30 protein-coding genes and 2 tRNA genes are annotated in these 44,691 nt (G+C 44.5%); 22 read left to right on the top strand and 10 right to left on the bottom strand.

What is annotated here, in order from left to right; all coding sequences use genetic code 11:
• Positions 1-147 precede the first annotated feature (147 nt).
• Both QME03_RS02365 and QME03_RS02360 read right to left on the bottom strand, forming a co-directional pair.
• On the bottom strand, positions 148-1,260 hold the full coding sequence (locus tag QME03_RS02365; RefSeq protein WP_025817544.1) for an AI-2E family transporter: 1,113 nt from the start codon (positions 1,258-1,260) through the stop codon (positions 148-150).
• A gap of 178 nt (positions 1,261-1,438) precedes the next feature.
• On the bottom strand, positions 1,439-2,023 hold the full coding sequence (locus QME03_RS02360; RefSeq protein ID WP_281723347.1) for a thymidine kinase: 585 nt from the start codon (positions 2,021-2,023) through the stop codon (positions 1,439-1,441).
• Positions 2,024-2,119: 96 nt separating this feature from the next.
• Between QME03_RS02360 and rsmI the strand changes: the two genes are divergently transcribed.
• The 17 genes from rsmI to QME03_RS02275 all read left to right on the top strand — a co-directional run bounded on the left by rsmI (position 2,120) and on the right by QME03_RS02275 (position 29,156).
• The gene (rsmI, locus tag QME03_RS02355; RefSeq protein ID WP_281723346.1) at positions 2,120-2,830 is read left to right on the top strand and encodes a 16S rRNA (cytidine(1402)-2'-O)-methyltransferase; all 711 of its coding nucleotides are present in this window, start codon (positions 2,120-2,122) and stop codon (positions 2,828-2,830) included.
• Positions 2,827-3,666 carry a Cbp1 family collagen-binding glycoprotein adhesin gene (locus tag QME03_RS02350; protein WP_281723345.1) on the top strand — a complete coding sequence of 280 codons (840 nt, stop codon included), beginning with the start codon at positions 2,827-2,829 and terminating at the stop codon, positions 3,664-3,666. Before rsmI ends, QME03_RS02350 begins: the two co-directional genes overlap by 4 nt.
• 1,251 nt (positions 3,667-4,917) lie before the next feature.
• Complete coding sequence (locus tag QME03_RS02345) at positions 4,918-8,049, top strand: SusC/RagA family TonB-linked outer membrane protein (RefSeq protein ID WP_281723344.1); 3,132 nt, start codon at positions 4,918-4,920, stop codon at positions 8,047-8,049.
• Between the two features lie 55 nt (positions 8,050-8,104).
• Positions 8,105-9,580 (top strand): RagB/SusD family nutrient uptake outer membrane protein, encoded by a 1,476-nt coding sequence (locus QME03_RS02340; RefSeq protein WP_281723343.1) that lies wholly within the window; start codon positions 8,105-8,107, stop codon positions 9,578-9,580.
• 2,600 nt (positions 9,581-12,180) lie between these two features.
• Positions 12,181-12,267, top strand: a tRNA-Ser gene (locus tag QME03_RS02335).
• Between the two features lie 18 nt (positions 12,268-12,285).
• Positions 12,286-12,360, top strand: a tRNA-Glu gene (locus tag QME03_RS02330).
• A 224-nt stretch (positions 12,361-12,584) separates the two neighbouring features.
• Positions 12,585-13,277: an ABC transporter ATP-binding protein gene (locus QME03_RS02325; RefSeq protein WP_025817275.1), complete on the top strand. Its 693-nt coding sequence runs from the start codon at positions 12,585-12,587 to the stop codon at positions 13,275-13,277.
• A 30-nt stretch (positions 13,278-13,307) separates the two neighbouring features.
• Positions 13,308-14,570 carry an ABC transporter permease gene (locus QME03_RS02320; protein WP_281723342.1) on the top strand — a complete coding sequence of 421 codons (1,263 nt, stop codon included), beginning with the start codon at positions 13,308-13,310 and terminating at the stop codon, positions 14,568-14,570.
• Positions 14,571-14,798: 228 nt separating this feature from the next.
• Positions 14,799-16,040: an ABC transporter permease gene (locus QME03_RS02315; protein ID WP_281723341.1), complete on the top strand. Its 1,242-nt coding sequence runs from the start codon at positions 14,799-14,801 to the stop codon at positions 16,038-16,040.
• A gap of 124 nt (positions 16,041-16,164) precedes the next feature.
• Positions 16,165-17,274 carry an efflux RND transporter periplasmic adaptor subunit gene (locus tag QME03_RS02310; RefSeq protein WP_281723340.1) on the top strand — a complete coding sequence of 370 codons (1,110 nt, stop codon included), beginning with the start codon at positions 16,165-16,167 and terminating at the stop codon, positions 17,272-17,274.
• 31 nt (positions 17,275-17,305) lie between these two features.
• On the top strand, positions 17,306-19,762 hold the full coding sequence (locus QME03_RS02305; RefSeq protein ID WP_281723339.1) for a S9 family peptidase: 2,457 nt from the start codon (positions 17,306-17,308) through the stop codon (positions 19,760-19,762).
• A 480-nt stretch (positions 19,763-20,242) separates the two neighbouring features.
• A complete protein-coding gene (nrfH, locus tag QME03_RS02300) occupies positions 20,243-20,845 on the top strand; it encodes a cytochrome c nitrite reductase small subunit (RefSeq protein WP_025817282.1) in 603 nt (200 codons plus the stop codon).
• 81 nt (positions 20,846-20,926) lie between these two features.
• A complete protein-coding gene (gene nrfA / locus QME03_RS02295) occupies positions 20,927-22,411 on the top strand; it encodes an ammonia-forming cytochrome c nitrite reductase (RefSeq protein ID WP_281723338.1) in 1,485 nt (494 codons plus the stop codon).
• Between the two features lie 363 nt (positions 22,412-22,774).
• Positions 22,775-24,007, top strand: coding sequence for a cytochrome c biogenesis ResB family protein (locus QME03_RS02290; RefSeq protein ID WP_281723337.1), 1,233 nt, complete (start codon positions 22,775-22,777; stop codon positions 24,005-24,007).
• Positions 24,004-24,792: a cytochrome c biogenesis protein CcsA gene (gene ccsA, locus QME03_RS02285; protein ID WP_281723336.1), complete on the top strand. Its 789-nt coding sequence runs from the start codon at positions 24,004-24,006 to the stop codon at positions 24,790-24,792. Before QME03_RS02290 ends, ccsA begins: the two co-directional genes overlap by 4 nt.
• A 2,222-nt stretch (positions 24,793-27,014) precedes the next feature.
• The gene (locus QME03_RS02280) at positions 27,015-27,725 is read left to right on the top strand and encodes a hypothetical protein (protein ID WP_273262716.1); all 711 of its coding nucleotides are present in this window, start codon (positions 27,015-27,017) and stop codon (positions 27,723-27,725) included.
• Between the two features lie 855 nt (positions 27,726-28,580).
• Positions 28,581-29,156, top strand: a complete 576-nt coding sequence (locus QME03_RS02275) for a hypothetical protein (protein WP_281723335.1) — start codon at positions 28,581-28,583, stop codon at positions 29,154-29,156.
• A 141-nt stretch (positions 29,157-29,297) separates the two neighbouring features.
• Here QME03_RS02275 and QME03_RS02270 read toward each other — a convergent pair whose 3' ends face one another.
• The 6 genes from QME03_RS02270 to QME03_RS02245 all read right to left on the bottom strand — a co-directional run bounded on the left by QME03_RS02270 (position 29,298) and on the right by QME03_RS02245 (position 37,488).
• Complete coding sequence (locus tag QME03_RS02270) at positions 29,298-29,873, bottom strand: chromate transporter (protein WP_281723334.1); 576 nt, start codon at positions 29,871-29,873, stop codon at positions 29,298-29,300.
• Positions 29,874-29,958: 85 nt separating this feature from the next.
• Entirely contained in the window at positions 29,959-30,519 is a 561-nt protein-coding gene (locus tag QME03_RS02265; protein ID WP_025817315.1) for a chromate transporter, read from the bottom strand.
• Positions 30,520-30,644: 125 nt separating this feature from the next.
• Entirely contained in the window at positions 30,645-34,412 is a 3,768-nt protein-coding gene (purL, locus tag QME03_RS02260; RefSeq protein ID WP_410521748.1) for a phosphoribosylformylglycinamidine synthase, read from the bottom strand.
• A gap of 322 nt (positions 34,413-34,734) precedes the next feature.
• Positions 34,735-35,652: a DMT family transporter gene (locus QME03_RS02255; protein ID WP_273114680.1), complete on the bottom strand. Its 918-nt coding sequence runs from the start codon at positions 35,650-35,652 to the stop codon at positions 34,735-34,737.
• A 189-nt stretch (positions 35,653-35,841) separates the two neighbouring features.
• Positions 35,842-36,681: an OmpA family protein gene (locus tag QME03_RS02250; protein WP_281723332.1), complete on the bottom strand. Its 840-nt coding sequence runs from the start codon at positions 36,679-36,681 to the stop codon at positions 35,842-35,844.
• Positions 36,682-36,954: 273 nt separating this feature from the next.
• Positions 36,955-37,488 (bottom strand): hypothetical protein, encoded by a 534-nt coding sequence (locus QME03_RS02245; protein WP_025817317.1) that lies wholly within the window; start codon positions 37,486-37,488, stop codon positions 36,955-36,957.
• Positions 37,489-38,039: 551 nt separating this feature from the next.
• Here QME03_RS02245 and QME03_RS02240 point away from each other — a divergent pair.
• From QME03_RS02240 to QME03_RS02220, 5 genes are all read left to right on the top strand, one after another.
• The gene (locus QME03_RS02240; RefSeq protein ID WP_281723331.1) at positions 38,040-38,411 is read left to right on the top strand and encodes a BlaI/MecI/CopY family transcriptional regulator; all 372 of its coding nucleotides are present in this window, start codon (positions 38,040-38,042) and stop codon (positions 38,409-38,411) included.
• 122 nt (positions 38,412-38,533) lie between these two features.
• The gene (locus tag QME03_RS02235) at positions 38,534-39,796 is read left to right on the top strand and encodes a M56 family metallopeptidase (RefSeq protein WP_281723330.1); all 1,263 of its coding nucleotides are present in this window, start codon (positions 38,534-38,536) and stop codon (positions 39,794-39,796) included.
• Between the two features lie 198 nt (positions 39,797-39,994).
• Positions 39,995-40,237 carry a hypothetical protein gene (locus QME03_RS02230; protein WP_281723329.1) on the top strand — a complete coding sequence of 81 codons (243 nt, stop codon included), beginning with the start codon at positions 39,995-39,997 and terminating at the stop codon, positions 40,235-40,237.
• Positions 40,238-40,993: 756 nt separating this feature from the next.
• Positions 40,994-41,554, top strand: a complete 561-nt coding sequence (locus QME03_RS02225; protein ID WP_281723328.1) for a stage II sporulation protein M — start codon at positions 40,994-40,996, stop codon at positions 41,552-41,554.
• On the top strand, positions 41,551-42,084 hold the full coding sequence (locus tag QME03_RS02220; protein WP_281723327.1) for a hypothetical protein: 534 nt from the start codon (positions 41,551-41,553) through the stop codon (positions 42,082-42,084). The genes QME03_RS02225 and QME03_RS02220 overlap by 4 nt, the downstream gene beginning before the upstream one ends.
• Here QME03_RS02220 and QME03_RS02215 read toward each other — a convergent pair.
• The gene (locus QME03_RS02215; protein WP_281723326.1) at positions 42,079-43,308 is read right to left on the bottom strand and encodes a GH25 family lysozyme; all 1,230 of its coding nucleotides are present in this window, start codon (positions 43,306-43,308) and stop codon (positions 42,079-42,081) included. The genes QME03_RS02220 and QME03_RS02215 overlap by 6 nt on opposite strands.
• Positions 43,293-44,303 (bottom strand): serine protease family protein, encoded by a 1,011-nt coding sequence (locus QME03_RS02210; RefSeq protein ID WP_281723325.1) that lies wholly within the window; start codon positions 44,301-44,303, stop codon positions 43,293-43,295. The genes QME03_RS02215 and QME03_RS02210 overlap by 16 nt, the downstream gene beginning before the upstream one ends.
• Positions 44,304-44,691: the final 388 nt, after the last annotated feature.

Raw genomic sequence — 44,691 nt, 5'->3', positions numbered from 1 at the left:
ATTAAAAGTGTTGTGCTCTACCAACTGAGCTAGCGGATCTTCCAACAAAGACGTTTTTGTTTTGCGAGTGCAAAGGTACAAACTTTTAGCGGAACTCACAAACAATTTGCGTGTTTTTTATCCACAAATGCTCATTTTATTTGTTTTCTAGTGCTTTTTCGCTGGTTCTTGGGGTGTTTCGGGCACTTCTTCAATCGATTCTTTGGTAACATATCGTTGCCAATAGGCTATGATGAGGGTGGTGAGAGGCAGGGCGATGATAACTCCAATGAAGCCTAAAAGCGAACCCCAAACAGAGAGCGATAGGAGGATGATGGCAGGATTAAGGCCCATTGCCTTACCCATAACGCGTGGCGTTACCACCATGTCGGATATTATCTGAACCACTGCAAACACCAAAATGGCCATTCCAAAGATAATCCAAAAGTTCTGTCCCGTGTCTGCCGCTTTTAAAAGAGCTAAGAATGCCGTGGGAATAAGGGCGAACGTGTGAAGGTAGGGCACAAGGTTGAGCACGCCAATAAGGATGCCCATGCCGATGGCCATGGGGAAATCGATAATGGTGAAGCCGATGCAGAACATTATTCCCATGATGAGCGACACCAAACCCTGTCCGCGAATGTAATTGTTTAGCTCGCGCGAAGCATCCTCAGACAGGGTGTTCCAGAAGTTGCGATATTTCTTAGGGAATATTCTAACCCAGTTTTCTGTGAGGTATTCGTAATCGAGCAAAATGAAGAACATATATAATAAGGTGATAAACGATGCTACAACGCTTACCACCACGCTAGCCGTTTGTCCTAAAAAGTTGAACAATTTGGGCATGGCTGTGTGCACGGCATCGCTAAAGTCCTTGCTTTTCACAATGCGGTCGATGTCTTCTTGATGTTCGCGAAGCCAGTTTTGGATGTAAGATGAGAGGTCGCTCGAGCGTGTTGAACTGCCCAGATAGCGCGAAGCCAGTTCAGAAATCTTATCAAACTGCTCTATCATAGAGGGTACAATGAGTAGTCCAATGCCTGTAATCAAACCAACAAGCACCAATAACACTACTATAATAGATAGCGCGCGTACGCGTATGTGCAGGTATTTCTCGGTGAATTTCACCAATGGGTAAAGCAGATAAGCCAACAAGCAGGCTATAAAAAAAGGCAAAAGAACCTCGCTCATGCTGTTGGTTACAAAGTACACCGCTAATATTAGTAGTGCGCATAGTCCCCATCTCACCAGTTTGTCTAAGGTTATTATCTCTTCAAGCATTTTCTTTGTTTTATGTTAATATTATTGTGTGAACTCTTTTTATATCATTAATACGGCTATAAAGCCCACGAAGTGGCTCAAGAAGGGAAAAGGCATTGCATGTGCTGCACCCTTGTTGGTGCATTTAGCAACCTTTTAAGCCCTTTCTAGTCCTCATTAGCTATCTTGTAGCTCCCATTTAGGATTTCACCTCGTGCTTTGTTTTCTGGTAGCAATGCCTGCACAGCGGTTCGTATTCTTGCATTTCGCCAATCAGCACACGCCTTTCGCCTTCCACGATGCGATGACTAACGTAGGCCAGTGCTCCACATTTCACGCAGATGGCATGCACTTTGGTTACGTGGTCGGCAATGGCGCAGAGAGCAGGCATAGGGCCGAAGGGCACACCCTTAAAGTCCATGTCCAGACCTGCAACGATAACACGCACCCCACGGTTGGCCAATTGGTTGCAAACGCTCACAATACCCTCGTCCATAAATTGTGCTTCGTCTATTCCAACGACATCAATATCGGCCGAAAGCAACAATATTGCAGCCGATGAGTCTACGGGTGTGCAATGAATTGCGTTACGGTCGTGGCTCACAACATCATCTTCCGAATAGCGTGTGTCAATGGCAGGCTTAAATATTTCAACTCGCTGTTTGGCAAATACAGCACGCTTCATGCGCCGTATTAGCTCCTCTGTTTTGCCCGAAAACATCGAGCCACAAATCACTTCCACTCTTCCTTGGCGGTGGTTCTCGCCACTTACATTATCAATCATGATGATGCAAAAGTACAAAAAGACGTTTTAAAAATTGCAAACAAACACCTCTATTTTTTGCTACTAGGAATTTATATTACTAAATTTGCGTACAATATGGGCATCTTATACATTGTACCCACCCCTGTGGGTAATATGGAGGACATCACACTGCGAGCCATTCGAACCCTAAAAGAGGTTGATTTGGTGCTAGCTGAAGACACTCGAACAACGGGCGTCTTGTTAAAGCAGTTGGGGATTGAGGTGGCTCACCTGCAATCGCATCATAAGTTTAACGAGCATGGCACATCGGCTGGCATCGTTGAAAGACTTAAAGCAGGCCAAAACATCGCTCTTGTAAGCGATGCTGGTACGCCAGGCATCAGCGACCCTGGCTTTTTCTTGGCACGCGAAGCAGTTGCAGCAGGCATCACCATTAACTGTTTGCCTGGGGCAACAGCATGCATCCCCGCCGTGGTTTCATCGGGCATGCCGTGCGATAGGTTTTGTTTCGAGGGCTTTATCCCTCAAAAAAAAGGACGAAAGACATATCTTGAGAGCCTGAAACACGAACAACGCACCATGATATTCTATGAGTCGCCACACAGATTGCTCAAAACACTAACACAATTGGCCGAGGTGCTTGAACCCGAAAGACAAGTGTGCGTATGTAGAGAAATATCCAAAATACACGAAGAAAACGTGAGAGGAACATTGATAGAGGTGGCTAAACATTTCGAACAAACACCTCCACGTGGAGAAATCGTCATTGTTTTGGCTGGAATTAGTAGTAAAAAAGATAAAAAATCGAAAGGAGAAAAATTATGAAGAAACTTGTTATTGCATGTGTAGCAGTACTGTCTTTGGCAGCCTGCAACCAAGGTAAAACTAATGGAGAACCACAACTCAACGACTCTTTGCAGCAGATTATCCAACAAAGAGATAATCAGTTGAACGACATGATGGCTACCATGAACGAAATCCAAGACGGATTCCGTCAGATTAATGAAGCCGAAAACCATGTGAATATCGCTAAAGATGGCGAAGGGGCTAATAAGTCGGAGCAGATTAAAGAGAACATCAAGTTTATCACTCAACGCATGGAAGAAAACCGTGCTTTGCTCAAAAAACTGCGCGCACAACTTGAAAAGAGCACATTTAAGGGTGCTGAACTCAAGAAAACTGTTGACAGACTGATGAAACAACTAGACGAAAAAGATCAGCAACTGCAACAACTACGTGCCGAACTTGATGCTAAGGACATTCACATCTCTGAACTTGATGAAAGAATTAACAACCTTAACACCCATGTTTCGAAACTGAGAACCGACAACACTGAGAAGGCTCAAACCATTAGCAACCAAGACAAACAACTGCACACTGCATGGTACGTCTTTGGTACGAAGAAGGAATTGAAGGAACAAGGTATCCTTGTTGATGGCAAAGTGTTACAAAGCAACTTTAACAAAGCCTACTTCACACGTGTTGACATCCGTACTTTGAACGAAATTAAATTCCAATCTAAGTCGGTTAGGCTGCTCACCACTCACCCCTCTTCTAGCTATACGCTCGAAAGAGACTTCAACAAAGAGTATGTGCTTACCATCACCAACCCAGAATTATTCTGGAGCACCAGCAAATACTTTGTTGCTGTTGTGAAGTAACAACATAAAGGTTGGTTCTTTAACTCTCTCTACCCAATGTGCAATTAGCTTGGCTAGCTAGGCTTTTTACGCCTTTGGTGTGACAAAAGGGTAGGGCAGGGGTATCAACAATAAGAAAATTAAACCCACACAAGGGGGAGGATGCAACAAGCATTTTGTTGCATCCTCCTTATTTTTTTTGTGGTTTTTCGTCTCAATTGATTCATTACACTGATTACGAAAGATTTGTATTGTTCTTTCCCGTTCCTCGAAAAGTGCGTTTTGCCTTTCCACTTCGCCCAAAGCTCCGTGTTGGCGATTTTCAATTCTCGCCATGACAATGTACGAGCAAGCTCGACATTGTTCATATGGCTTAATGAAAACGTTCTCTTAATTACTAATCATTGTCAAAACAGCGTTCCATACAAAAGCACAAGCAATATAATGATAAATTTCTTTTCTTTACAAATTCAATCTTTTTTATAATATTCAGAAAAACTTCACCGACTTTTTCTTACAATACGAAACAAAACTACACACCATACATACCAACCTGTAAAACAAAACATCACCCTCTTAAACAAATAAAATTAAAAAAAATAGGCGCAAAGTGTTGCATATATTATCTAAAATAACTATTTTCGCAATCGCATAGCATTTGTGCATGCATAATTGGAAATTAGTAGGATTTATCCAAGGTGAATGTTATAAAATAGCGCAGACATACACCTCTGCGATTTAAAGATTAGCGAATACACCTTAACTAAAAACCAACAACTACCTATTTTGACATCGAGTGCTTATTTCCTGGGCACCGAGACGACAGATCACACGCGCCAATCAGCCCAAAAAAGCGCAACCTTCTTGACTACATTTCCTGCCAAGGCTTCCAGTTTTAACCTTAGGTAGAGTAAAAGAGAGTAATCATTTAAAAAAGACGAACAACCTATGAACTGTTATCAATCACCTTGCGAAGCAAGTGCTTCGCCTTTACACGCATCTGGGCAAAATCCCCCTGCCTATTTTTTTGGCTAATATAACAGCAGCCAAAAGCTCGCCAACATCCACAACGGATGCAAAAGACTCTTCACACCCCTATAGCATTATCAGCCTTAACAGGACTTATTGCCATTGGTTGTGACGTCCCCTTTGTTTCCCAGTTGTTGCATCTGGCACTTTCTCAAACAATTTCGGCAAGCCCATAAAGCATCTTCACAAAACATATGTTGCTTAGAGCATGCCTATTATAAACCCTTACAAACACAAACACCTATGAAGAGACAACTATTATTGTTGTTGGCCTTGCTGTTTTGCTCAATTGGCACAGCGTTGGCACAGAAAGTTATTCACGGAACAGTGATTTCTAAAGACGACAGCGAACCCATTATGGGTGCCACAGTACGCGTTGTGGGACACAATGTGGGGGCTGCAACCAACCTCGATGGTAAGTTTACAATCAACCTCCCGGCTGGGGCAAGCAAGTTGTCGGTATCGTATGTGGGCATGCACACGCAAGAAGTGGAAGCTCGCGACGGTATGACCGTGCAAATGATTAGTTCGGCCAAGGCCATAGACGAGATTATTGTAGTGGCCTATGGCACTGCTAAAAAATCGTCGTTCACAGGTTCTGCCGTGTCCGTAGATGCCAGTAAGATAGACAAGATACAAGCGGCCGATGCCTCAAAAGCACTCGAAGGAACAGTGGCTGGTATCTCGGTTACTAGTTCTTCTGGTCGTGCCGGAACGTCTAACACCATCCGCATCCGTGGTATTGGTTCGCTCAACGCTTCTAGTGCACCGCTTATCATCCTAGATGGCGCACCCTACGACTACGAAATCAATTCGATTAACGCTAAGGATATCGAAAGCATCAACGTGCTTAAAGATGCTGCCTCGGCTGCTTTATATGGCGCGCGTGGCGCCAATGGTGTTATCCTTATCACCACTAAGAGCGGACAAAAGGGCAAATTGAGCATTTCTTTCGATGCACGTATTGGTACTAATCGTCGCGGTGTTCCTGAATACGACATTCTGCAAGACCCAGGCACATATTACCAACTGGCATGGGAAGCTCTGAGAAACGCTGGCGCTTACAGGCGAACACCTGTTTCCAACCCAGGAGAGTGGGCTTCAAAGAACCTCATTGATAAGCTTGGCTACAATATTTATAATGTAGCCGACAACCAAGTGGTTGATGCCAACGGAAACCTTACATCTGCTAAAATTAAATACGCTGATGCCGATTCGTTTAACGATTGGACGAGCCATTTGCTCGAACCACAAACCCGACAAGAGTACAACCTTAGCATGTCGAAAGGCACCGACAACTCTCGCGTGTACTTTTCTTTGGGCTATCTAGACGACAAAGGCTTTAACCGCAACACGGGTTTCAAACGCCTTTCTAGTCGTTTGGCTTATGATTCTCAACTAACCAATTGGCTAAGAATATCCGCTTCTTCGCAATTGTCTAGAACCGAAACGCAAAACAGGTCAAATGAAGAAACCAACTTATCTAATCCTTTCCAATGGACTCGCATGATTGCGCCCATCTATCCCGTGTACATGCACAACAATGATGGCAGCATTGCAACAGACAGACACGGCAACTTACTCTACGACGACTCGGTTGGCCGTATCTACGCTGGCGGTATGAACCTTATTAAGCAGCTAGAGCTGAACAAAGAGGAAGACAACCAGTTCTATTTAACGCAGAATTTCCGCGCCGATGTTAAGCTGCCCGCTGGATTTAGCTTTAACACCACTGCTACCTTTAGTGGCAACTGGTCACGTTGGACCGAATTTTTCAGTCCACTTGTAGGCGACGGACAAGCTTATGGCGGTATCCTGCGTAAGCAATCAAGCGAAACATACACACTCAACTGGAACCAAATTCTTAACTGGGACAAAACGTTCAATCTCATCACGCTGCACGGTATGTTGGGTCACGAGTATTATATGATGAAGTCGCACTACCTATATGGCAAAGCACAAAGCCTCATCGACCCCGCTTCTATGGAGTTCTTTGCTGCAGCTAAGGTAACAGAACTAACTTCATACCCTAAAGACTATATGGTTGAAGGTTATTTCGGACAGTTTACTGCCGACTATGATAATCGTTATTATGCTTCACTATCATTGCGTTTCGATGGTTCATCGGTGTTCCATAAAGATCATCGCTGGGGTACATTCTGGAGCGTTGGTGCATCATGGCGCATCAATCAAGAAAACTTTATGAAAGAAATTAAGTGGATAGACAACTTGAAACTACGCGCTAGCTATGGCGTTCAAGGCAACGACTACTTGCTTTTACCAGGTTCTGCCTATCGTGCCTACACGCCTTACACCAACCTTTACAGCATTGGCACCGATGGTACATCGGGTAACTACGGGCCTAAATATAAAGGTAACAAAGAGATTACTTGGGAAAAGAACCATAACTTCGACGTGGGCGTTGAATTCTCACTTTGGAATGGAAAACTTGCGGGCGAACTCGACTTCTTCAATCGTCGCACCACCGACATGCTTTTCAACCTTCCCATCCCCTCAACAACAGGCTTTACCACAAACCCTGTTAACTTTGGAAAGATGGATAATACGGGCTTCGAGTTCTCACTCTCGTCTAACGTGTACACCAGCAAACACATAAATGTTACCCTCACAGCTAACGGCACACACTATAAAAATAAAATTAAGGAACTGCCCGAACAATTCAGACAAGATGGTATCGTATCTGGTTATCGTCTGATAAAGGAGGGTGGAAGCATCTACGACTATTATATGATTAAGTACGCAGGTGTTAATCCCGAAAACGGCGATGCCCTTTACTACCTGTGGGACGATGCATCTAAGTCGTTTGTTGCCAAAGGTAGCAAAGAATACAGCACAGCCAACATCAACAAACAATACATTGGCACAGCCATCCCCAAACTGGCTGGTGGCTTCGGCCTTGTTGCCAGCGCCTACGGCTTCGACTTCTCAATGCAATTCTCTTACCACATTGGTGGCAAATTCATTGATGGCGGCTACATGGACCTTATGTCGGCCGGTACACCTGGTACCAACTGGCACAAAGATATCCTCAACCGTTGGACAAAAGATAACCGCAACACCGATGTACCACGCGTAGAATTCGACAACCAATCCATTGTACAAGATTGTGACCGCTTTATTTCGGATGCAACTTACCTCTCGCTTAACAACCTTACGCTGGGTTACACCCTACCCTCGCAATGGATTAAGAAAGCAGGTTTGCAGTCGGTACGCCTTTACTTTGCAGGCGAAAACCTCGGTTTGTTCTCAAAGAGAAAGGGACTAGACCCACGTACCTCTATATCAGGAACTCAGAACTACAGCGTAAATAGCGCCATCCGCACACTTTCGTTCGGACTTAGTGTATCGCTATAACCACGCATAAGTGTTTCTTCAAGTAAGTACATCAACATCTTAAAACGAAAAAACAATGAACAAATATATTAGTACACTTGCGCTTTGCTCTATTCTAGGGCTCGCAACAGGATGTAAGCTGGAAGCTGGAAGCGGCCAGTACATTTCGCAAGAAAGACACAACGAGATGCTTGGCGACGAAGATGTGAAGCCAGGTATTGCCAAGGCGGCGCTCTCAAAAACATACGTTATGTTTCAAGAGTATAACACCAGTCATGATGATGGCGGACTAAAGGCTTTCCACCTATTCACCGACTTGATGTGCGAGGATGTGGCATACACCAACACTTCGTGGTTCAAGTTCGACTACCAGATAGGAAATAGCGAGGCTAACTATCGTCGCACACGCACGATGTGGCGCTTGTTCTATAAAATAGTGTCTAACATAAACCTTTACCTTGAGACCTATTACAAAGAGGTATCCACCGATTCGGCCTACCTAAAGGCCACGGCAGAACCACTTGCGATACGTGGTATTGTGTTCTTCCACCTTGTTAACATGTATCAACACACCTATAAGGGACACGAGTCTCTGCCGGGTATACCCCTGGTACTTACCACTTCGCCCACCGACAAGCCAGCACGTGCAACGGTAGAAGATACCTATAAGCAAATTATCAAAGACCTCACGCCCATGGCAACCTACGGGCGAGAGACAGCCGACAAAACAGACGTCGACAAATTTGTGGCTGCTGCTTACCTTGCTAAGGTGTATGCACAAATGGAAGACTGGGCCAACTGCGAGAAATTTGCTGCCATTGCCAAAATGGGCGGTAACGATATGATTTCCGAACCTGGCAGGTCGTGGGCTATTAAGGGCACAGCCGACATCCTATGGGGTGCCGATGTAACCTCGGCCAACTCTGCATTATGGGCCTCTTATTGGAGTCACGTAGACCAATTCCTTACTAGAGGCTACGCTGCTGGTGGACATAAGAAGTTTATTCACAATGCACTCTATGCAAAAATCCCTGCTACCGACAGCCGTCGCAAACTGTGGGTGAACCTCACCGACTATCCAGACATTGCCCAAAAAATTAAACGTCAAGCTAAAAACAAGGAAGTTGAAATGGAAGATTTCGACCAATTGAAGTTTATTGCTGGCGAAGATGGTATGGAACAAGACTATTGTTTCATCCGTGTTCAAGACCCAATACTGCTCGAAATAGAAGCACAGATTGAACAAAACAAGCTTACGCAAGCTGCTGCCAACCTCAATGCCTTTGCACAAAAGCGCGACCCGGCATTCGTTGCAGCCACCACACAAGCCGACCTACGTGAGCAAGTGCGCTTCCAAAGACGCATCGAGCTATGGTTCGAAGGAACAAACTGGTTTGACATGAAACGTTGGAAGCTCACCATCAACCGCGATGTGCCTAACACCAACCACCCCGTGGTGTTCACAATGGCAACCGACGACAATAAGTTCTACCACATGTTACCCATTTCGGAACTTGAGTCTAACCCCAACTTAACGCAGAACCCAAGATAATAATTGTCATTATGGTTGTGCTTACTGCTGTTGTGTGGCTTAGATTCAGCGCCTTAACGTGTCTTCCACACGCAATGGCAAGCCCGCACTAAAGCCTCCGCTCGCACTAAGTTAATGCGATTAGGCGCTAGCCAAACACGCAAAACAGAATATGTGCATGCAATTAGGCTTAACATATAACAGCCAAGAGACAACCCTAGGCACATTTTAACGAAAACAGCAATGGTAAGCAGCTAGCTAACCATTGCTGTTTTTGCGTTTATTTGTTATTATCATGCTCACTGCTAAAAGTTTAGAAACTGCCAATATGGTGCTCTTATTGCCATTAAGTGTCCTCCTGCACGTCATAATTGCATTTCAGCAGGCTGTCTTTAAAGTTACCTATCCGGCTAAAATGCCCTACAGGTCTGAACAATGGGCTAAGGAGGGAGAGTTAATTATTAGTAAAGAAAACAATAACGCCTTTTAACCCCAATTGGTCATCAGCGCCTAAACAGATTTTGTTGTATTGTCGAGCAGATTGCTCGGCTTTGTAACACAGGCGTAGTGGGCTACATCAAGTTACAAAGACATACAAGATGCCGACAAGAAAATAAAAGATGTTAGGAAACAACACAAAAACAAGAATTCTGGAAACATTGTGGTATAATGATCCATTTGGGGTTAATAGGCATCATGGGTAGAAAATCATGCAGATTAAAAGTGTACCACACAGCAATAGCATCATAACAACAAATGATAAGAGGGTGTGTCAACATAACTTGGCACACCCTCTTTTGTCTTTACTATTATCTTCCTTGTCAATAGGTGCAACACCCAACAAGAGATAAAGTGTGGATCATTAGCTCATCCCTTCAACACTAAGAGTTGTTACGCATCAACCATTCTAGTTTATCGGAACCCTTATAATAAAGCTTCTCCATATAGGCGATTCGTCAAAAGGAGCTGATCCACCATTGAGCAGAATGAGTTCGGCGTGTGGCATGCCATCAAAAGAATAACGCCATTCATGTCAAATTTGAGCTAAAACCAAATGTTGCAAGACACAACATATACTCCTTGTGCTATATCTAGCAAAAGCATGGTGCTGAGATTATACTCAAATGGAGTAATCTTTTTCTTCACTTTTTTATAGATTATTGGTGCACTGCTTTTTAAAATGTAAAATATTTAGTGCGAATTTTAACAATATAGCACCCCTTTTTGCTCACCAACTGCTCACTCGCTCGCAAATAATCGATTTTCGTGGTGCTTTTTTAGCGCAAAAAGCGGATGGGGTTGAACATGCAAGAATAAAGCATTTGCATTGCATAGAAATGCGATAATGGCCTAACAAACGGCGTTTAGTAGCTAAAACTTGGGCGTTTTGCAGCAAATAGCTTTGCATTTAGCAGCAAAACGCAAGACTAACTGCTGCAAAACGCAAGGTAAACTGCTACAAAACGCAAGGTGAAATGGTGCTAAATGCAGGTGAAAGCGGTACAAAACGCAGGTGGAAATGTATAATTTTTCATATTGTATGGTGGGTTAATACGTTTCCAAATGATGAAAACGAGGCTTTTTCTGTGCAAAAATGTGTCTAAAAAGTAGGTTTTTAAGTACTAAAAGCAGGTTTTGGGGCAATGAAAATTTGTGAGCTTGCAACAATCTAGAAAGGCTAAACGGTACAAAACGCCATTGTCGCGTCCAAAAATCAACTAAAAATAAAATACTGAAGGCTGGAAATGTGTTCTAAAGCATGTTTTTGAGTACATTTTCCTCTAGAAGGAGTCGCGCCGAAGAATGTATTCTGTAAAATATTAATACTATATTTAACAATCAAATAAAACTGATTTCTCAAATAAACGCCAACAACCTAGCTTATACGCCCAATCTAATAGTAGGCTTTGCACCGCTTTGTGTGACTGCAGAGTGAGGTTAACGCCCTAGCTTTTTAACCCCAATTGGTCATCCTAGCCTAAACAGATTTTGTTTTATTATCGCCCTCTTGCCTGTCTTTGTAACGCAGGCGTAGCGGGCTACATCAAGTAGTAAAGATAGGCAAGATGGCGATAAGAAAATAAAAGATGTTAGGAAACAATAGATAAACAAGAATTTTGGAAGCATAGTGGTCTAAAGGCCGATTGGGATTAAAGAGGTTGCATACTACTTCAAGAGAATGAGGCAGCCAAGATGCCAACAAACGAATGAGAGAACACAAAACCAACGAACGTTTTCGTTAAGCCAAATGAACAATGTGGAGCTTGCTCGTACATTGTCATGGCGAGAATTGGAAATCGCCAACACGGAGCTTTGGGCGAAGTGGAAAGGCAAAACGCACTTTTCAAGGATCGAAAAAAAGGTTGTTGGGCAGCTGTTGGGCGCATAATATATAGACATTGGCAGAATATTATGCCACTTTTAAGAAGCCGCAAAAATGTGGTAAGTTTGTCGATAGACAACAAAAAGGTGTGCTTTTGTCGGCCTTTTGTATGTCTTATTACACAGAAGAAATACAGTTGTGGCGAAAAAAGACGCGAAAAAATTTGGAACTACTGAAAAAAAACAATACCTTTGCACCGCATTTAACAGGAAGGCGATTTTTATATCGACGGATAAAAGGAAGTTTGGGTGAGTGGCTGAAACCACCAGTTTGCTAAACTGACGTACGGGTTACCGTACCGGGGGTTCGAATCCCCCAGCTTCCGCACGGTTATAAATCGCATGGTGGATTCATCTAACGGTTAGGATACAAGATTCTCAATCTTGGCATAGGGGTTCGATTCCCCTATCCACTACCATCAAAGGACTTTTGCGACGCGCTCGCAGAAGTCCTTTTTGCGTTAACCAATAATAAAGCACAGGTTGATGACAATCTTTATGGTTAATGTTCTTGTGTGGCTTGTCTTTTTTTTATATTTTTGCCAAGCATTATTAGTTATTAGTCTTTGCGCCATCAGTTTGGCGAAAGAGGAAAAATGTAACGAAAGCGCAACTTTTATAGCTCGCCTAACGTCTGATAAATATGATAGAACTAAGAGATATTAATAAAACTTACTTTGGTGCACAGCCGTTGCACGTGCTCAAAGGTATCAATCTCACCATTGACGATGGCGAGTTTGTTTCAATCATGGGCGCATCGGGCTCAGGAAAATCTACCTTGCTCAATATTCTTGGCATTCTCGACAACTACGATACTGGTGAATATAGACTGGGAGGGACGCTCATTAAAGACCTTACTGAACGTCGCGCAGCCTATTATCGCAACCATATGATAGGCTTTGTGTTTCAATCTTTCAACCTCATTGGTTTTAAAACTGCTGTTGAAAACGTTGAACTACCATTGTTTTATCAAGGCGTTTCACGTAAAAAACGCCACACTTTGGCCATGGAATACTTGGAAAAATTGGGGCTTGCACAATGGGCGGGGCACTATCCCAACGAAATGTCGGGCGGACAAAAACAACGGGTGGCTATTGCCAGAGCGCTGATTACCAAACCACAAATTATTCTTGCCGATGAACCAACGGGTGCTCTCGACTCGAAAACCAGTGTGGAGGTGATGCAACTAATTACTAGTTTGAACAGAAACGAAGGCATTACAACGGTGGTTGTTACGCACGACCCTGGTGTAGCCGAACAAACAGATAGACTCATAAGAATAAAAGATGGGCTGATTGTTGATGAGGGACAAAAAATAAGTCAGAAACAATCATAACATTTAACTAACTAACCGCAAAAGTCAATTATGTACACGCTCTTAGAAGAAATATGGTCGACCACCCGACGCAATAAACTGCGCACGGCACTTACTGGCTTTGCCGTGGCTTGGGGTATTTTTATGCTCATATTCTTGTTGGGAGCAGGCAACGGACTTATTAACGCAGGCACGATAAACATGAGTCGCTTTTTGGCTAACTCGATTGCTGTGGCTGGAGGATATACTAGTAAAGAGTATAACGGACTGCCTAAGGACCGCGCCATAGAACTGAATGATAAAGACTTTAATGTAACGCGAGACCAATTTGGTGAGAATGTGGAAACCGTTGGCGCCGAAATTGATATGGGAAATCACACAATGGTGCTGGGTGATAGCCATGAAACAGCTTCGCTAATGGGCGTTTATCCCAACGAAATAGACATTAATAAACGCGAACTGCTTAGCGGACGCTTTATAAACCAAACCGATATTGAAGAGCAGCGCAGGGTGTTGGTGGTGAGTAAAAGTCGTGCCGAGGGACTGGTGGGGAAGAATTGGAAAAACATTGTTGGAGAACATGTGACGATTAACGGCCTCGCTTTTCTAGTGGTGGGTGTCTATTCCGATGATGAAAGTATGTTCCGCAACAATTCGTTTGCTCCTTTCACAACACTTCGCACCATATATAATAAAGGAGATAAGGCAGACCAGATAGTTTTTAGCTTTAAAGGACTGGAGACCGAAGCACAAAACGAAGCCTTCGAAAATGTTTATCGCCATAAAATTAATGCTCAGCACGATGCTGCACCCGATGATGAAGAGTCGGTATGGATATGGAATCGCTTTACCCAGAGTTTGAAAATGAACACGGGAATGGGCTTTATACGCACAGCATTGTGGATAGTGGGCATATTTACACTGCTTAGTGGTATTGTGGGCGTGAGCAATATCATGCTTATTACAGTAAAAGAACGAACACGCGAGTTTGGTATTCGTAAGGCTATAGGTGCCACACCTTGGTCTATTCTGAAACTCATCATTACCGAAAGCGTAATCATAACCCTCATATTTGGCTATATTGGCATGATGTTAGGTATCGGTGCCAACCTCTATATGGATGCAACATTGGGCAATACCACGATGGATGCTGGTGCATTTCAACAGAAAATGTTCATCGACCCCACTGTGGGCTTCGGCGTTTGCATACAAGCAACGTTGCTCATTGTTATTGCAGGTACCATTGCTGGCGTTATACCAGCGCGTAAAGCTGCCAAAACAAGACCCATTGAAGCGTTGAACGCCATGGAGTGATACAGCTTAACCACCAACTGAACAAGAAAGAAGAACTAAAGAGGCGTGGAGTGGGGCGGAGACTTGCCCTCAAGAAGGGGGTGATAAGTCTTACTCTAACCTATATCGATGGACTAGTAAAGTAAAATTAAACTTCTTTTCAACAGTTAACTTGGCCTCATGGCCTGTAGCTTACTGGTTGATAGCCTCCTTTTTGTTCATTCGTTATCTCGACAACTAATATAAACAATGATAGACCTCGACAGATATAAAGAAATACTCGACACCCTATCACGCAACAAAACACGAAGCTTTCTAACGGGTTTTGGCGTATTTTGGGGCATTTTCATGCTTGTGTCGTTATTAGGCGGTGGCAAAGGCTTGCGCGAATTGCTTTCGTCTAACTTCAAAGGCTTTGCAAACAACTCGGGAGTGCTCATCACTCAGAACACAACAAAGCCCTACGATGGTTTGAAGAAAGACAGAAGCTGGAGCTTATCCTATAAAGACATTGAGCGACTAAAGCAACAAATACCCGAAGTAGATGTCGTTACGCCCCTAATTACTAAGTGGGGATATACGGCAGTGTATGGCGATCAGAAGGTTTCGTGTGCTTTTAAAGGGCTGGACGAAAACTATCAAGAGATTGAAACTCCCGAATTGTATTACGGACGCTATCTTAACAACTTGGATAACTTGCAGAAACGAAAGGTGTGCATCCTCGGAAAAAAAGTGTATAAAACGCTTTTCCCTAAAGGTGGAAACCCTTGTGGTAAAGAAATTCGTGTGGGGTCGGTGTTCTTTAAAGTTGTGGGCGTGGACTATAATTCGGGAACAATGAATGCTAATGGTAGTACCGAAGAGTCTGTTGTTGTGCCAATTGGAGTGATGAGTGATGCCTACGCCATGGGCGATACCATCAATATGCTGTGCTTTACAGGCAAACCCGGTATTAAGGTGTCTGATATTGTGCCCAAGGTAAGAACGGTTGTGGCTCGTGCACACCATCTAGACCCAACAGACGAAAAAGCAATGCCTGTGATTAATGTGGAGGCAATTTTTGGAATGATGGATAGTTTGTTCAAGGGGGTAGACTTCCTGGCTTGGCTTGTAGGTATTGGTACGTTACTGGCTGGCGCCATTGGGGTGAGCAATATCATGATGGTAACGGTAAAAGAACGCACCACCGAGATAGGAATTAGGCGAGCCATAGGTGCAACACCCAAAAATATTCTTATGCAAATTATTACCGAGAGCATCACATTGATAAGCGTTGCTGGCATGTCGGGTATTGTTTTCACCGTACTGGTATTGCAAATGGCCGAATTGGCAAGCACCACCGACGGCATTGTTAGTGCCCATTACCAAATTAGTTTCTTCACCGCTGTGGGAGCAGTGCTGTTTCTTTGCGCGCTGGGTGTGCTTGCTGGATTGGCTCCTGCATTGCGTGCAATGAGCATTAAGCCTGTGGATGCTATGCGCGACGAATGATAATCCGAAGGAATAACCGATAGATAACTTTCCGAAACAAAAAAACAACACATAATACATAAACAAAGGAGACCCCAACAACGACGCCTTCGCAACACGAAAGGCTAACATGGGGAAAGACGTTATGAAGAAAAAAATATTTGTGGCATTGCTTATCGCATCCGTGTTTGTAGGCACATTCGTGTTTCTTTGGGTCAAATCCCAGCCCAAACCCGAACAGTACACCGAACTTACGGCCACGGTTAAAGACCTGAAAAAAACGACTGTGATAACGGGACGCATAGAACCGCGAAACGAAGTAAACGTGAAACCGCAAATCTCGGGTATCATAACCGAGATTATGAAAGAGGCAGGACAACCCATACAAGCGGGTGATGTGATTGCCAAAGTAAAGGTTATTCCTGATATGGGACAGCTTAGCGGGGCACAAGCACGTGTTAGATTGGCCAATATCAATTTGGAACAGGCTAAGGCCGAATACGAAAGGGAGAAAACTTTGTTTGACAAGGGACTCGTGGCTGCGCAAGAATACGAGAAGATAAGGCAGGCTTATCAGCAAGCAAAAGAAGAAGTCTCGGCCGCTGACGATAATTTGCAGGTGGTGCGTGATGGCGTTTCAAAGAGCAATGCCAAAGCTAGTTCAACGCTTATCCGTTCTACCATCACCGGAATTATTCTTGATATCCCTGTGAAAGTGGGCAACTCGGTTATCCTTAGCAATACTTTCAATGATGGTACAACCATTGCTAGCGTGGCCAATATGAACGACCTTATATTTAAAGGTAACATCGACGAAACCGAAGTGGGCCACATTAAGCAGGGCATGACCATGAAAATTACTATCGGTGCTTTGCAAAACCTTAAGTTTACGGCCATGCTCGAATATATTTCGCCTAAAGCTGTAGAGACTAATGGTGCTAACCAGTTTGAAATTAAAGCAGCAGTGCAGGTGGGAAAAGGAACTAATATACGTAGCGGATATAGTGCTAATGCCGAAATCGTGTTGCAAGCAGCCAACAATGTGCTTACTGTACCCGAAAGTGCCATCGAATTTAGCGGAAAAGATACTTATGTTTATATCGTGAAGGGAAAGGGTAAAGAGATTACTTACACGCGTACGAAAGTGAAAACTGGCCTTAGCGATGGCGTGGATATCCAAATATTAAGTGGTCTGAAAACAGGAGACAAAGTGCGTGGACCAAAAATTGTCGATGCTGCAGATACTGAAAACTAAACAATATATAAGCGCTTAAATATTTCTAGAAATGAAAAGACTAAAATCTTCATTGCTTTTTGCAGCTCTAACTATGGGTTGCTCAATTGGCATGGCTAATGATGTGGACGTGAAAACGTTTCGCTATGCCGGACCATTCGAACTCTCTCAGCCTGTATTGGTTGATAGCGTCGATGCGCAACAAAAGGCTTTCTCGGCCGAGTCGTTACTCAACACACCCCTAAATCTCGATTTAGCGCAGCAAGGGCGTGTCATTAACGGCGGAAAATTGCCTATATCTTCCGCTCAGTATGCTCTTAACTTATTGCAATTCAATATTCAAAATGCTAGCTATTGCACGTTGGGTGTTGAGCTTAAGGGGCTGAAGCATTATCAAGTTTATGTAGACAATAAGGTTGTTTCGCCGTCAAGCATTACGCTGTTGCCACAAACACACAGCGTGGTGATAAAATATTTAAGTCAGAAAGACTCTATTTACACGCCCTCTCTCAAGGTTACCAATGCTGGAGATGGTGTTAAGGTCAACACTGACACACGCCGTACACTCACATTGGCCGACATCCAAAACGGATTGCAATATTATCGCTTGGGACTTTCGGCCAACGGACGATTTCTTATTACCAACTATTATGATGTGAAAGATGGCGGATATACACGGTATATGTGGAGACTAACCGACCTGAAAACGGGTAACATCATGCGACAAACCGATGAGGCCATGAGCTGGATTCCTGGAACTAACCGCTTTTACATCACCCGAAAGGGGGCTAAAGGGCGCGATCTCATCGCTGTTGACCCGCTCACAGGACAAGAACAGGCTTTGGCCTCGGGCGTTGGAGAAGGAACTATCACCCTAGCACCCAATGGCGAGTATCTTATTTTGGCCACTTCGCAAGAAGGACCACGAGAAGATGCTGATATCTACGAAATAACCCAACCCGAAGACAGAATCCCTGGATGGAGAACAAGGTGGAACTTGTCGTTGGTCGACCTGAAAACCGGACTGGCCCAACCGCTTACCTTTGGCTATCACAATGTGTCGCTTGAAGATATTTCTGCAGATGGTCGCTATATATTATATATGGTGTCGCGCAGTAGATTGGAAAAACGCCCCACAACTGTTTCTTCGCTCTATAAGCTCGATGTGAAAACCATGCAGGTTACATGCGTGGCTCATGATGAAGGCTTCCTCTCCGAGGCTCGTTTCTCACCCGATGCGTCTGCACTTGTGGTTAAAGGCACTGCCGAAGCTTTTAATTCGGTGGGCAAAAATGTACCCGAAGGTAGCACACCTAATGGTTACGATTATCAGTTGTTCTTGCTCAACGTGGCCAATAAGGCTGTTACGCCCATCACCAAGACGTTTAATCCCAGTATCGAAAACTTCTCGTGGAACCCACGAGACGGCCAAATCTACTTCACTGCACTGGATAAAGACATGCAAAAGCTTTTCCGCTTTAATCCCAAAACCAATAAATTCACCCGCTTCGATGTTCCCGAAGACTACGTAACAAGACTGGCTTTCGCCCATAACGCCCCAGTTGCTGTGTGGTATGGCGAAAGTGCATCCAATTCGGATAGGCTTTATACGCTTAATCTCGACAACGGAAAAAGCACCTTGCTCGAAGATCTGAGCAAACAAAAACTAAAGGATGTAGACTTAGGAACATGCACGCCATGGAACTTTATTTCTTCGCGTGGCGATACTATTTCGGGACGTTGCTTCCTTCCTCCTCACTTCGACCCCAATAAAAAATATCCCATGGTGGTATATTATTATGGTGGTTGTTCGCCCGTGAGTGTTTATTTCGAAAGCCGCTACCCCTTGCATCTTTATGCTGCTCAGGGTTATGTGGTATATCTCATCAACCCCAGTGGCGCGGCTGGCTTTGGTCAGGCTCATGCTTCGCGGCATGTTAACACCGCAGGTAAAGGGGTGGCCGAGGATATTATTGAGGGAACCAAGGCGTTCCTTCAGGCTCACCCCTATGTCGACCCCAAACGCGTGGGCTGTATCGGTGCTTCCTATGGTGGATTTATGACGCAATACCTGCAAACGCAAACAGATATCTTCGCTGCTGCCATATCGCATGCCGGCATTAGCGACCACACCAGCTATTGGGGTGAGGGATATTGGGGATATAGTTACAGCGAGGTGTCTATGGCCAACAGCTATCCTTGGACGCGTAAAGACCTTTATGTAGACCAAAGTCCGCTGTTCAATGCCGACAAGATACACACCCCTCTGCTCTTCCTCCATGGCAATGCAGATACCAATGTGCCCATTGGCGAGAGTATCCAAATGTTCACGGCTCTCAAACTCTTGGGACGCCCCACTGCTTTTGTTGTTGTTAATGGCGAAAACCACTCTATCGTTGATTATAATAAGCGCATAAAGTGGCAGAACACCATCTTTGCCTGGTTCGCTCGTTACTTGCAAAACAATCCTTCTTGGTGGCAAGCGCTCTATCCTGACAAACAGTTATAAGCATAACATTACTGTAAAATCGGGCTAAGTTCATTGTCTAGAACTTAGCCCGATTTTGCATTTGTTTTTTCTTTGCATGCTCATTACTTCCTTTTTCAGAGCGCCATACAATTACTCGTTGCCTTTCACTCGTCTGTTTGTTCCTTCTCACGAGGCAAAGTGCCCTTTGCTGTGTGGGACTATAGTGCGCATAAGAGAAAATAAGACCTATCGAAAGCCGTATTTTAACCCCCGTTTTACGCTATCTTGCACCATAACTGTAATCTGTAAGTGTTTAAAAATGTAAAATCAAGCCTCTCTTCCGTGTGCGAACACATAATTGAATACATCCTTATTTATAAGGAATGTAGCGTTAAATTAGGTTTAAAGTTTTGTTCTTAATGCATGTTAAACTTATTCTTTAACATAAAAATAGATACTATATAATACGCTTTCTTATTGTTTTAATGGCTAAATTTGCGATAAGAAAAAATAGCGCACATGATAAAAGACAAGCTAAAATCTATCTTATCGGCATTCAGCTACCGCCAAAAAGTTTTTTTGCTGGTGGTAGGGGGAGTGGTTGTGGGCTTAGGCGGACTCTTTATGTACCTCCTAAGAATGCATACCTACCTCACAGACGACCCTTCGGCGTGCGTAAACTGTCACATCATGACGCCTTATTACGCCTCGTGGATGCACTCTTCTCACGCTCGCGACGCCACGTGCAACGATTGTCACGTGCCGCACAACAACATCTTCGCTAAGTATTTCTTCAAAGCTAAAGATGGTATGAACCATGTAAGCAAGTTTGTTACCTTCAAAGAACGACAGGTAATTACGGCCGAAGATGCTAGCGCTGGCGTGATTATGGATAACTGTATTCGCTGTCATTCTCAACTCAATCAGGAGTTTGTGCACACTGGACGCATCAATTACATGATGGCCAAGCGTGGTGAGGGAATGGCTTGCTGGGATTGCCACCGCGATGTGCCTCATGGAGGCATGAACTCTCTTTCGGCTACACCCAATGCTCAAGTGCCTTTACCCGACTCGCCCGTACCCGATTGGCTGCAAGGTATGCTCGGAAAAAAAGGCAAATAATTACACGCTCGCTTCTATTAACACCCCAACTCTGCGTGTGGGGTAAACATTATGAAACCCGAAACTAAAAACAATTAAGATATGGCAAAGCAATTAAAACGTTGGCAAGGATGGCTGTTGTTCGGAGGTTCAATGGTTGTCGTTTTCATCTTAGGCCTTCTCGTATCGTCGCTCTTAGAGCGCAGGGCCGAAGTGGTAAGCATCTTCAACAACAGAAAGACTCCTATGGAGGGTATCGTATCTGAAAACTCGAAGTTCGCAAGCGACTTCCCCCGCGAATACGAAACGTGGAAACAAACCGCCGACACCACTTTTAAAAGCGAATTTAACAGTTCACAAGCCGTAGACGTGCTTGCCCAACGCCCCAACATGGTGATTCTTTGGGCTGGCTATGCTTTCTCGTGGGACTACGCCACACCCCGTGGACACCAACATGCTGTTGAAGATGTGCGCAGAACACTACGTACAGGTGCCCCCGGAGTAACCGAAGGCAAAGAGCCGCAGCCAGGAACATGCTGGACTTGTAAAGGTCCTGATGTGCCACGCGTGATGAAAGAACAGGGTGTGGCCAACTTCTATAAGGCACCTTGGTCGAAGTGGGGAGACCAGATAATGAACAACGTGGGCTGCTCAGACTGCCACGACTCTAAGACAATGGACCTCAAACCCGCACGCCCGGCCTTGTACGAAGCCTGGCAACGCGTTGGAAAAGACGTGAACAAGGCCACGCACCAAGAGATGCGCTCGCTGGTTTGCGCGCAATGCCACACCGAATACTTCTTCAAGGGCGAAGGTAAATACCTCACCTTCCCGCAAGACAGCGGTATGACGGTAGAGGCGATGGAGAAGTATTACGATGCAATGAACTATAAGGACTACACACACGCACTAAGCCGTGCGCCTATTCTTAAGGCTCAGCACCCTGGTTACGAGGTTCATCAGATGGGCATTCATGGCCAACGTGGTGTTTCGTGTGCAGATTGCCACATGCCTTACATGAGCAAGGGTGGTGTTAAATACACCGACCATCACATCATGAGCCCGCTGGCAAACATCGAACGCACCTGTCAAACTTGCCACAGACAGAGCGCCGAAACGCTTAGACAAAATGTTTACGAACGCCAACGCAAGTGCAACGAGATACGCAACCGCGTAGAAAACGAATTGGCTACCGCACACATTGAGGCCAAATTTGCATGGGATAAGGGCGCAACCGAGGCCGAAATGAAACCCGTTCTCGACCTCTTGCGCAAGAGCCAATGGCGTTGGGATTTTGCAGTGGCTTCTCACGGCGCTTCGTTCCACGCTCCTCAAGAAATTACACGTATCCTTTCTCATAGTCTTGACTACGCTAATCAGGCGCGACTCAAAGTTGCTAAGGTGCTTGCAGCGCACGGATTTATTGGCGATGTGCCAATGCCCGACATCTCTACTAAGGGTAAGGCTCAAGCTTACATCGGACTGGATATGAAACAGAAGGAAGGCGATAAAGAGAAATTCCTCAATACGGTGGTGCCCGAGTGGATTAAAAAAGCTAAGGCTGCAGGACGCGCTATCGACTTGTAAGCTTTTAGCTAATGGGTTTTCTCAGTAACATAGAATTATCATAACATTCTAATAAAGGGGTTAAGGTCTCTAACAAGACCTCAACTCCTTTATAGTGTCTATAATGGGGCGTTTGGGTTTTGCTTAGGCATGGTGCAAGGCGCGTTTGCTTCGGTGCAGATATCTGCTTTTGGAGGCCTTATATCCTAGGGCGCTTGCATGCGAGGATATTCTCTAGAAGGTTTTTTCTAGCCAAAAGTTCCTCTTTTGCAAGCCAATGCGACAACACAATGCTTCTTACCATAAACTGAACAACCTTGTCTATATGATTTTTGCCCACTGATAATAAAACGATAATAAACTAAATAATAAAGATAAACCATTATGTGGAAACGACCATGGAAGATGGTTGAGGGCTTTTCTATAGGAGCCGGACTCGTCATTGTTGGCCTCCTGTTGCAGTTTAGCGCAGGTCCAATAGCCTGGAGCAACCTTTCTTATCCCGTCAATATCATTATCTTGGCTTGCTATCTGCTTGCCATGGCACTTGTGTTTGCTCTTCGCAACAAGGTGTATTCCTTCAAATTCCTCTCCTCGTATGCATCGGCTGTGCCTGCTCTCGCCTATGCCGTAGCACTAACTGCCATCATGGGATTAACCCGACAGATGCCCGATGGACATCAAGCTGCCGACCCACTGGGACTTACACGCATGCTTTCGTTTTGGCCTTTTGTGCTCGTCTACATCTGGGTGTCGGTCATTGTGGCTCAAGCCACCATCGCTAAGGCTGTGCGTTTTAAGTGGCGCGATGTGCCCTTTATGCTCAATCATGCTGGGTTGCTCATCGTGATGCTCTGTGCCACATTGGGTAACGCCGATATGAAACGTCTTAACATGACCATTCACAAAACTTCGCCCGAATGGAGAGCCACCGACGAGGCTGGAAAAAAAGTGGAATTGCCACTGGCTATACAGCTAAAGGATTTTCAAATCTATGAATATCCGCCTAAACTGATGCTTGTTGATGGTAAAACGGGCGACCCCATCCCCAAGTATAAGCCTATCACCGTGGTGGTTGATAGTAGCTTTACCACAGGAAACTTACACGGATGGACCGTAAAACTTAATAAGCGCATTGAAGAAGCAGCACCTTTAATGACCCGCGACACCACCAACTACCTGCCTTGGCATTCCTCGGGAGCAATGATTGCATTGAACATCACTGCCACATCTCCAGATGGAAAGATCACCAAAACGGGCTGGGTTACTTGTGGTAGCTACCATTTTCCCTATCAGGTGCTTAGCTTAGACGGAAAAGTGTGCATCGCCATGCCCGAACGCGAACCACAACGCTACATCTCGCGTGTGGAACTGATGACCCAAGCTGGGCTGCACGCCTTTGCCGATATCGAGGTTAACCACCCCCTTAGTGTTGAAGGCTGGAAGGTTTACCAATTGTCTTACGACACATCGATGGGCCGATGGAGCGAAACCAGTGTACTAGAGCTGGTTAAAGACCCCTGGTTGCCCTATGTATATGTGGGCTTGGGCATGATGATGCTCGGAGCTGTGTTTATGTTTTTGTCGTTACAACGCAGAAAGGAGACCAAAGAATGAGTTGGAACAATTTCCCCTATTTCGCCCTAGTGGCCGTTTTGCTATGGGCCACTGGCGCTTATGCAGCCTGGAAAGATAAAAAAACGCTCACCCTTAGTGCCACTGTTGCAGGCCTGCTGGTGTTTTTTAGTTTCATTGTTGCCATGTGGATTTCACTCGAACGGCCACCTTTGCGCACCATGGGCGAAACGCGCCTGTGGTATTCGCTCTTCTTGCCCTTTGCCGGACTGGTGGTTTATCTGCGTTGGCGCTATAAGTGGATATTGTCTTTCAGCACCATCTTGGCCACGGTGTTTATAATGGTCAACGTGCTGAAGCCCGAAATACATAATAAAACGTTGATGCCTGCCTTGCAAAGTCCATGGTTTGCACCCCACGTTATTGTGTATATGTTTGCCTATGCCTTGCTGGGCGCTGCCACGGTGATGGCTATTTATTTGCTCTTCATCAAGAAAACGCCTTGCACCGCCGACGAAATGGATATCACCGATAACCTTGTGTATGTGGGCTTGTCGTTTATGACGTTGGGCATGCTCATGGGGGCGTTCTGGGCTAAAGAGGCTTGGGGGCATTATTGGGCCTGGGACCCAAAGGAAACTTGGGCTGCCGTTACCTGGTTTGCTTATTTGTGTTATGTGCATTTCCGCCGTTCGCGCCCCTATAATATGCGACCTGCACTTTATATGCTCATTGTGTCGTTCTTGCTTCTGCAAATGTGCTGGTGGGGAATTAACTATTTGCCCGCTGCACAAGGCACTAGTGTGCACACTTACAACTTGAGTTAGTGCACGTCCCTGGGCGTGTTTGCCTGGGTTTACATGCATTGGGCACAGCTCCTTGTCTTGTTGTGCACGCTTGGCTCAAATCTGCTATGAAAAACGTCTGTTCTTGTTTTGGCCGATGGCTTTAACTCAGACCAGTCGTTATAGCTGTTTAGATTTTGTGTATTGTTTAACAGATTGCCCGTCTTATTCTTGTAGGCGTAGGGTTCTACGGTGCAAGCATAGGATAGGCAATCTGCCGATATGCAAACGAAAGATGTATTGCAAACAATTTAAACCCTATCATCCATGTGATAAGCGGTCTAACTCCCGATTTGGGGTTGTTTGTTGTTTTGGGCTTTATGTTTAGCTTTTCTTCCTCGGTGTTTAGTGTTTTATCCCCCCAATTGCTTATTCGTTATTTATTGGGCTTAAGATTGCAATGTGTGTCTATTGTGTAAAATATTCAGCGAGAATTTTAACACTGTGAGTGCCCTTTCTGCTCACCAACTGCTCACTCGCTTGCAAATACTCAATTCTCACGAAGGTTTTTTGCGTAAGAAAAGGGGTGGGTTTTTAATGCAACAAAACTGTATTTGTATTGCATAGAAATGTAAAACTAATCAAACTTTGGGTCATTATGGGCTAAATGTTATGCTATTTGCAGCAAATAACCCTGCGTTTAGCAGCAAAACGCAAGGCTAAGTGTAGCAAAACGCAAGGTGAAATGCCGCAAAACGCGAGGTGAAATGCTGCTAAATGCACCGAAAAATGCCACTAAACGCAAGGCGGAATGCATAAACTTGCATGTTTTGTCTTGCTGTTGAAGGTTATCGCCTGATAAAAATTGCCGTTGTTTAGGGTAAAAAAGAGGTGAAAAAGTGGAATTTTAGCTGCAAATAGCTGTTTTGAGGAAGAAACAAAATTAGTAGTTGACGGTGAAATAGAAAGCCAAAAAGGTGCAAAATGCGGTTGTGGTGCTCAAAATTGGTGAAAATATAAATTGTGAAAGGCTAAAAATAAGCCAAAAAACGTGCTTTTGACTCTCCTTTTTTCGCTAGAAGGGCTTGTCTTAGAATATGAGTTTTGTAAAATAAGGCGTTTGTATTTAACAAAAGAAGATAACAAAACTCTTATGCTAAACATGTGCGATGTTCTAGTGTTTTATTTCTGTCTAACTCCATTTTGCAAAATATATCATTCGATATTATTGTGCGTTTAATGCCGTTTTATTTTTTATCAAAAACGGTCGTTAGGTCGCTAATCACATGTTTTATATGGGTTTCATTGTATTCTGCTTATCTTTCGTTTTCTAGTATGCACATTGCTTGTGTTCTTCTTTTGCTGTGGTGCTCTTATTCCATCGAGTATTAATCTGCAAGGTACTCAACAATGTACAAATTCTAAACGGCTCTAACGGCTGTTTGGAGGTAAAACTTAATATCAGCCAGTAGCAATGTGCGCGCAGTGTTTTGTATAATGTTTTTTTAGATGAAGGCAAGCCAACGTTTTCGTTAAGCCAAATGAACAATGTCGAGCTTGCTCGTACATTGTCATGGCGAGAAAACGCACTTTTCAAAGAAGGAAAAGAACGTTCCATTGCCTTTACCTTGCCCGATGTATATTGTTTGTATATATATAATAGTCGGTTAGAGCTTTAATATATGGCGAAATATATAGAAATCCACAATAGAGACATGTACGAAGTAAGGTGTTGTGTGTGCGTTTTGTCAAGTTTTAGCAACAAATTGCTTTCTTAGAGCAGTTATTTTCTGTTTTTTGTTCATCACTAATGAGTCTTTTTTGCGTTTCTTGTCTTATAAAACCAAGATACAATGTGTTTATTCTTTTCTATTCTTATAATGTTTTTAACGTATTTAATTCGGTCGTCTATCGTTGATTTTGCATCGTTTCTGGTCAAAAAATACAATATTTCTGTTACATTACGCATAATAATACACATGGTTTGGTGTTTTTTGGTTGTTGTATAACGGTAAATATATGTTAAAACAAAAAAGCGTGTTTACTTTTTTTGTATATGTGCTTAATCTATTTTATATACTTTTCTTTTGGTTACAAAGCTTTTACGCCTAACTTTGCACCAGAGGTATTTAGGATGATAAACGACCGCCGAATGCCTCAAAGAAGTGATTAAGACAACCTGTGAAGGCATTTTGGCGGTTTCTTTTGTATGTGTATCAAGAATCAGTTATAGATCATTCAGTTACTAAAGGTAAATTAGGGTTATGAAGAGTATTGATAAGAGAGTAGGTACGTTAATGCTATCGTTGGCTTTGTCCGTGGCGAGTGTTTGCGCACAGACCGTAGACGACATCTGTATAAATAATGTTCGTCAACTGGGAGGAAAGGAAGCTGCAGCCAAAGTTAAGTCGTTACAACTGCAAGAAACGGTTGTTACCGAGGGTAGCGAACTGCAAGTCACCACGTTGTTGGTGCCTGGCGTGGCATATTATCAGCGCATTAAGTCGCCTCAAGGTACATCGATGGTATGCGCTTATGGGGAGCAAGGATGGATTTTTAATTCCACTCCCACGCCACGCACCGAGCAGTTACCCGATGGTATGGCTCAAACATACATCATAGGGTCGAAATTTTTGGGCCCATTGTTCGATTATTGCGTCAATCAGAAAGCGTCGGATGTGTCGATGGTGAAACTTATTGGCAAAAAAGATTTGGATGGTGAAGCCTGCTATGAATTGCAAGCAAACTATAAGTCGGGCTGCAAATTGGTGTTGTGCGTGTCGTGTAAAGATGGCTTAATAAGGCAAACCACGTCTCCTGCGGGAGTGATAAGATACGAAGACTACCGTAATGTGGGAGGTGTGATGGTGCCACACATGGTGCTTACAAGCTGTGCCAGAGGACTAATCCTCACAAAAGTAAACAGTGCCCAGGTAAATGTTGACCTGGAAGGCCAGTTGCTTGCCAAACCATAAAGCGCAATGTTATTGAGGGCTGCGGATGGTTGTTGGCCCAAACGATAGTACATATTTTAGCTACGAAGATATTATTGGTTATTAGGAGTGGACTCGAACGTGTTTCGAGTCCTTTTTTTGTGTCAGAACCAAGGGCGGGTCTAGTGCGCTACGCATTCAAGAACACAACTAACAATTTGCTCAACAGCGCACAACAGCCATACCCATCCGGCGAACGATTGGGGTTAAATGTTCTTTTCGTTCCTTGAAAAGTGCGTTTTGCCTTTCCACTTCGCCTAAAGCTCCGTGCTGGCGATCTCCAATTCTCGCCATGACAATGTACGAGCAAGCTCGACATTGTTCATTTGGCTTAACGAAAACGTTAGTTTACTTGTGTGCTTTTTGTTATGGCTGGATGCGGAGGTCTGTTTTTTTGATTGTTTGCTAAGCGTGTGGATAACCCTTGCTGCGCTTAATGGCTTGCGAAAATGGGCATATTGTCTAGCATCGAGGTGGTTAAGAAGTTTTTTTGTATGGTATAGATTATGTTTTTTGCGCTTTAAAAGGTGATTATTTTTTGATAGCTATTGTAAAAACAGAATACTTTTCGTAACTTTGTGGTGAGAAAGACTGTAAGGTTGTAACAAGCTTACAGCCGAGGGTAGAGTATAAACGCGCGGGCAGGCACGTTGTCTCATCAATATAGCAACGCGCCTGCTTCATAATGCGCGCACCGATTGGCTCTAAAGCCCTTAAAAAAACATGCTTGATGTTGGCTAACGCCATGTAACTAGCCAACATGTCAATCCGCTAACCCGGTAAACACGTACATCCGTGAACGAACATAACAACAAACTTAACTAACAACATGTGATTATGAACCGACAAATTGAAATGGTAGTGCTGTGGACACTTGTCATTATGGGATTTTTGGCTCACACCATGGCCGATGTGATGCCCGCATTTTGGGGCGAACAGATAGTGACCATGTCAACTCCTGCACATTCGCGCGAACTTATTGCCATGATGTTGGGCGTGTGTTATACATTGCCCGTGCTGGCCATCTTTCTTGCTTTGTGGGGCAAACATAAGGCATGGCGAGTTATTCACGTGCTTTTGACTTTTATTTTCACTGCTCTTTGTTTGCTGCACATGCTTGAATGGCTCGACGAGTTCAATCCCGTGCAACTCACTGTTATGCCACTTATGGGGCTCATCGGTCTCATCTTGTTTGTGAAATCCATTAAGTACGCCCGCGAAAAGCGTAACACGGAAGTGGAAGAAACCGAAAACGATGCTGACGAAAACGAAGACACGGACGAAAACGAAGACACGGACGAGAACGAGGCCCGAGAAGATGCTAACGAAGAGCAAACAAACGACAACGAAGCGCAAGCAAATCATGGCGATACGAAAGAAAGTGAAGCTGAAGAAAACACAAACACTAAATAATGGGATTACCCAGTATGTGCTATCTTAGTTGATTGTAGAGAATGTGGGTTGGTGTTATACAAATAATCTCCATGCTAAAGGCATGGAGATGTTTTGAATTTCGATGTTGCAGTTTAGACCTTTGATGAAGAATGTTTGGCATTAATACAGCAATAGAATGCCCGCCACGGCAGCATAGCCAATCATACGTATGGGATTAATTTTCATATACCTTGTGCCAACAAACGTAATGACGAAGAGAAATAGGCTAATGCCAAATTGCCAAGGGTTGGTAATAGGCGAAGAGAAATTTTCTTGGGTCATCAGGAGAAGGGCTGCAGCAGCAAGCATACCCACAACAGCTGGTCGCAAACCTGCAAAAATGTTCTGAACAATGGGCACGTTCATGTATTTCATAAACATCTTGCTAATGAGTATCATCAGAATAAGCGATGGCAACACCAATGCAAATGTAGCGGTGGCGCTGCCAAGCATAGCCATCCACGTGCTGAAGCCAGCATTGTGCGCGGCTGTGTATCCACAATAGGTGGCTGCATTGATGCCGATTGGGCCAGGAGTCATTTGAGAGATGGCCACGATATTGGTAAATTCGGCCGACGAAAGCCATTGATGGTGAACAACCGTTTCGGTTTGTATGAGCGATAACATGCCGTAACCGCCACCGAAGCCAAACAGTCCGATGATGAAAAACGTATAGAAAAGCTCGAAAAATATCATGTGATGGTGTATTTGTTGCTGGCCAATATACTTCTGAGTGAAGTTTGCGGTGCCTAAGATGGCCAAGAGTGGCACCGATGAAGCTCTAATTCTCGTTGTGTTGTTCTTCGGTGGGCTTGATAAACTGGCCATAGAGGTAGCCACAAAGACCTGCGCCGATGATGATGTAAATGGGATTTACGCCTAAGGCCCAAATGAGCAGGGCGCAAACAACAGGTATCCAAAGCGTGCTCCATGTGATGTGGGCACTTTTGGCAAGATTGAATGTGGGGGCGGCAATAAGCGCTACCACTGCTGGACGTATGCCTCGAAAGGCTGCAGCCACCACGGTGTTGTCTTGAAACTGATGAAAGAACATCGCGACGAACAGTATAATCAAAAACGAAGGCAACGCCGTGCCAATGCAGGTACATAGTGCTCCGGGTGTCTTTCGCATCTTATAACCTATAAAGATGCTGATGTTTATGGCAAATACGCCTGGACAACTCTGAGCAATGGCAATGAGGTCTAGAAACTCTTCTTTCTCTATCCACTTGTTTTTATCCACCACTTCGGCCTCAATAATGGGTATCATGGCATATCCGCCGCCAAGAGTGAACATACCTATTTTAAAGAATGTGCGAAAACTGTTCCAATATATCGACATGTTAATAATGTTTGTGTTGACAAGTAGACGGTTTTATTGGTTTGTTTGTAAACTCATCTACTCATTTAAAAGCAGCTGGCGGCTAGCGACAAAACATTTGTTTGCCGTTTGCCGCCATTGCTATATTATTTGTTCAGCTTGCTTTCAACCCATTTTCTAGCATTGACAAAAGCCTCAATCCATGGTGTAACCTCGTCTGATTGGCGGTTACGTGGATAGAAAGCGTTTTGCCATGGGAAGATTGAACGTTCCAAGTGGGGCATCATGGCTAGGTGTCGGCCGTCTGCCGAGCAAATACCTGCGACATTATAATCCGAGCCATTGGGATTGCCAGGATATTCAGCGTAGTTGTATTTGGCAATGATGTTGTATTTGTCTTCGGCTTCGGGCATGTAGAAACGTCCTTCTCCATGTGCAACCCATATACCCAGCTTATTGCCCGAGAGTGAATGTAGCATAACGCTATTGTTCTGCGGAATGGTTAATCCCACAAACGAACTTTCGAATTTATGCGAGGTGTTGTGGGTAAGGTGCGAACAATGGTCGTGCTCGGGATTGATGAGGTTTAGCTCAACCATAAGCTGACAGCCGTTGCAGATACCTAGCGAAAGTGTGTCGGGGCGTGCATAGAATTTGTCGAGCGCCTCTTTTGCCTTGGGGTTATAAAGGAAAGCACCAGCCCATCCCTTGGCCGAACCAAGCACATCCGAGTTAGAGAAGCCACCACAGAACACAATCATATTGACCTCTTCTAGCGTTTCGCGACCAGAAACAAGGTCGGTCATGGCCACATCCTTCACGTCGAAGCCAGCCAGATAGAGAGCATAAGCCATTTCGCGTTCGCCGTTAGTGCCTTTTTCGCGGATGATGGCAGCCTTAATACCCGAGGGCTTACGTCGGTCGGCACTGATGCCATAGGCGTTAAGCAGTCCGCTAAAGTTGTCGTTAAACTTCAGTTCGATGGGTTGTTTTTTGAAGTTGAGCCATCTTTTTTTGGCCATACCGTTGTGGCTCTGCATTGTATCGAGGCGATAAGAAGTGCGATACCATGTTTCGCGCAGCGAGTCGATGTCGAAAACAAATTCGTTGTCGCCCTTCTTCACCACCAATGTGCGACTGTTGGGAACCGAATAGCCAATCTTGGTGTAGCCAATACCCTCGTCGTCGAGGAAGGTTCGGAGGTCGTTGCGATGGTCGTCGCTCACCTGTATCACCACTCCTGGGTTCTCTGCGAAGAGGTTTTTCACCACATCGTCGTCTGCGAGGTCGTGTAGATTGAGGTGCATGCCACCCTTTTGGTTGGCAAAAGCCATTTCGAGCAGCGTGGTTATTAGTCCACCAGCCGAAATGTCGTGGCCTGCCAATATCCATCCGCGCTTAATTAGTTCTTGAATGGCATTGAAACAATCGGCGAAATATTCGGGGTTGGTAACAGTTGGCACGTCGTCGCCCACATAGCCAAGGCTTTGTGCGAAGGCACTACCACCCAAACGTTGATCATCGAACGAGAAGTCGATGTAATAGAGCGACGAGTTTTTGTCGTTAACAAGTACAGGCGACACCACTTTGCGCACATCCGAGACCTCGGCGCCACTGCTAACGATAACCGTTCCAGGGGCGATAACCTTTTGGCTGTTGGGATATTGTTGGGTCATCGATAGCGAGTCTTTACCTGTTGGCACATTAATGCCCAGCGAACAGCAGAAGTCGCTCAATGCTTCAACGGCTTTGTAAAGGCGCGCGTCTTCGCCAGCTTGCGACCTACAAGGCCACATCCAGTTGGCAGAGAGGCTAACACCGCCCAATCCGTGGGCCAAAGGTGCCCAAACAATGTTGGTTAACGACTCGCTAACGGCCAGAACCGAGCCTTTTTCGGCTGATGCTAGAGCGGCTTGAGGTGCGTGTCCGATGGCGGTAGCAATACCCGAGCGTCCGCGATAGTCGAGTGCCACCACGCCACAGTCGCTCAAAGGCAGTTGAATTTCGCCTTGAGTTTGTTGGCGAGCCACCTTGCCAGTTACAGAGCGGTCTACTTTGTTGGTGAGCCAATCCTTACAAGCCACGGCTTCGAGCTGCAACACGCGTTCGATGTGTGCTGTAAGCGCCTCTTCGCCAAGTTTGTTCTTGTCGGCTTCGTTGCCTATGGGTTGATATTGCACATTGTTATAATGATGTTCAACGGTGTTGTCTATCATTACCGTCTTGGGCGAGTGGCCAAACATTTGTGCCACATCCAAGTCGAAGGGTTTGTTTCCATCGGCTTGTTTAAAGTCGAAGTGTGCATCGCCCGTTGTTTCGCCCACTACATAGATGGGTGCTCTTTCGCGTTGGGCAATCTCTCTTACGCGGTCAATATGTTGTTCGTCGATAAGTAGGCCCATGCGTTCTTGGCTCTCGTTGGCAATAATCTCTTTAGCCGAAAGGGTTTTGTCGCCAATGGGCAGTTGGTCCATGTTGATTTCTCCGCCACATTCTTCCACCAGTTCGCTCAAGCAATTCAAGTGGCCAGCCGAGCCATGGTCGTGAATAGATACAACGGGGTTATTGTCGCTTTCAACCAATGCGCGAACAAGATTGTATGCGCGTTTTTGCATTTCGGGGTTGGCGCGTTGTATGGCGTTAAGCTCAATACCATTAGAGTATCTGCCTGTATCAACCGATGAAACCGAACCGCCACCCAGTCCGATGCGATAGTTGTCGCCACCAACAACCACCACTTTGTTACCTTTTTGTGGTTCGCCTTTCAAACAATCGCGCTTTGTGCCGTAGCCCACACCGCCAGCCAACATGATAACCTTATCGTAGGCGTAGAATGGTTCGTTGGCAGAATTGTTGGTTTCGGCTTTCTCTTGATGCTCAAATGTAAGCACAGAGCCCGTGATGAGTGGTTGTCCAAACTTATTGCCAAAGTCGGATGCGCCATTAGAGGCTTTAATGAGAATTTGTTCGGGCGACTGGTATAGCCATTCGCGCACGGGTAGGTGTTTTTCCCAATCGCGTCCGCCGTCGAAACGGGGGTAAGCGGTCATGTAAACGGCCGTACCAGCGATGGGCCACGAGCCTACGCCGCCACCCATGCGGTCGCGAATTTCGCCTCCTGTGCCCGTTGCAGCCCCATTAAAGGGTTCTACGGTGGTGGGGAAATTGTGTGTTTCGGCTTTCAGCGAGATAACACTTTCTATATCTTTCACCTCAAAAAAGTCGGCCTTAGATTGGTCTTTTGGGGCGAATTGTTCAACCACAGGTCCTTGAGCAAAGGCCACATTATCTTTATAAGCCGAGAGAATGTTGCCAGGATTTTCGGCCGTGGTGCGTTTAATCATAGCAAAGAGCGATGATTCTTTTTCTTCGCCGTCGATGATAAACGTTCCGCCGAAAATTTTATGTCGGCAATGCTCAGAGTTGATTTGGGCAAAGCCGAAGATTTCAGAGTCGGTAAGTGGTCTTCCTAGTTGTTTTTCGATGTGGTGAAGGTAGGCCATCTCGTCGGTCGAGAGAGCCAAACCCTCCTTTTCGTTATACTCTTCCAGGTTGTCCACGTGTTTTACTGGTTCGGGTTGTCTGTTAACGCAGAACACTTCTTGTCCAATGCCTTCGTACATGCGTTGTAGCATTTGGTCGTAATCAGCATTTCGGCTAGCCACGGGGAAGAATTCTTCTATACGCGAAATGCCGTTGAGATTCATGTTTTGTGTAATCTCAACGGCATTTGTGCTCCATGGCGTCACCATCTCGCGGCGCGGTCCCACGTAAAAGCCTTCAAGCTCTTGTGTGTCCATCAGTGTAGCGTCGCCGTACAGCCATGCAAGTTTGGCTATCTCTTCATCGTTCAGTTGGTGATTAACTTCAGTGGCTATCACCGTTTCTTTCTGCGTCTTGAAAAAAAGAATCATCTTTGTCTCCTTTTGTTTTATAAGATGGTTATGTGAATACATTTATTTTTCTTTTCGCCAAATTGCGTTGTAGTTCGCCTTTTGTTGGCTGTAGCGTGCGTGTTGGTGCGAAATGGTTTTCGCGGTGTAGCGTCTGGTTTTCTATTATTTGTCCAAATGCTGCTCTTGCCCTGCACTTTCTTCTTGCAAAGTTAGCGTTTTTGCCTTATATATAAGGTGTTGGGTAGGGAGTTTTTTCAGTTATTTAGTATAAAAGTTCTCTTTTGTTCGTTTATCTACTCGTGCAATGGTGTGGCATGGTGTTATAAATGTTGGACGAAGGCTAGGTTATGGGGTGTTGGTGGTGTTTGGGTGAGCCTGTTTTGCGCTTGCTAAGCACCAGAATGAGCACTGATGTGATGATGAGCACAAAGCCAATGACAATGGGGAGGGTGAGTGGTTCGCCGAAAAGAAGTATGCCTACGCACATGGCTGTCATGGGTTCGAATGCTCCTAACACGGCTGCCATGGTGCTACTTATTTGCTTGAGCGAGATAATGAGCGTTACGTTGCTGATGGCTGTGGGTACTAAACCCAGCAAAAAGAGGTTGATAAGTTGATTGTGTGTGTCTATGGGATCGATTCGTCCTCGCGTAAATGTGGCATAGAGGGCCAAAATTAGCATCGCAAAGAAAAAGATGTAGAACGTAAGCTTGAGTGAAGGTATCTTACGGATGCGCATTCTAGGAAAAGCAACCATGTAAACGGCATAAAGGAAGCCCGAGGTGAGCAGCAAAAATAAGCCAGTTAGGCCTTGCATGTCGCCTTGGCCGTCGAGTATGCCCGAAAGAAAGAATACGCCTCCTACGGCTATGGCTATGGCTATGGCTGTGGTGGCCGACAGCTTTTCGTGCAGAAACACCACCGAAAGTAGGCAGGTCCAAACGGGATAGGAGAAGAGTAGGGTGGTGGCAATGCCGCTAGCCATGTAGTTGTAGCCCTCGATAAGGGTGATGGACGATACGGCGTACATCGAAGAAAGCAACAAAATGCGTAAGAAATCGCCAAAGGCAAGCCACATTCGTGTGCGATGAAACATAAGCATACCTAGCATAGCAAGGCATCCAAAGGCGTAACGGTAAATTAAAACAGATGTGGAATGCATGCCTGTGTTTAAAACAGGAAGGGCGAAAAGAGGGATTAGTCCGAAAGTAATGCCTGAAATGCTGGCATTAAGAAAACCTTTTACTGTGGGTGACATTTAATAAGTGGTTATGTGGAGATGGTTAGGCGTTGCGCCCTAGTCGTTTTGTTGGGGCTGATGCTTGTGTTGTTTGCTTCTTTATCGTGTTTGGGTAATGTTGTTTGTTGGTGGTAACTTAAGTCAACACCTGCTCCAAGGCTGTAATTAGCACTGGGGCAGGTGTTAGTAAAGGCTGTTGGGCAAGGCTTATTTCCCCTCTTCGGGTGCCTTGTCGATTAGGTCCATAAACTGATCGAGCTTCGGTGTGATGATGATTTGTGTGCGACGGTTGCGCTGTTTGCCCAATTCGGTTGCGTTGGTGGCAATGGGATTAAACTCTCCTCGTCCGCCAGCAGTGAGTCTTTTGGGGTTAACGCCATAGTGGGTTTGCAGATATTGCACCACGCTAGAAGCGCGCAAGCAACTCAAATCCCAGTTATTTCGAATGTTTTCGCGGTTAATGGGCACGTTGTCGGTATTTCCTTCCACCAGTACATCATAGTCTTGATAGTCCATAATGATTTTGGCTATCTTACTAAGTGTTTCGGCTGCGCGGTCGTTTATTTCATAGCTACCGCTCTTATAAAGCATATTGTCGGCTAATGAAATATAAACCACACCTTTAAGCACGCGCACATCCACCTCTTTTAGTTCTTCTCGGCTGAGCGAACGTGTGAGATTGTTGGTGAGCACCATGTTAAGCGAGTCGCTTTTGCTCTTCACTTCTACAAGATGGCGTATATATTGGTTGCTCTCGTTTATCTGGTCAACAAGTTTAGAGATGTTTACATTGTTGGCCGAGCTATTGCTTAGACTCTTGTCTAGCGACTTCTGCAATGCGGCATAGTCGCGTTTTTGTTGTGCAAGTTGTTCCTCTAGCGATGTTACCCTAGCTTGGCTGGCAGCCAATTGTTCGCGCGTGGTGTTATAGTTTTCGCTTAGTTCTTTGTTCTCTCTTTGGCAATTGTCCAAATCTTTCTTGCTTGCACAACTTGATACAACGATTAAGCTGGCCAAGAGGGCAAGTTGTAAGATGTTCTTCTTCATGTCTATCCTTTCAATAATAGTTGATTATACAGTGCTTGTTCGGCATTCTAGTATGTACAAAGTTACGAAATTTTATTGTAATAACCTTGGATTAAGTGCTTGATTTTGCTATTATTAACGGCTAAAGGCATGCGCCAAGGGCTGTGGTTGGGGCTAAGTGTGGGCTGGTGTGTATGAATTTACAGCATAGTGTATCAGTATTGATAGACAAACGTGTTGTTATCTCTGGGTAACGCCCACGTGTAAGTATGTTAGCCCCTGTCTACAAGCGCCTTAATATTTGGTAATGTTGTCGTTAATGGCTTCTGCTGCAAAAATAGTGAAGATATTCATGTCGGCATCTTCAATGCTAACCTTATTCATCTCGGGACTTAGCCTGAATACTACATACGAACGCACCGGTACTCCGTGCTCGTTTTTGGCTCTAAAGCTAACTCTATAGGCGTAACCTAGGAACTGGCGCTTAAAGGTTTGCTGCTTTTTCTTGTAGTCTTGCAATATGCGTTGGCCATCGGCTAGTAGCTGTTGAGCTTGCGAAATGGTTTTCACCGATGCCGAATAGCGTGTAGCCGAGTCGGTTATTTGCTTCACTTTGTCGAGCATGTATTGTGCTTCGGCGGTGGCTCTGAACTCTGAAAAGAGCGAGTCAACCCGCCCGCGTTCCACTAGTTGGTAAGAACGTGGGTCGTTTAGGTTCTTTCGCATAAACTCCTCTGTTAGCTTGTCGGCTTGCTTTTCTTTGTTTTCGCACGAAGTAAAACTGAGGGCGAATAGCGAGATAAACAGCAAATGTAGCACTCTTCTCATTTTCTGCCGTTAACTGGATGATGTGCATATTGCACGTTTTGTTTTCTGTGGCACAAAGGTAATAAAAAACTGCAAGACGAACAAGCACATCGCTTTTTTATGTTTTATTGGCTTTCGTGATGAAAGTAAGGGCATGTTGTTGTATTGGCTATGTGAAAGGTGAATGTTTGTATGGGTGCAGCGTGGTGGTATCAAGTAGTTATTTATTTGTGTGTTGTTTTGTTTGTTGTTATTTGGAGATGTATCTATAATTGCGTTGTCTTTAACTTTGTAGGCTATAAAATAGATGGGGTATGGTGTTTCACACTAATTGGGATGTTCATGTTTTATGTTTGCTTTTCTGTTGTGCGTTTTTTTAGTCTAAATATATCTCATTAACGAATTTATTTTCCTGTTATTTGTGTGGCTTGTTTGTTACGATAAGTTCGTAATTTATTGGTTTTGTGTGTTAAATATAAAGTGTTTAACGAATTTTAAACTAGTGTTTGTTGCTTTGTTTACGAAAAGTTCGTAGATTTGCAGCGTAATTTAATTATTACATAATTATGAAAATGGAGAAGCTTTCAATTCAAGAAGAAGAGGTGATGCGCTGTGTTTGGCAATTGGGTAGATGTACTATCAAGGGTGTTGTCGAACAGTTGCCTCAGCCTACACCGCCTTATACCACGGTGGCGTCTATTATTGGAAATCTTAAACGCAAAGGATATGTGGCGGCCCAACGCAAGGGCAATGGCTTTGAGTACGAGCCTGTTGTTAAGGAAAAAGACTATAAACGCTACTTTGTGTCGGGATTTGTGCGCGATTACTTCAAAAATTCGTTCCGCGATATGGTTTCGTTCTTTGCACAAGAAGAAAAAATATCGCCCGACGAGCTGAAAGACATTATCGCCGAGATAGAAAACGACAGTATGGAAAAGCCATGAGTCTCGTCTTACATTCGGTTATCTCGCCTTCTAAACGTCTCTTTAAATGGTTCTCACTCTTTAATTCAAAGTGTTTTGGATTAGTATTACCTAAATTATCCTAGCAAATCTCATCTATGTTGATGTATCTGATAAAAGCAAACTTTGTGTTGGTGGTGCTATTCGGGTTCTACCAAATCATTAGCGCTGGCGACACTTTCTTTAAATGGCGGCGTCTGTCGTTGCTCACTATTTATATGCTTTCGCTTTTGTTGCCCACGATAGACCTCTCTCAGCTGGTTAACGAAACGGCATCGTTGGACAATGTCTTGCCACGCATAACTTATAACCTACCCGAAGTGCTGGTCAGTCCTACACGCGATCTCTTTTATTGGCCACACCTAGCTGTTTGGCTATACGCTGTTGTGACCTTGGCTATGCTCTTGCGTATGCTTTGGCAGGCATTTGTTGTGTTTAGGATGGCTCAACACTGTGAGCGCGCAACGTTGAACGGCACAGCGGTTTGTTTGTTAACCGACGATTTCAGCCCCTTTTCGTTCTTCCGCTGGATATTCGTTAGTCCTGTTAACAAAACACCTTCACAGCTTCAGCAGATACTTATGCACGAACAGGCGCACGTGGAGCAGTGGCATTCGTTAGACGCTTTGCTGTCGCAACTCTTTGTTGCCGCTTTTTGGTTCAATCCTGCTGCGTGGCTTATGCGTCTGCAAGTGCGCAACAATCTTGAATATCTGGCCGACCACTCTGTTATAAATGGCGGAACAGACAAAAAGGCCTACCAATACCATTTGTTGGCGGTGGCCTATCGCATGAATGTAGCTACAATAACTAATAATTTCAATGTATTACCTTTAAAAAGAAGAATTATGATGATGAATAAACAAGCATCCAATCCCAGAGCACGTTTTAAGTACTTGCTTTTCGTGCCGTTGACTTTCGCCTTGGTGTTTATGAATAGCTGTAAGCAAAAGTCGCCCGTGAACGAACAAGTTGTGAAGGACACAAAAGTTGAAACTAAAGCTGAAACGAACAAAGATACAGCACAAATCAATAATGCTAAACCTGCGGATAAGGTGTATGATGTGTGTGAGGAGATGCCTACCTTCCCCGGAGGACAAGCTGCACTGATGAAGTACCTTTCGGAGAACATCAAGTACCCCAAAGCGGCTGAGAAAGCGAGAGAGCAAGGCCGCGTTGTGGTTAGCTTTACAGTAGAGAAAGATGGGGCGGTAGCTGACGTAAAAGTAGTTAGGTCGGTAACACCTGCGCTCGATGCTGAGGCGGTAAGGGTGATAAAGGCCATGCCCAAGTGGGTTTCAGGCAAACAAGACGGCCAGTTAGTGCGCGTAAGGTATAACGTGCCTGTGTCTTTCAAACTGCAATAGCATACAGCTAGGCTGGCAACGTTGACGAGTTAATGGGCTAACAAGCGACTGTGGCGCAGGCTAATGGCTTATTTCCCACCTGCTTGTTGGCTCGTTAACTTGTTAACGATATGCCTATTACGGTTATGCCGTTTCCTTAATGCGATAATGCTTGCGTCTAATAAATGTTTGCGTATGAGGAATAAACAAACGCCCTAATTGTTTGCCGACTTTAAGTGCCTGCCTTTCGCTATTTCTGCCATCGCCTTGTTTATTGTCTTCGCTCCTGCTGGGGCGAATGCGCAGAATAAAAAGGTGAAGAAAGCCCAAACGTATAAGGACGCCACCACAGACGATATGGTTTACGATGTGTGTGAGCAGATGCCTATCTACGAAAGGGGTGATGCTGCATTGTTGAAATACCTTACGGATAGTGTGAAGTATCACGAATTTGTTAAGTAACATAAGGCGGAAGAGCGTTTCTAATGTGGTCCTTACTATCGTTTTTCTGTTAAATAAAAAAAAACAATAGTTAATTGCTTGGCCGGTTTCTTGGTTGTGTTGCAACTAATCACTATTTTTGCAAAAAAAGATTATATGAAACGAAGTGCTTATTTTTTAGGAACGTTATTGGTTTCTGTTTCTATCGGATTCTTTGCAGGGGTGTCGCACAACAAAACGTTGTCGCAATCAGCATCAAAGATGTGTATAATTGATTCTTATGCGCATGAAGAGTATTACTCGAAGTTGTCAAAAAAGCAACGCATGGCGAAAGATTTTACCTACGCTTGCATAGGGGTTGGAATTAGTTGTCTTAACCCAGTGGTTGGTGGTATCTATGGTTTCTGATTGCAACTATGAGTAAAAACAAACAAAAGTGTCCATTGAGCCTTGAGGCCACTAATGTGGCCTCAAGGTTTGTTGTATACCAAAATATTTGGGCCTTTTTTGCCGTTTCATGGATTTTTCCCTTGGGAAGTGCATCTTATTGGATGTCCATAATGGTGCTAGTGGTGATGTGTGTTTTAAGCTTTTGCTTTGCATGGTTTGGTTACAAGAACGACAACGCCTTTTATCCTAAGATGAAGCGCCTGTTTTACGTATTAATTCCGCTACAATTGCTGAGTTTTGTCTGCATTGTTTATTTGCCTTATCGCCTGATAGTCTCATTCATAGTATTTTGTGTTATATGGCTGTGCACATTCTTTTATAAAATCTATGTTTATAGAAAAGCCAATTAAACGTTTAGTTGTTTGTATTTACTTCACCGCAATTTTATGGACGATTTCTTTTTCTTGTGGCTTTTCAAAGAAATGGAATTCTAAGGATACAGCTTATTCGTTTTCATACGTAAAGGTTCAAGACGCTTTTGTGCGAATGGAACCTGATTCTCTATGTAGCGAGATTATCCGCAATAACATGGGTGTATGCACAATTAGCATTTTTGGGGGATGCTTTTTAGCATTACCCACTATTGTGTGTGTTGTGTCAAATGGTAAGGCTTTGGGGTGGCAAGTTGCTTGTATTGCCCGCGAAGATAAGTACCGCAATGTCCGAATTTTAAGATTGATGCCACATGGATTCGAGATTTTTGCTTTTTGGCTATCTGGTGGAATGGGGTTTTATATCTTCTTTTTCTTGGTAGATTTGGTTCGCAATAAAGTTATTAATGTGCAAGAACAATTGAAAATCATGCTAGTTGGTATCCTTTTCTCTGTATCTCTCGTTTTGTCTGCTGCGATAATAGAAGCTCATGTTTCGTCACGGTTGTTTTTATGAAAAAGATTTTAGCCATATTTTCATTATTCCTCATTGTCTTCTTTTGTTTTTTAACATCGTTTCTGATTGATACACTTATAATGAACTCTGATATAGTGGATATTATAACGATTAATCAACGTTGGGAAACAGCTGCAGTAACTTTTGTGTCTGCATTTGTTACTTGGCTTATTCCGTCGGTAGCAATTTACTTTTGCTTAATGTTTTTAGGTGGGAGCATTTCTTTTTTCGCTTTTCTACAAAAAGCTGCATACCCACTAATCATTGCCATAATTCTTTCGCTTTTCCAACTCTTTATGCTTGTTGGCCAGCATGTGTATGTTCGTGAGCGTGGCTATCTTGACATAGTTCAGAATCCCATTTTAGCAACAATTTACGAGATTAGCAATTTAACTTATTTCCTTTTCTCGTTGAGTATGATTCTTGTCGTACATCGTTACGCAAGGTTAAGTTGGTTTAACTCCTTAATGGCGGTTGCCATTCCTGTTATTATAATAATTTGGACCGTTCTATTGGTCTCTTCTCTATAACTTCGCCTTAAACTCGTCGAACACCTCTTTATAGCCATTAAACACGTTAATGTCTACCTCGCCTTGTATGCCTTGCACGCGTCCGTCGGGGCATAGTTGCCAATACACCAAGTGTACATCGGGTTTGTATTCGCCATAACGTGCAATCCAAATGTCGTAGTCGCGCTTGATGTCGGGAGCCAATGGCAAGTAGCGATTAACAAACTGCTGACTGATATAAAGAATAGGACGCTTGCCCGTTCGTTGCTCTACAATGGTGAGCCAAGTGCGAACTGCCTTGAAAAGCACCTCCGCACCGCCCATCTTGGCTATTTGTTGGGGAGAGGGTTCCACATCGAGAACAGGCGGAAAGTCGCCTTTCGATATGTGCGAATGGCGTAGAAAATGCACAGCTTGCGCTGCAGCAGGCGAGTAAATGGAGAAGAAATGATAAGTGCCAACGCTGAAACCGTGGGCGCGAGCTTGCTTATAGTCGGCCTTGTAAAAGGGATTGAGCAACGACTTGCCCTCGGTACTCTTGATGTAGATAAAGGATATGGGGTAGTTTACTTGTCCATGGATGGCCTTTCGGCTAGCCGTGCCCAGATGGGTGATGCGTAGTTGGTTCCATTTGATGGGATGCACGCGTTTGTTGATAACGTGTTGGTATTTTGAAATATCGATGCCATAGATGCGTTCGGTGGTATAAGTTAGGCGTTCGCCCAAGTATTGGCCTGCCTTCCATTCGCCCACCTTCACCTTGGGCTGTGCTGTAAGGGCAAATCCCTTACCGGTTTGCGCATCGTTTTCCCAATGTCCCTCGTAGTGACTGCCGTCTTTGCCTGTGTATTCACCGTGTCCGCTGGCCATCATCTGCTTGTTAAAGCTACCCACATACACACCCATGCTGTCTTCTCTGGTTCCACTCACCAGTGTGTCTGCATTCCATTTTCCTGTTATTTTTCGACCTCTGGCATCGTGTGCCGTGCCCATTCCCTGCCGTTTCCCGTCTTTCCACTGTCCTGCATACACCACACTGTCTTTCATCCACAGCACGCCATAACCATGACTGCGACCATGCAGCACAGTGCCTTGATAGCAAAGGCCGTTTTCTTGTTGCAAAACTTGCGCCGTTCCGTCGTCGTTAAGCGTGTTCTTTTCTATGTGGCAAGCGACAAAAAGCCCCACAACTAGCAATGCCGTGAGCCAAAGAAAACGTTTGGGGTGGTTTATTTTTCGTTCCATAGCATTTGGGCGATGATGTTGCGAGGCACGATATCTCTGCCGTTATACATTCCAATGAAGCGGCCCCACGAACTAAACACGGGCGAACCTGCTTGCCCCAACGTGGTGTGCATACGCAGTCTACCGTCGGTTTTGGCATTGGCCACCCATATCATAGCACTGTCTTTCACTGTGGATAATTGCGCAAAACTCAGTCCGGGTACGCTAGCAACGCGCATTTCTCCTGCTGCCGACATGTCCCAAGGCAACGCCGAGAGGGCATTTGCGTGCCAAGGGGTTTGCCTATCTGTGGTTTGTAGTAGGCACAAACCCCATTGCTGGTTTTCGTGTAAGCATCGGGTAGGGAGGGTTTTGCCGTCTACCAGTACGGTATAACGTGTATGGCGCAACACTCTTAACGATTTTTCTTTGAGCAGTAATGCCAGTCGTTGCTGCACGTTTTGTGCCTCTTTCAGGCGTGTTCTCAATGTTTGGACATAGGTGGCCACAGCGTTATAACCTTCGTCTTGCACGCCATGCACTTTTATATAATAGTCGGTTTCTTTTATTTCTCGTTTCAGTTGTTTTGTCTGGGTTGTCAGTTTGGTCAATGTTTTTTGTGTCATGGTGATGGCATCGCTGGGTAATGTGTCTTTATAGGCTGCAACATCTGGAATGGCTGTCACCACTCGGCCACTGCTCGTGGGTAACAATGCCAACTTGTTTGCCCAAAAACCTGATGTGAAATGGGGTGTTTCTATTAGTGCTTTGGGCGTGGTGCATGGTGCTAAAAAGGTGCTGTCGTGCAGCGATTGGGCAAAATAAACGACCTTGTTGGCTCCTGTGCCCACGCTATACCACACATTGCTTTGCACAACAACAACACTATTGCGCATCTGTCGTTGCGAAGAAAAACAGCACATTAGCACATAAACCGTCAGCACCACCAACACTATGGCGACTAATAGGCTCCATTTCATGCCCTTGCTCATCCTTCTTTTATTTCTTTTCCTCATTATCTTGGATGGCGTTTTGCGCCCTTCTTTTCATTTTTTAGGTGCAAAGTTAATCTAATTTATCCTAATTCTGCATGGATAATGGGTCTAATAATAAGACCTTAAGAACGATGGGCTGATACCAGCATTCGTTTGCACAGCGTTTTTGTATATAAAGGTGGTTGGGATATGCGTTTTCCGACATTTTGTTTTATCTTTGCATAGTGAATGTATCACGGATAACGATCTGCATTTTCTGTATATACTTTTTTAATGACGCGATTATCAATAACTTTAAACAATATGAGAAATCTTATTTTGTCTGTTTGCCTGGTGCTCTTTGCTGCTTTGGACGCCATGGCCCAACAGGTTTCTTCGCCCAATGGCGATGTAAAGGTTACGTTCAATC

Source organism: Hoylesella shahii (assembly GCF_937990675.1).
GTDB lineage: Bacteria > Bacteroidota > Bacteroidia > Bacteroidales > Bacteroidaceae > Prevotella > Prevotella shahii.
Note: the sequence above shows the minus strand (reverse complement) of the source record. Positions and strands in the feature narration are given on the sequence as shown.

Coding starts and splice junctions, on each gene's coding strand:
- QME03_RS02280 (WP_273262716.1), top strand. CDS start 27,015: ATGAAGAGTATTGATAAGAGAGTAGGTACGTTAATGCTATCGTTGGCT.
- QME03_RS02350 (WP_281723345.1), top strand. CDS start 2,827: ATGAAGAAACTTGTTATTGCATGTGTAGCAGTACTGTCTTTGGCAGCC.
- QME03_RS02225 (WP_281723328.1), top strand. CDS start 40,994: ATGTTTATAGAAAAGCCAATTAAACGTTTAGTTGTTTGTATTTACTTC.
- QME03_RS02265 (WP_025817315.1), bottom strand. CDS start 30,519: ATGTCGATATATTGGAACAGTTTTCGCACATTCTTTAAAATAGGTATG.
- QME03_RS02345 (WP_281723344.1), top strand. CDS start 4,918: ATGAAGAGACAACTATTATTGTTGTTGGCCTTGCTGTTTTGCTCAATT.
- QME03_RS02245 (WP_025817317.1), bottom strand. CDS start 37,488: ATGAGAAGAGTGCTACATTTGCTGTTTATCTCGCTATTCGCCCTCAGT.
- QME03_RS02235 (WP_281723330.1), top strand. CDS start 38,534: ATGTATCTGATAAAAGCAAACTTTGTGTTGGTGGTGCTATTCGGGTTC.
- QME03_RS02340 (WP_281723343.1), top strand. CDS start 8,105: ATGAACAAATATATTAGTACACTTGCGCTTTGCTCTATTCTAGGGCTC.
- QME03_RS02220 (WP_281723327.1), top strand. CDS start 41,551: ATGAAAAAGATTTTAGCCATATTTTCATTATTCCTCATTGTCTTCTTT.
- QME03_RS02305 (WP_281723339.1), top strand. CDS start 17,306: ATGAAAAGACTAAAATCTTCATTGCTTTTTGCAGCTCTAACTATGGGT.
- QME03_RS02320 (WP_281723342.1), top strand. CDS start 13,308: ATGTACACGCTCTTAGAAGAAATATGGTCGACCACCCGACGCAATAAA.
- QME03_RS02270 (WP_281723334.1), bottom strand. CDS start 29,873: ATGATATTTTTCGAGCTTTTCTATACGTTTTTCATCATCGGACTGTTT.
- QME03_RS02365 (WP_025817544.1), bottom strand. CDS start 1,260: ATGCTTGAAGAGATAATAACCTTAGACAAACTGGTGAGATGGGGACTA.
- QME03_RS02240 (WP_281723331.1), top strand. CDS start 38,040: ATGGAGAAGCTTTCAATTCAAGAAGAAGAGGTGATGCGCTGTGTTTGG.
- ccsA (WP_281723336.1), top strand. CDS start 24,004: ATGAGTTGGAACAATTTCCCCTATTTCGCCCTAGTGGCCGTTTTGCTA.
- QME03_RS02360 (WP_281723347.1), bottom strand. CDS start 2,023: ATGATTGATAATGTAAGTGGCGAGAACCACCGCCAAGGAAGAGTGGAA.
- QME03_RS02250 (WP_281723332.1), bottom strand. CDS start 36,681: ATGAAGAAGAACATCTTACAACTTGCCCTCTTGGCCAGCTTAATCGTT.
- QME03_RS02255 (WP_273114680.1), bottom strand. CDS start 35,652: ATGTCACCCACAGTAAAAGGTTTTCTTAATGCCAGCATTTCAGGCATT.
- QME03_RS02215 (WP_281723326.1), bottom strand. CDS start 43,308: ATGGAACGAAAAATAAACCACCCCAAACGTTTTCTTTGGCTCACGGCA.
- QME03_RS02275 (WP_281723335.1), top strand. CDS start 28,581: ATGAACCGACAAATTGAAATGGTAGTGCTGTGGACACTTGTCATTATG.
- nrfH (WP_025817282.1), top strand. CDS start 20,243: ATGATAAAAGACAAGCTAAAATCTATCTTATCGGCATTCAGCTACCGC.
- QME03_RS02310 (WP_281723340.1), top strand. CDS start 16,165: ATGAAGAAAAAAATATTTGTGGCATTGCTTATCGCATCCGTGTTTGTA.
- QME03_RS02290 (WP_281723337.1), top strand. CDS start 22,775: ATGTGGAAACGACCATGGAAGATGGTTGAGGGCTTTTCTATAGGAGCC.
- purL (WP_410521748.1), bottom strand. CDS start 34,412: ATGATTCTTTTTTTCAAGACGCAGAAAGAAACGGTGATAGCCACTGAA.
- QME03_RS02325 (WP_025817275.1), top strand. CDS start 12,585: ATGATAGAACTAAGAGATATTAATAAAACTTACTTTGGTGCACAGCCG.
- nrfA (WP_281723338.1), top strand. CDS start 20,927: ATGGCAAAGCAATTAAAACGTTGGCAAGGATGGCTGTTGTTCGGAGGT.
- QME03_RS02315 (WP_281723341.1), top strand. CDS start 14,799: ATGATAGACCTCGACAGATATAAAGAAATACTCGACACCCTATCACGC.
- QME03_RS02210 (WP_281723325.1), bottom strand. CDS start 44,303: ATGAGGAAAAGAAATAAAAGAAGGATGAGCAAGGGCATGAAATGGAGC.
- rsmI (WP_281723346.1), top strand. CDS start 2,120: ATGGGCATCTTATACATTGTACCCACCCCTGTGGGTAATATGGAGGAC.